This window comes from Euryhalocaulis caribicus (genome assembly GCF_000412185.1).
Classification (GTDB): domain Bacteria; phylum Pseudomonadota; class Alphaproteobacteria; order Caulobacterales; family Maricaulaceae; genus Euryhalocaulis; species Euryhalocaulis caribicus.
In genome coordinates, this window is record NZ_ASJA01000001.1 from 222,248 (window position 1) to 277,896 (window position 55,649).

Genomic DNA, 55,649 nt, shown 5'->3' on the forward strand with positions numbered 1-55,649 from the left:
TTTTCGGCGGTTACGAAGGGAAGGCCGGTCATATCGGCGACTTCCTGCGCGAAAGCTTCGGCGAAGCCTTCTTTCGTATTGATGCCGGTGCCTACCGCCGTGCCGCCCTGCGCCAGCGGATAGAGATTTTCCAGTCCGTCCTGGAGGCGGGCGATGCCCAGCTCGATCTGGCGGACATAGCCGGAAAATTCCTGGCCCAGCGTCAGGGGCGTGGCGTCCTGAAGGTGGGTGCGGCCGATCTTCACGATGTCCTTGAACTGTTTGGCCTTCACGTCGATGGAGCCGTGCAGGCGCTCCAGCGCCGGGATCAGGCGGCCGGCGATTTCCTGCGCCGCGGCGATATGCATGGCGGTCGGGAACGTGTCGTTGGAGGATTGGCCGCGATTGACGTGATCGTTCGGGTGGACGGGGTTCTTCGTGCCGATCTTGCCGCCCATGATCTCGATCGCGCGGTTCGAGATGACCTCGTTCGCATTCATGTTAGACTGCGTGCCGGAGCCGGTCTGCCAGACCGATAGCGGGAAGTGGTCGTCCCAGCGGCCTTCGGCGACTTCGCCGGCGGCCTTCGCTATGGCGTCGGCGATTTCCGGCTCCAGAGCGCCCAGCTGTTTGTTGGCCAGCGCGGCGCAGCGCTTGATGACGCCCAGCGCATGAACAACCGGGACCGGCATGGTTTCATCGCCAATCGGGAAATTGATCAGCGAACGCGCAGACTGCGCGCCCCAGTATTTGTCGGCCGGAATTTCCAGCTCGCCGAAGGAATCGGATTCTTTGCGCGTGTCGGTCATGCTGTCCCTTTTAATCTGGGCGTGTCGGTTCGTTGCCGTTCTCATGCCCCGAGGGCGTGGGGTGATCAATCCCCGGCGCTGGAACTGCGTGGTTTCTCCAACGACATAAGGACGCGGCTTGGGATCGCCAGCCTTTGCGCTATCGTTTCTCGCCAGACAGCCGCGCCGACGGGCGGCCAGCAGGGATGGCGGGCATGGAGCCGGGCGAACTGGAAGAAACGGAACTAAAGGGGCGCGGCAAGGTGCGGGCTGGCCATGCGGGGGATTCGCTGGTCCTGCGCATTGACGCCCTGACCACCCAGACGCGGCGCTTCAAGCCGCTGGTCCGCGAATTTTTCCGGAAAGAGTTTCGCGCCGCCCGGCCTGTCTTCGGCGACTACCAGGTGGAAATCCTGATCATCCAGCCGGACGAAACGCGCGGCAAGCATGACGTGGACAATGTCGCAAAGGCAATCCTGGATGCGCTGACAGGCGCGGCGTTCCGGGACGATGTGCAGGTGACGAAGCTGACAGTCGAGAAAATCAGCGGCGACCGGCCGCGTCTGTGGGTGCGGGCCAGCCCGCGGGCCTAGCCTATTTGCGGCGGAAGGCGTCCAGCGACACGACATCGCCGCCATTGTCGCCGCCGGTATGTTCGGCGGTTTCCGCCTTGTCTTCGGCGGCTTTCTTCCTGTCGGATTTCGGCCCGGGGCCGCGCTTGATCGCGCCGGATTTCTTGGCGGCGTCGGCGGCGGGCGTATCCGCGTCGAATTGCAGCGCAAAGCGGACGCTGGGATCGTAGAACTTGGTGATGGCCGCATAGGGGACGCAGAGATATTTCGGCACGCCGCCGAATTTCAGCGTCACTTCGAAGGAATCCTCATTGGCTGACAGCTCCCAATACTGGTGCTCCAGCACGATGGTGATTTCTTCGGGGTAGGAGGCGACAAGCTCCGGATCGATATCGACGCCGGGCGCCTGGGTCTGGAAAGTGACATAGAAGTGGTGCTCGCCCGGAAGGCCGCCCTCGCGGGCGATCCGCTTCAAGGCTTTCTTCACAACGCCGCGGAGCGCCTCGCGCGCCATGACGTCATACCGCATGTGGTCCGTAGACAACCCGTCGATCCCCCCTGATCCAGACAGGTAGAAAACCTAACCGTGAGCGGGGCGCAGTCAATACGGATGCGCGGTGATTGGCTGATATCGTTAAGGGAGAAATGGGGGCTTCTGTTGCCAGGCGCCCCCGGGCCCCGCCTGATCCAGCTAACAGATCAGGGCTTAGATGCGAGATACTCGCGCCGCATTACGCAGCGAGAGCAACCTCTTCAGCATAGTTGTCATTCGCAACTATCAAAAACGGGCTTTTAACGGAGCACCGTCCGGGCAAAAGCAACACCTTTACACGTCTGTCGATCCTAATTCGGCCCCGTCAAAGGCCCTCCGGCAAAGGGTTCTTCACTCCGAAGGGTCTTTGGTGGAGCCGCCGGGAATCGCACCCGGGTCCAGACCGCTTATTGCGTGCGCGTTTATCGCCATAGTCCGCCGAAGCGAACAGCATGAATATAGGGGCGATAGAGGTTAATTTGAAGTGGGTTACTGGAACGCGGCCACGAACAGCAAACCCAGAGACGCGCCCACGGCAGCCAGAGAATAAGCTATTGCGATGGGAAGCACGCGCAGCGCCGCGCCTATTCGGCTGGAGTGATAAAACCCCCTGTCGAACGCATAGAGTCCATAAAGGAAAAACATCGCGGAAATCAGGGCCAGACCAATCGCCGTTGGCGGCCAGCGCCCGAGCCATACGCTCGCGGCAAAAGCCACGCCAAGGCCTATCAGGAAAGCGGAATGAAAATACAGGCTGTGAACGACGTGTTCGACGATTTTCCGGCGCGGATGCAGCGCCAAGTTAATCAGAGCAAAAGCGGCAAGCATGAGCACCATGGCCTGAGCCGCTGCCGCCGCTGCCGCCCTTTCAACGCTGGCAGGGTCGCGCAGCGCGGCTATCGCCATTCGCGCGCCCCATTCCGATTTGACCTGAGCGTGGATTTCCTCCGTGGCCTGCCGCCATTCTTCATCCGAAAGGGTCATGCCTTCTGCAGGCTGCCCCCGGCGGAAAACGGTAACTGTCACTGGAGAGTCCGTCGCCTCCTGCCCCGCCTCAGCGGAGAGGGACTCCGGGAACTGAACGGCCAGCACCCGAAAATCCAATGCTGACATCAGCAGGAAGAACAGGAGGCTGATAATGAGATAAAGCCGGATAGGAGAAGTGAACTTGGCGCGCTCCCCTTCCATATAAGCCCGCCCAAGGCCGCCAGTGCGGGTAAAAAGGGTCTTCAGGGTCACGAGAAAACGCCCGTCCCAGCTCAGGGCTCCGTCCAGCGCATCGCTCACAAGACCAAGGATCGGCCGCTTCAGTTCCTCGCGGGACTGGCCACATTCGGGGCAATAGCGCGAGGCCAGTTCAGCGCCGCAATTGGCGCATTTTTCAAGGCCGGTCGTTGGGGCGCTCATTCTGGGTCAGTCCGGCAAATTCTCGCGCATGAAGCGGATCACGTTTTCGCCGGCGATCAGGCGAATTTCGCGGGGGGTGAAGCCCTGGGCGAGGAGGGCGTCGGTGAGGGCGGCGCGTTCGCCGGAGTCCATGATCACGGTAACCGCGCCGTCATAGTCAGAACCATAAGCGACATGCTCCACGCCCAGCAGGTCGGCGGCGTAGCGGATGGATTGCGCAATGCCGTCCGGCGAGACATCGCAGACTGCCGCGTCCCAGTAGCCAATTCCGATCAACCCGCCGCGGCGGGCGATTTCCACCATCAGTTCGTCCCGGATGTTGCGGGGCGTGTCGCAGGCGCCTTTCAGCCCGGTGTGGGAGACGATCAGCGGCGCGTTGCTAATGGCCAGCACGTCCTCGACCACCGCTTCGGAGGAGTGGGCGAGGTCGATGATCAGGCCTTTTTCCTCGATGGCGCGGACGGCTTCCTGTCCGAAATCGGTCAGCCCGGCATTGGTGACGCCGTGAAGCGAGCCGCCCAGCGCGTTATCGAAGAAATGCTGGAGGCCGATGATGCGGTATCCGGCGGTCCACAGCCGGTCCAGATTGGCGATGTCGCCTTCCAGCGGATGCGCGCCCTCGGTGGCGAGAATGCCAGCCAGCGCGCCGGCGGAAAGAGCGGCGTCGAACTCGGCGGCGGTGCGGACCACGCGAAGCGCGCCATCAGAGTCTTCGGCGAAGTGATGAAGCTTCTCGGATTGATAGACCGCGCGCTCCAGCAGGCTGTTCCAGGTGCGCGGCGGCCAGAGCTGAACCTTCACCAGAAGGTCCAGGTCGTCGCTCTCAGCGGTGTTCTCTTCATAGTTCAGGCCGGAGGGACTCTTGGTCACCGCGGCGAAAACCTGCACGGCCGAATTGGAGTCCTGCAGCCGGGGCAGGTCCACATGACCGCGCTCGCCGCGCTTCAGAAAATCGCGCTTCCACAACATCGTATCGGTGTGCAGATCCGCCAGACGCAGCGAATCCTGGATCGCCGCCGCCTCATCCGAGATGACATAAGGTTCATGGTCTAACGTCTTGTTCTGGCTACGTTCCACCGCGGCGGGCAATATCGCGAAAGCGATGATGGCGGCGATTGCCAGCAGCACCAGAATGCCGATCAGGATTTTCAGAAGACGTGACATATGCTCCCCCCAAGCCCTTACTTATTCGGTAGGCTAGGCCGACTCGGCCATCATGCGACGAGGAAGGACAAGAGGCGAGAGGGCATGCGTCAGTATCTGGATCTGCTTGAGGACGTTCTGGAAAACGGCGTCGAGCGCGGCGACCGCACCGGCGTTGGCACGCGGGGGGTCTTCGGCCGTCAGATGCGGTTCGATTTGTCGGATGGCTTCCCGATGCTCACCACCAAGAAGCTTCACCTCAAATCGATCATCTATGAGCTGCTGTGGTTCCTGCGCGGCGATACCAATGTTCGCTGGCTGCAGGAGCGCGGCGTGAAAATCTGGGACGAGTGGGCCGCCGAGGATGGCGAGCTGGGCCCGGTCTATGGCAAGCAGTGGCGCAGCTGGGCCGCCCCGGATGGCAGCGTGATTGACCAGATTTCCAATGTAACCAGACAGATACGGGAAAATCCTAATTCACGGCGCCTGATCGTTTCGGCCTGGAACCCGGCGGACGTGGATGACATGGCTTTGCCGCCCTGTCACTGCCTGTTCCAGTTTCATGTCGCGGACGGGCGGCTGTCCTGCCAGCTTTATCAGCGCAGCGCGGACATCTTTCTGGGCGTGCCGTTCAATATCGCTTCCTACGCGCTGCTGACGATGATGATGGCGCAGGCGACCGGGAACCGGCCGGGCGATTTCGTGCACACATTCGGCGACGCCCATCTTTACCTGAACCATGTCGAGCAGGCCGAGCTGCAGCTGACGCGCGCGCCGCGTCCCTTGCCGCGCATGGAGATCAATCCGGACAAGCGCGACATCTTCGATTTCGAGTATGAGGATTTCACGCTGAAGGATTACGACCCCCATCCGCACATCAAGGCGCAGGTGGCGGTATGAGCGTCCGGCTCGCCCTGATCGCCGCCCGCGCTTCAAACGGCGTGATAGGTCGGGACGGGGAGTTGCCGTGGCGGCTGGCCTCGGACATGGCCTATTTCAAGCAAACCACGATGGGAAAACCCTGTCTGATGGGCCGCAAGACGTGGGACTCGCTGCCGCCGAAATTCCGGCCTTTGCCTGGCCGGCCTTGCCTCGTGCTGACCCGCGATGAGGGATACGAGGCGGAAGGCGCTGAAATATTCCATGATTTCGACGCCATGGCCTCGCGCGGCCGGATGCTGGCGGAGGAGACCGGCGCCGGAGAAGCAATGGTGATTGGCGGCGAGGCGCTTTACCGCCTCGCCCTGCCGCAAGCGGACCGGGTCTATCTGACCGAGGTCGCCGCCGAGATAGAGGGAGATGCGGTATTCCCTGAACTCGGCGAGGACTGGGTCGAGGTGGCGCGCGAACGCAGCGCGGCGGGGCCGCGCGACGATTACGCCTTCATCCTGCGGACGCTGGACCGCACGCGCTAGATTTTCTTGCGCAGCGACTTTGCGGTGTCGTTCAGCGAATCAAGCGTGTCGGAAAGGCTGTCCTCCAGCGCATGTAACGCGCCGCCCCAACTTTTTTCACCAATGGCTTTGGGGCCGAACAGCGCAATCGCCAGCCCGGCGCCGAACGCCCCGGCCAGGCCGAACGCGATGGCTGTGGTCTTGCCCGCGCGTTTACGGTAGGCGCGCTTGGTCTCGTCCGGCTTTGTCCGCACCCACGCGTAATCGGCGGTGAGGGCGGCCAGGACGAGCGCTCCGGCGGCGCCGGCCGCGAAAAGGGTGGTGTCGTCATATTCACGGAGCGGGTTTTTCATGAAATCATCCTGATCGGGTTTGAACAAAACAGTATCTGACCCCAACAACGCACAGGCCGCCCGCTTGATCCAAAGCGCTCAACCGGCCACATACCTTAATTGAAGAAGCTATGCCGGAAGGCGGAGGGAAGGTTCGCGCATGCCTTGGAATGACAACGCGAATAACGGGGGCGGCCCCTGGGGATCGAGCGGCGGCGGCAGCGGCGGCAAGAATCCGTGGGGGCAAGGCCCGCGCGGCGGCGGCTCCGGCGGCGGAGGCGGCGGTCAACGCCCGCCGGATTTTGACAAGGCGTTCCGCGATGCGCGCGAACGCTTCAAGGGCTTTGGCGGCGGCAAGGGCGGCGGCCTGGCCGTGGTTGTGTTCATTGTCGTGGCGCTGGTCGCCTGGGGTCTTACGGGCGTTTATTTCGTTCAGCCGCAGGAGCAGGGCGTGGAGCTTCGCTTCGGTAAATACTCCGATACGACCCAGCCCGGCATTCAGTATCACTTTCCCTGGCCCATCGAACGCGCCTTCACCCCCGAGGTCACGCGCGTGCAGCGCGTGAATATCGGCTATGAAGATGCGCGCGGTGAACCGCGCGACATCTCCGCCGAAAGCCTGATGCTGACGCAGGACGAGAATATCGTGGATATCGATTTCTCGGTTTTCTGGGTGATCAATGACGCGAGGGATTTCCTGTTCAATGTCGAGGACCCGGAAGGCACGGTAAAGGCCGTGGCCGAAAGCGCGATGCGCGAGGTCGTTGGCAACAACCAGCTTGAGCCGATCATCACGCGCGGCCGTCAGGTGGTGGAACAGGACGCCCGGCAGCTTATGCAGGCGACGCTGGATGAATATGGCGCGGGCATTCAGGTTCGTCAGGTGCAGCTGCAAAAGGCTGATCCGCCAGAGCGGGTGATCGAATCCTTCCGCGACGTCGTGAACGCGGCGCAGGACGCGGAGACGATCATCAACCGCGCCACGGCCTACCGGAACCAGATCGTTCCGGAAGCGCGGGGTACGGCGTCCCAGATCGTTCAGGAGGCCGAGGCCTATCGCGAGCAGGTGGTCGCCGACTCGAGCGGTCAGGCGCAGCGCTTCACCGCCGTCCTCTCAGAGTATCAGCAGGCCCCGGAAGTGACGCGCCAGCGCATGTATCTGGAGACCCTGGAGCGGGTGATGCAGAAAGCCGACAAGATCGTGATCGATGGCGAAACGGCGGAGGGCGTCGTGCCTTACCTGCCGCTGAACGAACTCAACCGTAACCGCGCCGATCAGGGAGGCCAGCAATGAGCCGTTTTATTTCGATAGCTCTGATTGTCGTCATCGCAGGCGGCCTTCTGCTGGTCGTTTCATCGATGTTCGTGGTGAACCAGTACAGCCAGGCGCTGGTGCTGCGCTTCGGTGAAACCGTTGGCGTTGAAAACGCCTGGACCGCCGAAGAGGAAGACCCGGGCCTGAAGTTCAAGGCGCCGTTCATCGACCGCGCGGTGATTTTCTCTCGCAAGCTGCTTGAGCTGGACATGCCTGAGCTGGAAGTCATCGCGAACGATCAGGAGCGGCTGGTGGTGGACGCATTCGCGCGCTACCGCATTACGGATCCGCTGTTGTTCTATCAGGCGGTGCAGAATGTCGACCGGGCGGAGTTGCAGCTTCAGGAATACATGGAAGCCAGTCTTCGCCGCGTTCTGGGTTCGGTTGAATCGGGCGACATCATCTCCGGCCAGCGCGCTGATCTGATGGAACAGATTCGCGCCGACATGAACGACCAGGCGACGGAAGACTCCCTTGGCGTTGCGATCACGGACGTGAAAATCCGTCAGGCGGATCTGCCGCAGCAGAACGCGGAGCGCGTCTATACGCGGATGCAGACCGAGCGCGAGCAGCGCGCGGCGGAAATCCGCGCCGAGGGCGAACAGCGTTCGCGAGAAATCCGCGCCGAGGCGGACAAGACCCGCACCGTCATCCTCGCCGAAGCGCGGGAACAGGCCGAGGTCATCAAGGGTGAGGGCGACGCCCAGAGGAACGCGATCTATGCCGACGCGTATAATCGCGACCCGGAGTTCTTCGCCTTCTACCGGTCTCTCCAGGCGTACGAGAAGTCGATCGAGGAGGGCACTCAGCTTGTCCTGTCGCCTCAATCTGACTTCTTCCGCTACTTCGGCGACCAGGGAGGCCGGCAATAGGCTGGACAGACATCGTCTTCGGGCTGGGTTTCGCGCTGGCGCTTGAGGGCGCCGCCTATGCGCTGTTTCCCGGCCCGATGACGCGCATGATCCGCGATATCGCGGAAAGTCCGGCGGAACGGTTACGGATCGCCGGAATCGTCGCGCTGGCGGCGGGAATCGGTATTATCTGGCTGGCGCGGCACGAAATGGTTCTTGAGGTTTTCAGGTGATGAAACGCATTGCAGCAGCGGCGGCCCTTGCGATTGCGGCCCTGGTTCCAGCCTTCGCCGGCGTACACCCTGCGCCGGACGGTTTCGCGGAACTGTCGCGTGAACTGTCGCCGGCCGTGGTCAATATTTCCACCGCCCAGACGGTCCAGTTCGAAGGCGGCCTGCCGGAATTTCCTCCGGGGTCTCCGCTTGAGCGGTTCAACGAATTCTTTGGCGGTCCGGGCGGCGACCGGATTTCCAATTCTCTTGGCTCCGGTTTCGTGATCGACGCGGACGGCGTGATCGTCACGAACAATCACGTGATCGAGGGCGCGGACGATGTCACCGTTAATTTCATCGACGGCAGCAGCCTGCACGCCGAGGTGATCGGCCGCGATCCGGCGACCGATCTGGCCGTGCTCCGCGTTGACCCGCCGTCTCCCCTGCCGACGGTCAAATGGGGCGACTCCAGTGACGCCGAAGTGGGCGACTGGGTGGTGGCGATCGGCAATCCGTTCGGTCTTGGCGGCACGGTGACGGCCGGCATCATTTCCGCGCGCAACCGTAACATCAACGCCGGCGCCTATGACGACTTCATCCAGACGGATGCGGCGATCAATCGGGGCAATTCCGGCGGTCCGCTGTTCGACATGAATGGCGACGTCATTGGCGTGAATACGGCGATCCTGTCGCCGACCGGCGCCAATGTCGGCATCAGTTTCTCCATCCCGGCGGCCCTGGCCGAGCCAGTGGTGGCGCAGCTTCTGGAATTTGGCGAGACCCGGCGCGGCTGGCTGGGCGTGCGCGTGCAGGCGGTGAATGAGGACGTGGCTGAGGCCTATGGTCTTGATACGCCGCGCGGCGCGCTGATCACCAGCATCACCGAAGACAGTCCGGCGGAGAAGGCGGGGCTGGAGCGCGGCGATCTGGTGCTGTCCTTTGACGGCCGCGCGGTTCGGGAATCGCGCCTGCTGTCGCGCATCGTCGCGGAAACCAAAATCGGCAAGAGCGCGCGCGTCGAATATATCCGCGAAGGCGAACGCCGCACTGCGCAGGTCAAGGTGGAGCGTCTGGAGTCAGAGGTCGCCACAGCGGGCGGTTCCAGCCGTCCCGCGGCGAGCGGTGAAAAGGTTCTGGGTCTGACGCTGGCGCCGCTGACCACGGCGGACCGCCGCAAATACAATATCGCCAATGACGTGAAGGGCGTGCTGATCGTTGACGTCGACAGCGATAGCGACGCCGCCGGCAAAATGCGCGCGGGCGACGTGATCGAGGAGGTGGCGTGGGAGCCGGTCGATACGATCAGCCAGGTGAAAGCCCGCGTTTCCGCCGCTGATGACGGGTCCGGGCGGCCCATCCCCATCCTGGTGAACCGCCGGGGCGATTTGTCCCTGAAAACGGTCAAGCCGCCGCAGAATAACGGCTAGTCATGGCCGCGCCGCGCGCGCTCCTGATCGCCGGCCCCACCGCCAGCGGCAAGACGCGTCTGGCGGTGTCTGTGGCCCGCCGTATCGGCGGAGAGATCGTCAACGCCGATTCAATGCAGGTCTATGCGGATCTGGCGGTTCTCAGCGCCCGCCCGCCGCCCGATGAACAAGAAGGCGTTCCCCATCACCTGTTTGGCCATGTGGGCGGGCCGGAAGCCTATTCGGCGGGCCGCTGGCTGGATGAGGCAATGCTGGTCATCCGCGACATTCAGGACCGGGGACGCGTCCCACTGGTGGTCGGCGGCACCGGACTTTATTTCAAAGCCCTGACGGATGGCCTGGCGGAGACGCCGGATCCGGGCGACGCGGCGCGAAGCGAGGCGCGGCAATATCTGGAAGATCATGGCGTCGAGGCTCTGGCCCGGCGGGCGCATGAACTGGACCCGGACGCGGTGGCAAAGGTCGAAGCGGCCGATACGCAACGGCTTCTGCGTATTGTCGAGGTGGCGGCCGGAACCGGCATGCCGCTTTCCCGGCTTCAGGCGGATACGACGCCGGCGCTGGCTCCTGATGGCTGGCGGGGCGCGGTGCTGATGCCCGACCGTGATGCGCTGAACGCGCGCATCGCCGCACGGTCGGAGGCGATGTTGCAATCGGGCGCGGTTGAGGAAGTCCGCGTATTGCGGGCGCGCGGCCTCGCCGATGACAGGCCGGTGATGAAGGCGCTGGGCGTGCGAACGATTTCAAGGCTGATTGACGCGGAAATTGATCGTGATCAAACGGCGGAAAGATTGACCATCGAAACGCGCCAATACGCCAAACGCCAGCGCACATGGTTTCGCAATCAGACCGGCGACTGGCCGCGGCTTGACCCGCTGGCCAGCAACGCCGAGGAGTCTCTGATCCGGGCGCTGGAGCAAGGAGAAGCCGAATGACAGGCGATGCGATGGCGGCCCTGCGGGAGAAGCGAATAACCCTGATTGGATTGGGAAATCAGGGGCGCGGGCAGGCGATGAACCTCAACGCGGCCGGGCTGCAGGTGGATGTCGCGCTGCGGGAAAATTCATCGAACCGCGCGTCCGCCGCCCGGATCGGCGCGCCGGTCGTGCCGCTGGATACAGCTGCGCAGAACGCCGATCTGCTGGTTTTTCTGGTCCCCGATGAGGTGCAGGGCGCGCTGTGGCGCGAGGTGATTGCGCCGCGTCTCAAACCCGGCGCCGGTCTGATTTTCGCGCACGGATTTTCCGTGCATTTCGGGCACGTAACGCCGCCCGCAGACAGCGACGTCATGTTGGTCTCGCCCAAAGGGGCGGGCGCGAATATGCGCTATCGCGAAGCCTGTAGCTGGGGCGTGCATCAGGATGCCTCTGGCCGCGCAACGCAAACCGCGCAAGCCTATGCGCGCGCCATTGTCGGCCCCGATGCGCGGCTGATCGGGACGAGCTTCGAGGAGGAAGCGGTCAGCGATCTGTTCGGCGAGCAGGTCTCGCTTTGCGGCGGCGTGCCCGCAATGATGCGCATGGCTTTCGAAACCCTGGTCGATGGCGGCGTGTCGCCGGAAATGGCCTATTTTGACGTGGTTCAGGAGATCAAGCTGATCAGCGACCTGATCGCCGCAAAAGGGCTGGCGGGCATGTATGAGGCCGTATCGGACACCGCTGAATTTGGCGCCTACCGTACGGGTCCGCGCCTGGCGAATGAGGCCATGCGCGCCGAGATGCAGGCGATTCTGAAAGACATAAAATCGGGCCGCTTTGCCGCTGACTGGGTGGAAGAGACGGAATCCGGACGCCCTGCGGTGATGGAGCGCCGCGCCGCCAATCAGGCGCATCCGATAGAGGCGGCGGGCCGCGCGGCGCGCAAAGAAGAGGCCGGGGAGACTTGATTTTGCCGCCCGCCCGCGCTTTCGGTGAGTATGGCCGCGCAATATTGCGGCGTGAGAAAGAATTTGCGGCGCAAGCCGTCTGACCGGGGAAGCGCCAACCGTCTATGTCCTATCGTCCATTCAAGCCGCGCGACTATGAAAACGTGAAAGCCGTCGTTTCGCGTCTGTTCGAACAGTCCGGCGGAGCCAAGTCCGTCATGGAGATGCTCGATCTGTCCAGCACGCGCGTCTACGCCTTCACGGACCCGGATTCGAAAAACGATCTGTCCTATGCCCGCGTCGCAAAGCTGACGCAGGAAACGGGCGCCCGCGCGGCGGCGGAACATCTGGCGGGGCTCGCCAGCGGGGCTTTCCTGCCCATCGAGATCGACAGCGATCACGACTGGTACGCAATCGCGGGCGAGGCCAGCCGGTCGAACGCACAAACCCTTTCCGCGCTGATCGAATCACTGAGCGAGTTGAGCGAAACCCCCGGCGAAGTCTCCGCGGCTGAAGCCCGGGTCTTGCTGGAACTGGTGGACCGGCAGATGGCTTTGCTGGCCCTGACGCGGACGCGGCTGATGAAGATCGCCGCCGAAGACGCCTGATCACCGGTGCAAAAGCTGCTCGCCTATATCAACAACATGGACGTGCGCGCCCAGCGCGCCGTCCTTGTTTCTCTGGGCCTGTTCGCGGCGGTGGCGGCGATTTTCGTCGCCGGCCGTTACGGGTTGAGCCTGGATAGCGAGCGGGCGCTGCAGGACTGGTTCGACGGCGTCGCACAAAGCCGCTGGGGCCTGCTGTGGACGATTCTGGCCTTTACCGGGCTCGCCTTTGCGGGCGTGCCTCAGTTTGTCCTGATTGCGGTAACCGTAGTGGCGTTCGGTCCATTGACCGGATTCTTCTACGCATGGATCGCCACGATGGTGTCGGCCAGCGTCGATTTCTGGCTGGGCAAGCTGGTCGGCGGGCGGGTCGTGCGGCGCTATGCCGGATCGGCGGTGAACCGGATATCGCGCTTTGTCGGCCGCAACGGCTTCTGGACCGCGCTGACCGTGCGTGTGGTGCCGTCGGCGCCGTTCATCGTGGTAAACATGGCGCTGGGCGTGACGCATTCGCTTTACTGGCGGTTCGCAGCGGGCACGGGAATCGGCATTATTCCGAAGACGGCGCTGGTCGCCTTCGCCGGGCGGGGGCTGATGGAATTGCTGTCTCAGGCGGACTGGCGCGCCGGCCTGATGGTGGTTCTGGCCGCGGCGTTATGGATCGCGCTGATGCTCTGGGGGCGAAATTTTCTCAAGCGTCGGGAGGCCCGGCATGCGAAAACCCATGACCCCAGCGCTTGAAATCCGCAGCTTGCCCGCGCAATAACGCTCAATTCCTCCTCACACGGACGATTCCATGTTTTCCAATCTTTTCGGTTTCATGTCGGCTGACATTGCGATCGACCTCGGCACGGCGAACACGCTGGTCTATGCCAAGGGACGGTCCATCGTGCTCAACGAGCCCTCGGTTGTAGCGTTTCAAACTGAGAATGGCCGCAAGCGCGTTCTCGCCGTGGGACAGGACGCCAAGATGATGCTGGGCCGCACGCCCGGCAATATTCAGGCGATCCGGCCGATGCGCGACGGCGTCATCGCCGACTTCGAAGTCGCCGAGGAAATGATCAAGCACTTCATCCAGAAAGTGCATAACCGGCGGACATTCGTCTCGCCGCAGATCGTGATCTGCGTGCCCTCCGGCGCCACCGCCGTCGAGCGCCGCGCGATCCACGAATCGGCGCTGGCCGCGGGCGCGCGCAAGGCGCACCTGATCGAGGAACCGGTCGCCGCGGCGCTGGGCGCCGGCCTGCCGATTGATGAGCCGTCGGGCTCCATGGTGGTCGATATCGGCGGCGGCACCACCGAAGTGGCCGTCCTGTCGCTGCAAGGCATTGTCTATGCGCGATCCGTGCGCGTGGGCGGGGATATGATGGATGAAGCCATCATCAACTATATCCGCCGCGCCGAGAATCTTCTGATCGGCGAGACGACCGCAGAGCGCATCAAGCACGAGATCGGCACGGCGACCGAGCCGGAGAAAGGCGATGGCCTGAGCCTGGACGTGAAGGGACGCGACCTGATGCAGGGCGTGCCGCGCGAGATCGACGTCACCGAACGCATGATCGCCGAGGCGCTGGCCGAGCCGGTGGAGCAGATCGTGGACGCCGTGAAGATCGCGCTGGAATCGACGCCGCCGGAGCTGGCGGCCGATATCGTCGACAAGGGCATCATGCTGACCGGCGGCGGGGCGCTTCTGCGCAATCTCGACACCGCGATCCGCGAGCGCACCGGCCTGCCGGTCGCCATCGCCGACGACCCGCTTTCCTGCGTGGTGATCGGTTGCGGCAAGGTTCTTGAAAACCCGAAACTGAGAGGGCTTCTCGCCTCGCCGGTCTAGGCCCTCTATCATGATTTAAGAGGGTGGAGGCCTGTGGTCGAAAGCAGCGAATGGAGAAGCCGGCGGGGCTGGACGACGGCGGTCTACGCGCTTGTCGCGGTGGCCGCGTTGCTGCTGCTTGTCCTGGACCGGCCCGGTAGCCGTCCTTCCGTTCTTGATGACATCCGTGCGCATACGGGCGATTGGGCCGCGCCGGTGATGAGCGCCGTGTCGGCGCCGATCCGGGGCCTGCGGTCGATCTTCGGCGGCGCGTCCGATTACTGGGCGGCCGTCGACGAAAACCGGGAGCTGCGGCAGGAGATCGCCCAACTCAATCAGTGGCGCGATCTGGCCCTGTCGCTGCGCGACAAGGTGCGCGCCTATGAATCCATTCTGGACATCCCCGGCGTGGACGCGGCCGATCCCATCGGCGCGTGGTCCGTCGCAGACGCCAGCGGCCCGTTCGTCCATGCCCGCCTGATTGATGCGGGCTGGGACCGGGGCGTCCGCGAAGGGCATCCGGTTCTGACCGAGCGCGGACTGGTGGGACGGGTGGTTGTCGTGGGCCATAACTCAGCGCGCGTGCTGCTGCTGACGGATTTGAACAGCCGGATTCCGGTGATGACCGAGGATGGCGAGGCGCGCGCCCTTCTGACGGGCGATAATTCGTCCGCCCCGCGCCTTGAGTTCGTTAATCGCGACGCGGTTCTGGAAGAGGACGAACGCATCGTCACCTCGGGCGATGGCGGATTGCTGCCCCGCGGGCTGCCGGTTGGACAAGCCGCGCCCGCGTCCGGCGACGCCTGGCGCGTGCGGCTCTACTCCTCCGGCGACCCGGTCGATATGGTCTGGGTCTATCCATATGACCCCATCATGACTCCTGAGGAAAACCCCGTACCGCAATCGGAACGGCTGATTGAGTCCGCCGAGCGCGAAGCCCGCGCCGAAGCGGCGCGTCTGGCCGGCGAGGCGGCGGCGGAAAGCGTGGAGGCCGAAGCGGCCGCCGAGGAGGAGCAGGGGGAAACCGCGGGAACCGGCGCCGCCAATGCTCAGCAGGCGGGGCAGGGCGGATGAAGAGCGCGCGCTTTGTCGAAGTTTCACGCGCGGGTCCCTCGGCTGTCGTCGCGGTTCTGATTACGCTTGGTCTGGCGATATTTCTGGCGGCGGCGCCGCGCCCCTTCGGACCGGTCGCCGAGCCCTGGCTGCACGCCTGCGTCATCTATTTCTGGACGCACAGACGCCCCAGCATGATGCCGCCGCTTCTCTGCTTCGGGGCGGGGCTTCTGGCGGATCTGATAACGGGCGGTCCGATTGGCCTCTGGGCGCTGTCGCTGACCGGCCTGTCGCTGGCCGCGCGCGTCACCCGGCCGATGGCGGACAGCCAGCCCTGGCCCAAGCGTCTGGGTTATTTTGCATTGTCTCTCGTGTTCATGATCCTGGTCGCGTCGATCGCGCTGGGCGCTGCCGGGGTTAGCGGCGGCGCGCCGCTGCCCGGCATGGCGCTTCATGCTTTGACCACCTTGATCATCTATATTCCTCTGGAGTCGCTTCTGGCCTTTATCGCCGGGCGCGTCGGACTGCGGAGGGGCGCTTTGTGAAACGCAATGATCGCGAAACGACGTTTTCACGCCGCTCCTTCATTCTGGCGGGCGGCGGCGGCCTGATTTTTACGGGCCTCGGTGCGCGTCTGGTCTCCCTGCAGATCAGCCAGACCGAGCGTTACCGGACCCTGTCCGAGGACAACCAGTTCAATTTCCGCCTTCTCACGCCCAGCCGCGGCCGGATTCTGGACCGGAACGGTGAAGTGCTGGCCGATAATCAGGACGCCTATAATGTCCTGATGGTCCCGGACCAGACAGGCGGCGTGGAAGAGGCGATAGATCGCCTGTCCGCGCATATCGAGATTTCGGACGGTCAGCGTCAGCGTATTCTGCGCGAAGTGCAGCGCAATCCGTCCTTCCGGCCCGTCACCATTGCCGAAAATCTGGATTGGGAGACATTCGCGCGCCTGAATGTCCATGCGCCGGACCTTCCCGGCATCCTGCCGGTGGTGGGGGAGGTCCGCTATTATCCCCACGGCCCGATCCTGGCTCATACGACCGGCTATGTCGGCAAGGCCAGCGAGGAAGTGGCCGGCAACGATCCCTTGCTGCGTCACCCCGGATTCCGCATCGGGCGGGATGGGCTGGAGCTCAGCCTGGACGAGCGGCTGCGCGGCGAAGCCGGCGCGCTGAAGGTGGAGGTGGACGCCTATGGCCGCGTGGTGCGCGAACTGCCAGACCCCAAGACCCAGCCCGCGCCGGGCGACGACATTCGCCTGACGCTGGACCTCAAGCTTCAACAATATGCGGCTCAGCGCATGGAGGACGAGGCGGCGAGCGCGGTCGCCATGGATGTGCGGAACGGCGACATTCTGGCGCTGGCTTCCGTGCCTAGCTACGACCCCAATTCGTTCGCCAAGGGCATGAGCCAGAAGGAATATGACGCGCTGCGGGCTGATGAGCGCCAGCCCTTGTTCAAGAAGGCCGTTGGCGGGCTTTATCCCCCGGCTTCCACCTTCAAGCTTCTGGTCGCGCTGGCCGCGCAAAGGCACGGCGTCATGGACCCCGGCGAGCGGGTGTTCTGTTCAGGCCGCATACGGCTTGGCAACCACCCCTTCCACTGCTGGAAACGCGGGGGGCACGGCGCGCTGGATATGGCGGGCGCCATCCAGCATTCCTGTGACATCTATTATTACGAGGCCGCGCGCAGGCTGGGCATCGAGAAGATTGCCGAGACCGCGCGCGAGTTCGGTCTGGGCGAGAAATTCGATATCTCGGTTCCCGGCGTGCAATCGGGCACGGTGCCGGACGAGGCCTGGAAGCTGGCCCGGTTCGGAGAGCGCTGGCAGGGCGGCGAAACCCTGATTGCAGGCATCGGACAGGGTTATCTTTCCACCTCGCCCCTGCAGCTGGCCGTCATGACCGCCAGGCTGGCGACGGGCCGCGCTGTCACGCCCCGGGTTGTGACGGATGGCTCCCCCGGTGCCTTTGCTCATCTCAACTATAACGATGAATCCTTTGCGCTGGTTCGCGAGGCGATGATGTCGGTTTGCGAACAGCCGGGCGGCACGGCCTATTACGCGCTGGGCGGCGGTTTTGAATATGGCGACATGCTGATGGCCGGTAAGTCCGGCACGGGTCAGGTTCGCCGTATCAGCCTGTCTGAACGCGCCACAGGCGTGCTGAAGGGCGATCAGGTGCCGTGGAAATACCGCGACCACGCGCTGTTTGTGTGCTTCGCGCCCTATGAAGACCCCCGTTACGCGGTTGCGGTCGTGGTCGAGCACGGCGTCGGCGGGTCCAGTAACGCCGGCCCGAGAGCCCGCGATATTTTGCGGGCCTGTTTTGAACGCGAGGCAGGACGCGACCCGACGGCTGTCGCCGCCGCGGATACGCCGGAGCGGGATACATGAGTTCGGTCTTCATGGGGTCATCCCGCCCGCGCGGCGTGCTGGCCTTTCTTCACAATTTCGACTGGACGCTGGTTGCGCTTCTGATGCTGCTGGGCGGCATCGGCGTCGGGATGCTCTATTCCGTCGCGGAGGGCGACTGGTCGCCCTGGGCGGTTCGCCACGCCATCCGCTTCTCGCTGGGCGTGGGTCTGATGATGATCGCGGCCCTGATCGATATCCGGATATGGATGGCGATTGCCTACCCGGCCTGGGCGGGCGTCATGGTGCTGTTGCTCGGGGTGGAGTTCTTCGGCTCCGCGGCCATGGGCGCCGAACGCTGGCTGGAGATCGGGCCGATCCGCGTGCAGCCTTCGGAATTGATGAAGATTGCGCTCGTTCTGGCTCTGGCGCGATATTATCACGGCCTTTCGTCGGACAGGGCCAGCGGGTTTCTGGGGCTGATACCGCCGGCCATCCTGATCGGCGCGCCAGTCCTGCTTATCCTGCGGCAACCTGATCTCGGCACGGCGGTGCTGCTGGCGCTTACCGGCGTGGTTATCGTGTTCATGGCCGGCCTGAACTGGTGGATCATCATTTTCGGGGCTGGCGCCGCGGCGGTCGGCGCGCCGCTATTCTATACGTTCGGCCTGCAGGACTATCAGCGGCAGCGCATCTTCACCTTCCTCAATCCGGAAGCCGACCCGATGGGGGAGGGCTACCAGATCCTCCAGTCCAAGATCGCGCTGGGTTCCGGCGGCGTATGGGGCAAGGGGTATATGGAGGGAACGCAAGCGCAGCTCGACTTCCTGCCCGAAAAGCACACCGACTTCATCTTCACCATGCTGGGTGAGGAGTTCGGCCTGATGGGCTGTCTGTTCGTGCTGATCCTTTACGCGCTGGTCTCGGCGCGTCTTATCATGATCGCCACGTCCTGCCGGAACCAGTTCTCGCGGCTCGCTGTGGCGGGTATTGCCGCGACGTTCGTCTCCTACGTCTTCATCAATATCGCGATGGTGACGGGCCTGGCGCCGGTGGTCGGAGTGCCGTTGCCGCTGATTTCCTACGGGGGCACGGTGATCATCACGGTCATGGCCGGCTTCGGCATCGCCCTGTCCGCGCACCTCAATCGCGGACGTGAGCTGGACCGTTCAAGGTCGTTTGTCTGAGCTTTTCAGGCGGCGTCCCGGACGAAGTCTTTCAAGGCCGGGCGGGTTTCCGCCATCGCTTCTTTCAACTCAGGCATCATCTGGGCGGCCTCGGCCGCCGGTTTGTGTTCCATGTCCGAGGCAATGGCGCTGACGCGGCCAGCCCCGACATTCGCCGCACAGCCTTTCAGTTCATGAGAGGTCTTGCGGATCTGATCCTGATCGGCCGATGAGACGGCGTTTTCGATCGCATCGACCAGCCCGTCCGCCTGTTCACAGAAAGCGTCGATGATCGAGCGCACCACATCCGGCCCGGCCGCTTTCAGGAGCGGCTCAAGCGTGGATTGATTGACCAGTGGGGCGGCGGCGTGATCGGACATGATAGAGGTTTCCCTGTGTTGGCTGTAGGCGTCTTCCGTTTCACCGGCGCCGGAAAGCTTCATCAGAAGCGCCGCCAGCGCAGTGGCAGAAAAAGGCTTGCTGAGCGCGTCGTCAAACCCGGCGCGGATCAATTCGCTGCGCCGCCCCGAATGGGCGGTCAGGGCCAGAATGGGCTTCCGGCTGTTCGGCCCTTGCCGCGACCGGATCTCGGCGACCGCGCCGATGCCGTCCAGATTGGGCATTTCGACATCGAGTATAAGAATGTCGAACGCTGTTCCGGCGGCGGCATCGGCCGCCTGGCGGCCATCCTCGACCACCGTGGCGTCGCATCCAAATTGATGGAGTATGGTTTCCAGGAGCAGGCGGTTCGCGGCGTTATCGTCGGCCGCAAGAATCCGCAGCCCGTCCGTGGCGGACGCGATATCATCGGCGTTGTCGGACCGATGATCCGATATTTCTTTCAGCGGCAGTTCGAACCAGAAAACGGATCCCGCGCCGGGCTGGCTTTCCACCCCGATTTCGCCGTCCATAAGGCCGACGAGACGGCGGCAGATCGACAGGCCCAGTCCCGTGCCGCCATAGCGCCGATTGATGCCTGCGTCGGCCTGGACAAAGTCGTCGAATAGACGCCGCTGGGCCTTTTCCGAAATGCCGATACCCGTGTCGGAGACCGAAATACGAATGCGGTCTTCCATGGTTTTCGCGGCCGCGATGCGGATCTCGCCCGCTTCGGTGAATTTCACCGCATTCCCGATGAGGTTCAGCAGGATCTGACGAAGGCGCGCGGGATCGCCCTCATAGGAACCCGCCAGACCGCCGCCGAGACTGAGCATCAGATCCAGGGATTTTTCCCGGGCGACCGGACGCATCATGGCGGCGACCCGGTGGATTTCCTCACAAAGATCGAATGCCGTGGAATCCAGCTCCACCCGGTCGGCTTCGAGTTTGGTGAGGTCCAGCACGTCATTGACGAGGCACAGCAGGTGTTCGCCGGCGGTGTTGGCGGTTTCCGCGTATTCGCGTTGCGAAGGCTGCAAGTCCGTCCGCATCAGAAGGCTGGTCATGCCGATTACGGCATTGAGCGGAGTCCGGATTTCGTGACTCATCGTGGCCAGGAAGCTCGCCTTTGCCGCCGCGGCCTCCTCCGCTGCGTCGCGCGCATGTTCAAGGGCAAGGGCCCGTTCCGCCTCATGCGTGACATCACGGAGCGAGCCGAAAATGGAGACGGGCCCGGTCTGGGCATGGGTCGCGCGGCCAATGGTTTCTAGCCAGAGAATTTCCCCGTCCGGCGCAACATAGCGGAATCGGCTGGTGAACGTGTCTTCGCCATTGAGCATGACGTTCTTGATGACCGCCCACGCCTGATCCTTGTCGTCCGGATGCGCATGATCCATGACGGTTTTTAGCTCGAACGCCGTTCCCGGCGGCAGTTTAAGCAGCTCAACGCATTCCGGGGACCAGATGGCCTCGTCGGTCTCCGCGTTCCAGCTCCACAGCCCCACGCGCGCTGCGGCGCGGGCCCAGTCGAACCGTTCGCTGAGCTCATTCAACTGAAGCTCGGCGCGTTTGCGGTCGTCGATATCCAGTATGGCCCCGACAATATGCGGCTTTTCCCCGGTTTCGCTGACATGAAGCGTCGTGCGGGCCTCGACCCAGATATAGCTTCCATCCTCGCGCCGGACGCGGTGGTCCAGCGTGACCTGCCCGTCGGTTTCTTCGCGCAGCCTGGCGTATTCGTCATAGGTCTGAAGGTCGTCGGGATGCACGCGCTCCCGCCACCATGATTTGGGCTGGATCAAATTCTTTTCAGGAAGTCCCAGAATCCGCGCGACAGAGGCGGAGTAAGCGGTTTTGCCCACGCCCAGATCGCCTTCATAGACGCCCACTTTGGCGGATTTCGCGGCGATATCGAACAGGGCTTCCAGGCGTTTAAGCGCCAGTTCCGTGGTCTTGCGCTCATCAATGGATATCAACGCGCCCTGCAACAGGACCGGTTTGCCATTCTTGTCCTTTTCGAAGGTCGAACGGGCTTCGACCCAGACATATTCTCCGTCGGACCGTTTCAGCCGGTATTCGATACAGAACGGCTCAGCCGCTTCATAGTGGCGGCGTCCGGACGCATGAACATGTTCGCGGTCATCGGGATGGATTTGCTCGATCCACCAGTCGATGGACTCCGTGAAGGCCTCGGCCGGCCTGCCAAGGATTTGCGCGATCTCTGTCGAGAAGTTCACCGCGCGGCTCTCGTGATCGATTTCGAAGAGGCCGATCCGGGCGGACCGCACGCCTACGTCCAGCTTCATTTGCAGGCGTCTGAACTCAATTTCCGCCTGGACGCGTTCATCGATATCAATGACCACGCCGCTAAACCCGGAAATCGCGCCATCGGGCGCAAGAGCATCCACCTCCATCCGGGATTCAATCCAGATATAGTCGCCGCTGTCGCGGCGCATCCGGTACTGCGTAGTGACCAGATCGCCGATGGACAGGCCGTCCTGTCCCCGGAATGGCGCCTTGGCCGTTTCCTGGTCGTCGGGGTGTATTCGCGCCCGCCAGATATTCTTGTCGACCTCGAAAGCCTCGTCGCCCATTTGCAGCATGATGGCGACTTCACGCGAGCACTGGCACACGCCGTCCGCCAGATGAACGATGCCGACCCCGGTTGCCGATATGGCCTTCTGGAACTGTGTCTGAAGCGCGTTGAGCGCGGTCTCGGTATTCTTGACGTGATCGATATTGGCAATGGTTCCCCGGGACAGCACGACCGAGCCGTCAGCTTCCAGCACACCGCGGGAGCGCACCGAGAACCAGCGATATTCGCCATCCTTGCCGCGAATCCTCACCTGGCTTTCCAGCGTCTCGTCAGACTTGCAGCGGCGGCGGAAATTCGCCTCCAGATCCGCAAGATCGTCAGCGTGAACCAGGGCCGAGAGCTCCGCGGTGGTCAGGAAACGCGATTCCTGATCGAGGCCGATGATTTCGGCGGCAAGCCGGTTGAGGCGCACGTCGCCCGTCTTGATCTCCCGCGTGAAGAGGCCAACCTCCACCAGTTCCATCGTATCACGGTGCTCGGCCTCCGCGTCCTCGCCTTTCTGACGCGCGCGCGAAACTTCGGTAGTGTCGAGAAGAACCCCGACCACGCCGGTCGATTGCTCCAGATAATAGGTATCGGGCTGACCGGAAATCCGCCCCGTGCGCTGTTCGCCGTCTTTCCGCTTGAAGTCGAAATCCAGTTCGAACGGAACGCCCTGATATTCGCACCGCCATGCCGCCCGCCAGATGCGTCTGAGCGTAGCGGGGGAAACGCAGCGCGGCGCCAGATTCTGGATATTGTCTTCCGGGGAAGCGCCGATCAGGGCCAGCAGGTTATCGGAGTAGGACAGTCCGCGATCGGCGACGGAAATTTTCCATGCGCCGGCATTGGTCACCTTTTCAGCCCGCGACAGCAGACCGTTATCATAAAGGGTCTTCTTGAAATCAAACTCGGGCGAGTCTGTCGGGCGGCAGAGATAGACCAGTGTCTGAACGCCGCCCGGCTCTGCCCGGGACATTATCTGCACGCTCATGGGAAGGGCGGGGCCTTCCGCCGAGCGTACGGAAAGAACGCCTTCGCAAACGCCGAACGTCTCCAGGCGGTGATTCAGGCTTTCCACCTGCTGGTAGTCATTTTCCGCCGGGCAAAGCAGGCTCCGCGGAGAACGGCCCTTGAGGTCCGGCAGCTCATAGCCCAGCAAATCGAGAAATACATCGTTGGCGTCGACGATATTCCGGTCCGCGCCCTTCTGTTCCGCGATCAGAATAGCCGGCGAAGCGTCCACCAGGACTTCACGGACAATTTCTCCGGCAAGTTCGTTCGGATCGGTCATGGGCCGCGTTATTCATTCAAATTGATGAAATTCCCCGCCAGTGTGGACACCGAGTGTTTCCACACAGTTAGCGCCGCACGTTTTATTGACCGGGCCTGAATCGTCAGCCAATCTGCGCGCCAAATTCATGGGATGGCGCGGGGAGCGCCATTACCGCCACTAACAATAGATGGGGGAGGGGTTATGGTTCAGCCCGGCGCCGGCGTACACGAACACTGGTCTTCAAGATTTGCATTCCTGATGGCGGCGATCGGATCGTCCGTCGGGTTGGGCAATTTCTGGCGTTTCCCTTTTACCGCCGGAGAGAATGGCGGCGGCGCCTTCATCATAATCTATCTTTTCTGTGTGGCCCTGGTCGCGTTCCCGGCGCTGGTTGCTGAATATGTTCTGGGCCGCCGCGGCGGATATTCTGCTGTCGGAACCATTGGCGCGCTGGCCCAGGAAAGCGGCCGCAGCCGCCGTTGGGAAGGCATGGGCTGGCTGGGCATCCTGACCTCCCTGTTCATTGTTACGTTCTACAGCGTGGTCGCTGGTTGGGTGATTGCTTACGCGCAATTTGCCTTCTCCGGGGACTTCGCATCTGGCGCTCCGGAGGAGATCCAGGCGAAGTTTTCCGAACTGACCAGCAATCCCGGCCGCCAGCTGCTCTATCATGCAGCCTTTGTGGCTCTGACGGTCTTCATTATTGCGCGCGGCATCAAGCGCGGCATCGAAGCCGCGGTGAAATTCCTGATGCCTGCTTTCTTCATCATGTTGCTGGGCGTTGTCGCCTACGCGCTGATTGAAGGCGATGTCGGGCAGGCCGCCAGCTTCCTTCTCCGCCCTGATTTCTCTCAGGTGACCTTCACGACCGTGCAGGTGGCTCTGGGGCAGGCGCTATTCTCGGTCGGCGTCGGTTCCGTCCTGATGATGACTTATGGCGCATATCTGAACCCGGACCAGAATATTGTGGGCTCTTCGGGCTTTATCGCTTTTTCCGACTCTCTGGTCGCCATCATCGCCGGTTTCGCGATCTTCCCGCTGGTTTTCGCCACCGGGCTGGATCCGGCGGGCGGACCGGGTCTGTTCTTCCAGACCTTGCCTGTCGCCTTTTCGCAGGTTCCGGGCGGCTCCATCGTTGCCGGTGTATTCTTCCTTCTGGCGCTTTTCGCCGCCGTGACTTCCTCCATCTCGCTGATGGAGACCGGCGCGTCCTGGGCTGAGGAGCAAACCGGCCTCAATCGCCGCGCCGCCGCCGTGGTGATCGGCGTCTGCGTCTTCATGATGGGCGCGGGTTCAGCCTATTCGCTGCAGTATCTGGACTTCGTCGACTTCGTCACGGGCTCCATCATGCTGCCGTTGGGCGCGATGCTGGTGGCGATTTTCGCCGGCTGGGTGGTGAAGCGCGAGCACCTGATGTCCGAGCTCAGCCACGCATCGCCCTCGATGCGCAACATCTGGTACATCTTGGTCAAGTTCGTGGTCCCGGTTGGCGTCGCGGTCATCCTTGTCGGCGGCCTGGCCAACAAGTTCTTCAGCTAGGCCCTATCTGGAAAGGCGGCCGGCGATTTCGTCGGTCGCCCGCACCAGCGCATCGATAATTCCGGGCTCGGACGATGCATGGCCGGCGTCCTGAATGTATTCGATCGTGGATCCGCGCACCGCTTTATGTAGGCGCGTCGCCATGTGAGGCGGCGTCAGGACGTCATAGCGGCCATTGACGATATGCAGCGGAATGCCGTCGAGCTTCGGCAGTTGCGTCAGCAGCCAACCGTCTTCCGGAAAGAACCCGCCATTGGTGAAATAATGCGTTTCGATGCGCGCAAAGGCGTCCGCGAACTCGCTGGAATCGAAATCCTCCGGGCGAACCTCCGGCCCCCCGATTGAAAGCAGATCGCCTTCCCAGCGCGTCCACGCCATGGCCGCTTCCATGCGCACGGCCTTGTCGTTGGCCATCAGTCTTTCGTGATAGGCGGCGACCGGCGTTTCCTGTTCCGCGTCCGTCAGCGGCGCCATCAAGCGCTCCCAAGCGTCCGGATAGAAACGGTTCGCGCCGTCGCGGTACAGCCAGTTCAGTTCGTCCTGCGTGTGAAGGAAGATGCCCCGCAGCGCCATGGCGTCCGTCCGGTCGGGATGTGTGACGGCATAAGCCAGCGCCAGCGTGGATCCCCAGGACCCGCCGAACAGGGTCCAGCTCTCCACGCCCGCCATTTCGCGGATCGCTTCCATGTCCTCGATCAGGCGCCAGGTGGTGTTTTCCTCAAGTTTGGAGAATGGACGGCTTTTGCCGCAGCCGCGCTGGTCGAACAGAAAAATGCGCCAGCGTTCGGGGTCGAAATAGCGGCGCAGGGCCGGCGTCACGCCGCCGCCCGGTCCGCCGTGAATGACAATGACCGGCAACCCGTCCGGCGCGCCGCATTCTTCCCAATAGATTTCATGGCCGTGAGAAACAGGAAGATGGCCTGTCTTGCGCGGTTCGAGTTCGGGGTAAAGCTCGCGGCGTTTTTGTTCGCTCAAGACGGGAATCCTCTGGCCAGATCGAATAGATATCAGCTTTCCTATGCTACGCTTGCTGGAATGCGCAATGCCGCCATGTCAAATAAACGGCGCGCCGGGGACAATACTGATGATGATGGAGATAGAATCCCCGTGAGCCTTTCAAGCGTCGCCCTGTTTCTCACCGCATTGTTTGCGCTTTTCACTCTGAGCGCATGCACCACTGTGGACCTCAGCCAGGGACAAAGTGACGCGGCCCCGGTGGAATTGACGGACGCGCAACAAAGCCTGCGCGACCTCGCGCTGGAGCTGGAAATCCTCTCCGAAGAGCGCGGCTGGGTTGAAGCGGACGGCATGGGCGAGCGGGCGCGGCGCTGGGCGGACATGTTGCTGCATGGCGTCTCGGGAAAGTCCGAAGAGGCGGCGTCCAATCCCTATCAATCCTATCTGGATAACGCCGGCGCCGGCGCGGCGGACCGGACGGCGGCGCTTCTCACCGATATTCGTGACGCCCAGACCCTCATGACGGCGCTGAACGACGCGGCCTCCAGCGTTGCCGCCGGGTCTGGGGACCCGGCGTCCCTGACCGAAGACCTGCGAATTCTCGAAGCCTCGGCCCAGCGCGCCATACGCATTGAAATGTTTTTCACGTCGGTGCTGGACCAGGCCGGACCGGACGGGCTGGGCAGCCGCAACACGCTGGACCGGGCCGTGTCTTCTCTGGGCGATACGGCGGAGCGGATGGCCGCGCTGGCCGATGCTCTGGCTGACCGCCGCCGGTCGCTGCAGCCCGCGCCTGCGGTCAGCTGACCGGCTCGTCTTGGACTTCGGCGGTTTCGATCCCCAAAGCGTAAAGGGCTTTCTGTCCAGCGGCGATGGCGCGCTTCTCTATCGCTACGGATTAAAGGCGGCCGCGGCGGGGCCGCTGCTGGAGGTTGGCGCCTATTGCGGCCGCTCCGCCTGCTATCTGGGCGCTGCCGCGCGCGATGCCGGAAGCCGGCTCTACTCCGTCGATCATCATCAAGGATCTGAAGAACACCAACCGGGCTGGGAGTGGCACGACGCGGAGCTGTGGAACGCCGCCGCGGGCCGTCTGGATACGCTTCCGGTCTTCCTGCGGACCATCCGCCATGCCGGACTGGAGGGGTGCGTGACGCCGGTTGTCGCACGCTCCCGCGACGCCGCGCGGAACTGGCGCACGCCTCTGGCGCTGGTCTTCATTGATGGCGGGCACAGCATGCAGGCGGCGCTGGCCGACTGGCGCGGCTGGGCCGGACATGTCGCGCCGGACGGTTATCTTCTGATCCATGACGTTCACCCGGTCCCGGGCGATGGCGGCCGCCCGCCCATGGAAATCTATCGCCGCGCAATCGCTTCCGGGCTTTTTGAGCCCGCCGAGCGTCAGGAGGCGCTTATAGCGCTTCGGCGGGTGACCTGACGCCGAACAGCCGCGCCGTTGCCGAGCGGGGCTGTAATGCGTGTTCAGCCAGGATCGCCGCCCCGGCGGTCCAGCTGGGCCGTTCTTCCGGCCAGATGACGTCCAGGGCGAACTGGCGTCCCATCCATACGCCGCCCGATTCATCCTGCAGCGCCGCGACTGGCTTCAGCAGCCCTCTGGCCGCCAGCGGCCGTCCGGCCTGCGCACAGGCGATGGACAGCTCCGCTGTCTCCGCCGCGGTCGCCCAGGGCTCCTCGGAAACGCAGCGGCAGCCCTCGCGCGGCTCGACAAACTCCATCCAGCGCGATTCCAGCCGGTCCACGGCGTCCTGGCCCGTCAGCACCCCGCACAGTACGGGATAGTACCAATCCATGGCGTAGCGGGCCTTTGAGGGCCAGGTGCGGTCAAAGCGGTCCGTGCGGGCGGTCAGCGCCGTCTTCAGCCGGCTTCGCCCCGCCGTCAGATCGTCATGGCCTTTGCCCAGAGACCGGGCGATTTCCACCGCGCAGCCCAGCGCCATATAGATTGCGCAATTGGCGGCGTAGAGGGCGTCAACCTGCTCGAACGCCTCGCCGGGGTCCGGCGTTCTCCAGGCGATCTCGCCATGTTCGGATTGCAGGACCAGCGCGAAGCGGCAGGCTCGCAAGCTCATTTCGCCAAACCGGTCCAGATCCCGTTTTTCGCCTGTGCAAAGATAGAGATGCCAGACGCCCGCGGCGGACCATGCGGCGAAATTGGTTTCTTTCAGCTTCGGCGCGCCATCGGTCACCAGACGGCGATTATCGGCGTCCATCGGCGCCGCCGCGCCCAGATCGCCGATCCAGCCGCCATCCTCTTCCTGGCTATCCAGAAGGTGCTCGAACGCCTTCCGGGCGGCGGCCAGACGTCCGGCTGCAGCCAGCGCCATGGCGCTTTCAACATGGTTCCAGGGATCGAACAGCCCGCGCTCGGTCCACCAGATGGCGCCATCGCCGTCCTGCAGGCGCTCTATCCAGTCCGCCGCCCGGTGAATTTTCAGTCCGCTCATTCCGGCGCCTCGAAATACAGCGCCAGGCTTTTTCCCATGATCGGGTTCAGCGCGGCGTCCAGCCACCGCGTCAGGCGCGGCTGTTCAAGAATGTCCCATTCCAGAAAGCGGCGATAGGCCGCGACGGCCGCATGGGTTTCCCGCCGCTCCCAGACCAGGCATTGCAACCACCAATAGGGCGCATGCAAACCATGCGCGTAATGGCTGCGCAGGAAGCGCCAGCCCAGCTCCTCGGCCTCTCCCGTCAACTGCGCCTTGCGGAAAATGCGAACATGTCCGCCCGGCGTGTTCGGGTAACCCTCGGACAGTTTCCAGCACACAGCTTCCGGCCAGAAACGCGGCACGGAAAGCGCGATACGCCCGCCGGGCTTCACCACGCGGGCGATTTCCGCCGCCGCCGCGCGCCAGTCCTGCAGATGCTCCAGAACTTCCGAGCAGATCACGGCGTCAAACGCGTCATCGGGGAAGGGCAGGCGCCCGGCATTGCCGCAAGCGATGCGCAGCGGCGCATCGGGGAACAGGCCGCGCCATGATTCACGGGATTTCAGCAGGTCCGCTTCGCTGAGGTCCAGACCCACCGCCGTCACCCCCGGCAGCACGGACAGCGCATGCAGATGCCGGCCCTCTCCCGAGCCAAGGTCCAGGACACGCGCGCCCGGCGTCAGGCGCAGGGCGTCAAGCGAAACTGTGAGCATGCGCGATTGCCTGACGGTAGAGCGTGACAGCGTCACGCGCGTGACGGTCCCAGCGAAACTGCGACCGCGCGCGCTTCAGGCCATATTCCGACAGCCGCCGCCGTTCTGCGTCATCGGTCAGAACATCGGCCAGCGCCGCCGCCAGCGCCGCCGGGTTCTTCGCGGGCACAATCCGCCCTTCCGGGCCGACCACTTCCGGCAGCGCGCCGCCATCGCTGGAAACCACGGCCGCGCCGCACGCCATCGCCTCTGCGGCCGGAAAGCCGAAACCTTCGAACAGGGACGGGGCGGCAACCACATGCGCCCTCCTGTACAGATCGGCGACCTCCGCTGTCTCCAGTCCGGAGACGAAATCGATCCTTTGCTCCAGTCCCAGAGCTTCCATGGCTTTTTTTGCCGGCCCTTCCCGCAGCCGGCCGATAACCGTCAGGCGCGCGTCCGGCCGGCGTTCCAGAACGTCAGGCAAGGCGCGGATCAGGTGCTCCAGGCCTTTCAACGGCGTGTCGGCGCTGGCCGCCGTCACGATCATGCCGGGCTCGAACGCCGTATCACGCGCCGGGCAAAACACGTCATGGTCCACGCCGTTATGGCTGACGTGAAGCTGATCGGCGCGTAACCCGAAATCCTCTATGGACGCGCGCTTCGACGCCTCCGAGACGGTCAATATATGCGGCAGGGCGCGCGCCACGCGCGTCTGCGTTTTCACAAAGGCGTGCCAGCGCTTCAGCAACAGGCGGGAGAACATGCCGGGCGCGCGGTCCAGCGCCAGTTGCAGATCGCGGGTGATGGGATGATGCAAGGTCGCCACGACCGGCGCATGCCGCCGCGCAATGGCCAGCAGGGGCTGAGAAAAGCTCTGATTGTCGTGGATCACGTCATAGCGGCCGGGATTGGCGTCCAGATAATGTTGCAGACGCAGTCCGAACGCATGCATCTCTCCGAAACCGCCCGTATTGTGCGAAACATATTCGGAAATATCGGCCAGCCGTCTCAAATGGCGTGGCCGCAACGCAAACAGCGCGTTTTTTTCCGAAAACAGGTCAAGCGAGGGCAGGCGGATCAAACGCACGCGCGGGTCCAGATGCGGGTAGGGCGGGCCGGAGGCGACGTGAACCTCGTGCCCGGCGTCGGCCAGCGCCTGCGACAGCTCACGCACATAAACACCCTGGCCGCCGACATAGGGGTGCGACCGATACCCGGCGATCAGGATGCGCAGCGGCGCGTCGCCGTCGAGTTTCGTGGACTGTTCGGCTGTTTCGGCGCGTTTGAGCATGATCCGGGGACTAACGGGAACGTGAACGTCAAAGCTAGCGGCCCGGCGGCGCGGTTCCAAGCGGCAGGGTCCGGATTTTGTACTCCGGGCTGCGTTTTTAGCCCCAGAGTTCTGACGGGCACGGCGCGATGACGCCGCCGTGATAGATCAGTCCGGGCTCCCGTTCCCGCGCCAGCAGGAGCGGCCCGTCCAGATCCACGAACTCCGCGCCACAGGCCTCCGCCAGACGGCAGGCCGGCGCCATCGCCAGGGACGTGCCGACCATGCAGCCGAGCATGACCTGCAGATTGCGCGCCCGCGCCGCCCGGATCAGCTCCAGCGCGGCGCTCACCCCGCCCGTCTTGTCCAGCTTCACATTGATCGCGCCATAGCGACCCGCAAGGCGGTCCAGATCGGCGGCGACATGCAGGGATTCATCGGCGCAGATCACGATGGGGCTGTCCCAGCCGGCCAGACCCTCATCCTCACCGGCCGGCAAGGGCTGCTCGATCAAGGCAACGTCCAGCGCCGCCAGCGCGGCCGCCGACCCTTTCAGAAAGTCCAGGCTCCAGCCCTCATTGGCGTCGGCGATCAGGCGCGCGTCCGGGCGCGACGCCCGGATGGCCTCCATGCGGGCCACATCAAGGCCGGGATCGCCCAGCTTCACCTTCAGCAAGGGCTGTTCCGCCGCCTCTGCGGCCGCGCGCGCCATGGCTTCCGGCGTATCCAGGCTGATCGTGAAAGCCGTCTCCAGCGATCCGCGCGGCGGCGGTTCTACCGCAAGCCGCGCAGCGAACGCCGCGCCTATGTCCAGCCCGTCCCGCTTCGCGGCCAGATCCCACAGCGCGCAGTCCAGCACAGAGCGCGCCGCCCCGGCGGGCAGGGAGTCCGGCAGGTCGCGGGCGGTCGCGCCCGCGCGCAATGCCCCTGCGGCTTCCCGGGCCAGCATCAGGCTTTCTTCGACTGTTTCGCCGTAGCGCGCATAGGGCACGGCCTCGCCGCGGCCCGTGGCGGCGCCATCCGAAATTTCGGCGACGATCACCTCGGCGGTGGTTTTCGATCCGCGCGAAATCCGGAATGCGCCGCGGATCGGCCAGCTCTCATGACGAATGCTAATATCCATGCGAAGTCTTTTACTTGACGATTCGGGCCGCCGCCGGTTCGTTGTGAGAGGAGCGCGAGGAGGCGCCTGACCTTGGGTGACGATACCGGCGTAAGCATCGAGTCGGAAGACGGGGTCCTGAGGGTGCGTCCCACGGGCGACTGGACCGTGCGCACAATCCGCGAGGTCATCGGGGATATCGACCATGCAGCCGAGCATGGCGAGGTCCGGGAATATGTAATCGACGTTTCCGAACTGGGCCGGATGGATACGTCCGGCGCGCTGATGCTCGGGCGGCCCTCCGAACATGCTGAAACTTACCGGGTCGAAGGGGACCATCCTTACGCCGAACGCCTGATCAATGAGGCGCTGGAGCACCATGGCGAGGGATGCGAAAAACCGCATTCCGGCCCGGGGCTGGTGGAACTGTTCGAGCGCACGGGTCAGGCGCTGGTCACCGCGTTTCGCGAGACCTACGACACGCTGGTTTTCTTTGGCCGCACCGTGGTCACGTTCGGCAAGCTGCTGGCCCATCCGGAAAAGATACGCTGGACCTCGACCGTTCACGTCATGGAGCAGGCGGGACTGAACGCCCTTCCCATCGTCGCGACCCTGGCCTTTTTTATCGGCGCGGTGGTGGCGTTTATCGGCGCCAACCAGTTGGCGCTCTTCGGGGCGTCGGTCTTCACGGTCGAGCTTGTTTCGATTTCCATTCTCCGCGAGTTCGGCGTCATCATCACCGCCATCCTGCTGGCCGGGCGATCGGATTCGGCCTTCACGGCGCAAATCGGCGCCATGCGTATGCAGCAGGAAATCGACGCCATGCGCGTCATGGGGCTGGACCCCTACATCGTTCTGGTCATCCCGCGCCTGATCGCCATCCTGATCATGATGCCGCTGCTGACCTTCGTGGCGATGCTGATGGGCATTTTCGGCGGCATGATGGTGGTCTGGTGGGATCTGGGATTTTCGCCCGGCTACTTCATCAGCCGGATGTACGACACCACGGCCATCGGCCATTTCTGGGCGGGCATCGCCAAGGCGCCGGTTTTTGCAATCGTCATCGCCGTGATCGGCTGCCGTCAGGGGCTGAATGTGGGCGGCAGCGTTGAATCGCTCGGGAAACGCACCACGGCTTCCGTCGTGCAATCCATCTTCGCGGTCGTGGTGATCGACGCAATTTTCGCGCTTCTGTACCTGGAGATGGGCGTGTGAGCGACGAACCGGTCATTGAAGTCCGCGGCGTGCGGACCGTGTTTGGCGATCATGTGGTGCATGACGGCGTCGACCTGTCGGTCGAGCGGGGGGAGATCATGGGACTGGTCGGGGGCTCGGGCTCCGGCAAGTCTGTGCTGCTGAATGAAATTCTGGATCTGGACCGGCCGACTTCGGGCAAAATTTCCGTATTCGGAAAGGACATTCATAATCTGAAAAGCGCCGACCGCACGCGCATCGAACGCAAGCGCGGCGTGCTCTTTCAGGCCGGCGCTCTATTTTCCCAACTCACGGTTCTCGAAAACGTGAAAGTGCCCCTGCGGGAGCACGCGGATCTGCCCGAAGATGTCATGGACGACCTGGCGATGATGAAGATTTCCATGGTCGGACTCAGCAGCGAGGCCTGCAACAAGCAGCCCTCCGACCTTTCCGGCGGCATGCGCAAACGCGCCGGGCTTGCCCGGGCGCTGGCGCTGGATCCCGATCTGATCTTTCTGGATGAACCGACAGCCGGACTGGACCCGATCGGGGCGACGGCGTTTGACGAACTGATCAATGACCTCAGCGATACGCTGGATCTTACGGTTCTGATGGTGACCCATGATCTGGACAGCCTTTTCGCGGTTTGTGACCGCGTTGCGGTTCTGGCCGACAAGAAAATCGTCGCCGTAGCGCCGCCCGGCGAGCTGGTTCATAACGACCATCCTTGGATCAATGAATATTTCAACGGTCCCCGCGGACGCGCTTCGCGTGCGTGACGGAACGAAATCGCGCGGCTAGTCTTGTAGACGGGACGATCAGGAGCGAACTAACCAGTGGAAACGAGAGCGCATTACGCCCTTGTCGGCGCCGTAGTGATTGTAATGTCACTCGCGGTGGCGCTGTTTGTCGTGTGGCTGGGCAAATATTCGTTCGATCAGGAAACCGTTGAATACGATGTCGTGTTCACCGGCCCGGTTCGCGGCCTGAGCGATTCCAGCGAAGTGCGCTTCAACGGCATCAAGGTGGGCGAAGTGACGCGTCTGGGGCTGGACCCCAGCAACCCCAACCGGGTCATCGCCCGCATCCGTGTCGACGCCCTGACCCCCGTGAAGGAAGATTCCGTCGCCCAGATCGAGCCGCAGGGCCTGACTGGCGTGGCGTATATCCAGATCACGGGCGGCACCCCAGACGAACCGACGCTCCATCGCAAGGCGGGACGCGGGCCGCCGCCGGTCATTTTCGCCAAGGAAAGTCCGCTGGAAGGCTTTGTCGCCAATGCCGAAGGCGTGATGAACGAGGCGGAGAAAACCCTGCAGCGCGTTCAGGACATTCTGAGCGAGGAGAATGTCGACGAATTCTCCCGCACGATGACCAATATTCGCGAAGTGACCGACGAGATCAGGGCGAACAAGGATCTGTTCGAGCGCACGGCCTCGGCCATCACCAAGCTGGAACAGGCCGCTGACAGCATCACGAAAATCGCCGAGTCCGGCGATGACGTGCTCAATAGCGACGTGCGCGACGCCATTGCCGATATTGAAGCCGCTGCTGCTGAAATTCAGAACACGGCCAAGGAAGTCGGCGATTTCGCCAATAGCGCGGACGCGACCCTGAATGAATTCACGGGCACAAGCACGGCCCAGGTCAGCCGTCTGATGTCCGACCTTCGGCGCTTGACGGAATCCCTTGACCGGATGGTCGGGGAGTTTGAGGAAAATCCGTCCAGCTTCATTGCCGGCTCGCCCAAGAAAGAGGTGGAAATCCCCCGATGAGAGTACTTCTGCCTTTCGCTTGCGCCGCGCTTCTTGGCGGTTGCTCGTCGCTGATTTTCCCTGAGGCGGAGCCTTCAGCTTTCTATCGGCTGGAGCCGGCCGGGTCGGCGCCGGCGGTCATGGTGAAAAATCACGAGACGCCGGTCGCGGTGCTGGTCTCGCGCCCTGACGCTCCGCGCGCACTGGGCGGGGACACGATTGCGATCCAGCAGAGCGACGCCACGCTGGCCTACGCCTCGGGCGTGCGCTGGGTAGAGGCGACGCCGGGGCTGATCCAGAACGCCGTGATCGAGGAATTACAGAATACGGACGGCGCTTTCCTGGCCGCGCGCCCCAGGGACGGCATCTCCGCCGATTATGAGCTTGCCCTGGAAATTCACCGTTTCGAGGCGGATTACCGCAACGGCATGGAGTCTGCGCCCGTGGCGGATGTTTCCATCACCGCGCGCCTTGTGAAGACCAAGGGACGCGACCTTCTGGCTTCGCGCCGCTTTGAGGCGGAAAGCCGCGCCTCGACCAATCGTGTCGGGGAAATCGTGCAGGCGTTTAACGCGGCGATGGGGCAGGTGAACGGAGAGTTGATCGCCTGGACGGCGGAGGAAATTTCTCAGGCGTCGCCCAACGCCGCAGAGGCCAGCAAGTAGGCGCGGCCACGCTCGTCGCTCAGCAAGGTTTCCAGCGCCGCGGCTTCATTCTGACGCGCTGCGCGTGAAATTTCGGGCTCCAGTTCATCCACCAGCCGCCGCGCCTCGGTCTTTAGCTCGGACTGACGCTCCATGCGCGCCTGCAACTCTTCAATCCGGCCCTCCATGGCGTTGCTGACGGCTTCCCGCATCGCCCCGATGCCGCTGGTGCGGCGGGCGGATACGGCTTTGCGGACCACCTCGTCGCGCACGTCGGAAGCGTCCAGCGGCCGCTGTTCCGACGGGGCCGCAGGGGCTTCACGCTCCCGCAGGTCGGACACCAGGTCCCGCCAGCGCCAGGCGCGGTCGCCCGCGGCGGGGTCCGGGCCGGGCGCGCCGCTTGGCGCACGGGAAAGCGGATCGGGCAGATTGTCGTCGCGCGCCTCCGGCGGCCGCGAACCGCCGGCAACGGAGCCCATGCGCAACACGAATTCGCTGAGAAGTTCGTAGTTCTGGCGCATGCGGGCCTGCAGAGCGAAGTCGATATCCTTGGCGTCTTCGGCTGACGCGCGGGCCGCCTTGTTGAGCGATTCAATACCGGCTTTGACCGTCTCTTCCAGTTCGGTGACGCGCTGACGGGCCGAATTGGGGAAGGCGTCCAGAGAGACCTGCATGGCGGCAAAGCGGTTTTCCAGCTCCTCCACGCGTCCGCGCCAGGCTTCCATGGACGCGTCGAACCGTTTGGCGAGCGCATGGTCCGCCTCATCCGACATGGATGAGACGCGTTCGACCGCCTTGGCGGCGTCATCGAGCTGACGTTGCAGCGCCGCGTCGGTGCGCGTGGCGGCCTCAAAGGTCGATTCGTTGAGCTTTTCGATCTGGGCGCGCAGATCATCGGCCTGCTGACGCAGCGCGTCGCGGGCTTCCTCGCTGGCCTGGCGGGCGCGATCCGCGGCGGAATTCAGCCTTTCCAGCTCTTCCTTGGAATAATCCGCGGCCTCCCGGGTGCGGCTGCGCACGATATCGGTAAATCGCTGGGCCTGTTCGATGGCGGTTTCGACCGCGCCCTGCATGGCGCCGCCGCCGGATTCTGTGGCGTCGCGCAATTCCTGGGCGCCTTTGCGGGCGATCCGGGTAAGGGAATCCAGCTCCGCGCGGTGGAAATCCAGCGACGCGGCGATCTTGTCCTGCTCCTTGCGCAGCGATTCCGATGCGGAATCGAGGTGTGAGCGGTGATCGGAATAGGTTTTATCGAGCGTTTCGCGCTGTTTCTGGAGCGATTCCGACAGGTCCAGCAGCCGCGAACGGCCGCTTTCAAGCGAATTTCCGGCCTCTGTCGTGCGTTTCAGCGTGGTTTCGGCGGCGTCCAGCAGGGATTTTGCCGCCTCGCTGAGCGTGGTTTCGCCTTCCGCCGCGGCGCTTTCCGCCAGTTCCGCGGCGCGTGCGACCATATTTGACTGTTCTGATATGGCGTCCGCGACCGCCTTCGCCTTCGCGTCCAGCGTATCGGCGAGTTCGGACAGGGCGGTCCGTTCCGCTTTCAGATCGCCAATCAGCACTTGCGAGCGTTCAGAGGCGTTGGTGGCGGCGTCCTGAATCGCATCGCTATGGTGGCGAAGCACTTCCTCGATCGCCCCCAATCGGGCCAGGGCGGACTCCATCGCCTTGTTGATGCGCCCAATTTCGCCGCTGACAGCGTCAGCCAGTGTGCGCGCCTGGCCCTCCGCCGCGTCCGCCGGGCTCAAAAGCCGGGCGGAAGCCAGCTCCACCGCGCGGGCCTGCGCGCCGAACCGGGCCATTTGCCGCGCCGCCAGCGCCGCCAGGATGATGAAAAGCGCCGGCGCGGCCAGTACAAACCCCAGCCCCGCCATCTGCACAGGGGACAGATCCGCAACGCCGGTGATCCCCGAAAAGCCGATAATGTAGGCGGAAGCGCCGCCGATCCACAGGATGGACAGGCAGAAACCCAGCATGAGGATCCATCCGCCGCCCGAAGGTTTGGGCGTATCCGGGGCGCTATCCTTGGCGGGTTCGGCGTCGACGCGCGTCAGAGAGCGGTCTTTCGCCGGCGATTCAAGCGGTTCGACGTCGATGACGTCCCGGGGCGCGTCTTTCGCAGCCATGCGGACCCTCCGAGAAATTCAAGGGGAGCTTTGTAACCGAAAACGCCCCCGCGGGGCGAGGGCGTTGCAGCAAGGTCCGAAAATGACTGTGGATTCTAGGACTGATATCCGGTCACGCCGATGAAAAGGGGCTTTTCGGCGTCATAGGACTTAACGGCGGCCGGGCGGCTGTCGCAGCCATTGACGACGAACTCGAATTCCGCGCTGCGGCCTTGCGGGATGGCATAGAGCGCAGGGGAAAGCATCACCGACGCTTCGACGCGGCGGGGTTCGTTTTCATCGCGCGAAGGCTCGTATTCCACGCCGATAATGCTCAGCGCGATCATTACGACCATGTGCAATATCTGGGTAAAGAGCTCGGCCATCTGACCTGTGTCCCTCTCTGAACTGTCCCGTTTATTGCTCCAATTCGGCCATCTTTCAAGTGACTTGCGGTCATTGGCCGATTACAAATGCGTAAGCAATGGCCTGAATTCCGGGCCGGTCAGGGGAGTGACCGTCATGCTTTCAGCGCCGCGCGCCAGCCGGATCGAGTCGATTGACGCCCTGCGGGGCGTCGCGGTTCTCGGTATTCTGATGATGAATATGCAGGCCTTTGCGATGGTGTCGCAGGCCTACATGAACCCCACGATCCAGCTGGATTTCACCGGCGCGAACCAGAGTGTCTGGTTTTTCGCGCACGTCTTCTTCGAAATGAAGTTCATCACCATTTTCTCCGCCCTTTTCGGGGCCGGAATCGTCCTGATGGTGGGGGAGGACAAGGACCCGCAGGCGGCCCGCGTGCATTACCGGCGGATGCTGTGGCTGCTGCTTTTCGGCATGCTCCACGCCTACATCATCTGGTTTGGCGACATTCTTGCGCCCTATGCCATCTGGGGCATGATCGCCGTGATGATGCGCGGCCTCAGCGCGCGGCGTCTGTTCGTGATCGGCGCGGGGCTTTTCGCCCTGGGCGCGCTGTTGTGGTGGGGTTTCCTGTTCTCGCTGGGCTACATGCCGGAAGACGCGTTGCAGTCCAGCTATGCGCCCACGCCTGAGATGGTGGCGGACATGGTCGCCGCCCATCAGGCCGGCGGGCTGGAGCGTCTGGGCGAAAACGCTCTGGTCGCATTGCAGGCGCAGATCGGCTCGATCCTGTTCCTCGGACCGCGCCTTCTGGGCGTCATGGTCTGGGGCATGGCCCTCTATAAATGGGGATTTTTCTCCAACCGCTGGAGCGCTCCGGCCTATATGGCGGGCGCATTAGTGACGCTGCCGGTCGGCATCGGGGCGGACTGGTGGGGCGGCATGCACCATATCGAGAGCGGTTTCGCGGCGGCGGAGTTTGCCCCCGGCGCCCTGGTCAATTTCCTAGTCAGCCCGCTGACCTCGTTCGGATATGCCTGCCTGGTGATGCTGGCCTGCCGGCCGGCGTTCCTTAAATGGGTGCGCGCGCCGTTCGCCGCTGTCGGAAAGATGGCCCTGACCAATTATCTGACCCATTCGCTCGTCGGGTTTTTTGTCTTTGCAGGCCCGCCGGGGCTTGGATTCTTCGGCGAGTGGGAGCGTGTGCAGCAGTTCCAGCTGGTCGTGGCGATCTGGATTTTCCAGTTGGCGTTCTCGGTTCTTTGGCTGTCGGCTTTCCGTTTCGGCCCGTTCGAGTGGCTTTGGCGGACCCTGACCTATGGAAAACTCCAGCCTATGCGCAAGGCGCCGGAGCCGGCCGCGGCCTAGTCTTCGTCCGGCGTGTCCGGCTGCCGCGAAGGGTGCGCGGCGGCGAAAGCCTCCACGTCCGCCGCGGCTGACTCGATGCCTGCGATCCGGGGATACGCTTCCATGTCCACGCCAAAGCGATGGGCGTTGTAGATCTGCGGCAGCAGATAGATATCCGCCATGCCGGGCGTCTCGCCGAACGCGAATGGCCCGACCGTGCCGGCAATCATCGGTTCAACCGCGTCAAAACCCTTCGCGATCCAGTGCCGCGCCCATTCCTGCACGGTCTCCTGCGGCTGACCCAGCTCATTCTTGAGGTAGAGCAGGATGCGCAGATTCTGGATGGGATGGGTGTCGCAGCCGATAATCGCAGCGATTGCGCGGACCTTTGCGCGCAGGAACGGATCTTCCGGCAGCAGCGCGGGCTCAGGCCAGGTTTCCTCGATCCATTCCAGTATCGCCGGTGACTGGGTCAGAACGCCGCCGGGCATTTCCAGCGCGGGCAGGAGGCCTTGCGGGTTCAGCCTGCGATAGGCCTCGCCATGCTGTTCCCCGTCTTTCAGGTTTACAGGCGCGTTCTCGTATTCTGCGCCCTTGTAATTCAGGGCCATGCGGACCCGGTAGGACGTGCCGGAGCGATAATAGGAATAGAGCTTCAACATAGGGAATTTCCCGCCGGGCCGATTGCAGAGTGGTTGAACCTAGGAAACGCGTTAGGGTCCGGCTTGTCGACTCGCCCAGGACAGGAGATGCAAGATGCCGTTGGTCGATCCCAAGCCGGAAGCCGCGACGCCGGAGCTCGACGAGCTCTATAAATTCTTCAACAAAACGCTGGGTTTCGCGCCCAACAGCGTCATGACGATGCAGCGCAAGCCGGGACTGGCCGAAGCCTTCGTCAATATGAACAAGGCGGCGATGGCCGGGCCGATCCCGTCCGACTTCAAGCGGTTGCTGGCGGTCATTTCCAGCCAGGCCGCGGGATGCCGCTATTGCCAGGCGCATACGGTTCTGGGCGCGAAGAATTTTGGCGCCGACGACGAACGCCTGCGGGAAATCTGGACCTACAAGACCAGCGACAAATTCACCGACAGGGAAAAGGCGGCGCTGGATTTTGCGCTGGCCGCATCCTCTGTTCCCAACGCGGTCGATGGCGAGATCGCGCAGGAACTGAAGGCGCACTGGACCGATGATGAAATCGTGGAATTGCTGGGCGTTATCGCTCTGTTCGGTTTCCTCAATCGCTGGAACGATACGATGGCGACCTCACTGGAAGGCCCGGCCAAAGATATTGCCAGTGAAATGCTGGGCGCGGTCTGGGAAGTGGGCAAGCACGGCGGCAGCTAGGCTTTGCCGGATTTGTCCGGTTCGGGGATCGCATCCATACGGTCATAGAGCTTGTCGATCAGCCGGGTGAGGGTTTCCCGTTCCTCGGCGGTCAGGCCTTCCATCAAATTGGCTTCGTAGGTCTTGGCCAGCGGCGTCACCTCGTCGAAGATTGACTGGCCGGTTTCCGACAGGCGCAGGAGGCGGCTTCGGCCGTCCTCGGGCGAGACTTCGGACCGGATCAATTCACGTTCGACCAGTTTGGCGGTGGCGCGGGAAACGGTGACCTTGTCCATCTCCGTCGCCTCGGCGATGTCGCGCGCCGTCATGGCGTGAATATCGCCCAGCACGGCCAGTATGCGCCATTCGGGAACCGTCAGGCCGAACCGCGCCTTGTAGGTGCGAGAGATCGCATTGCTGATCCGGTTCGACAGGATGGAAAGCCTGTAGGGCAGGAAGGCTGAAAGATTGAAGGCCGGCATGACGATCCAGTCATATAGCGGTTGGACGGCTTGAAACTAGTTTCATTTGAAACTAAATCGAGGCTTCCGCCAAGACAGGAGGTATCCCCCATGGCCGATCTGCACGAAAATTATCTCGGCACGCGCGGCTTCGCGTTTGTTGAATATACCGGTAACGCCGAAGAACTCAGCCAGCTGTTCAAGCGCCTCGGGTTTACCCCGGTCGGCCGCACCTCGGACGGCGCGGTGACGCGCTTCAAACAAAACCGGATCAGCTTCCTGATCAATTCCGGCGACGGCCAGGCGGCCGATTTCCGCGACGTCCACAAGGCCGGCGCGAACGCCATGGGCTTTCTGGTCGACGATGTTCAGGCGGCTTTTGACGGCGCGCTGGAGCGCGGCGCGGAAGCGGCCGAAGGCGGTCTGTGGACCAGCGCCGCGCCGGCCATCAAGGGCATTGGCGGTTCGCTGATCTATTTCATCGAGAACGGCAAGGAAGACGAATTCTTCGCCCAGGCATTCGAAGGCACGGGGGAAGAGGACAAGGGCGGCGCGGGCCTCACCTATATCGACCATCTGACGCACAATGTTCTGCGCGGCAACATGGATAAGTGGGCGTCCTTCTATGAGGACATCTTCAATTTCCGCGAAATCCGCTATTTCGACATTGAGGGCAAGCTGACCGGCCTGCTGTCCCGCGCCATGACGTCTCCGGACGGGAATATCCGCATTCCGCTGAACGAGAGCCGGGACGACAAATCCCAGATCGAGGAATTCCTCAAGGAATATAACGGCGAAGGCATCCAGCACATCGCGCTGGGCACGGACGACATCTATCAGACCGTGGAGGATCTGCGCGGCGCCGATACGCCGTTCCAGTCCACCCCGGACACCTATTACGAGCAGCTTCCGACGCGTATCCCGAACCATGGCGAGGATACCGAGCGCCTGATGAAAAACCATATCCTGGTGGATGGCGCGCCGACCGACGATCAGGGCCTGCTGCTGCAGATATTCACCCAGAACGCGATTGGTCCGATCTTCTTCGAGATCATCCAGCGCAAGGGCAATGAAGGCTTCGGCGAGGGCAACTTCAAGGCGCTGTTCGAATCCATCGAGCTGGACCAGATTCGCCGCGGCGTTCTGGATGAGGCCGACGCGAAACACGTGGACGCGTAGTTACCGCGAACACGGTCTGTTTAAAGGAAAGCCCCGGCGTTTCGCCGGGGCTTTTTCTTTGGGTGTATCAGGCTGTCGGGACCGGTTTGCCGCTTCGCGCGTTGTTTACGGCGAGAATAACGCCACCCAAAAAGGATACTCTCATGGCTACTCGCACAGGTTCTGCTGTCTGGTCCGGCACGCTTAAAGAAGGCTCGGGCCGTATTTCAACCGAAAGCGGCGTCCTGGACGCCTCGCCTTACGGATTCAATACGCGGTTCGAGGACGAGCCGGGCACGAACCCGGAAGAACTGATCGGCGCCGCCCATGCAGGCTGCTTCTCCATGGCGCTGGCTAACGAGCTGGAGCAGGCGGGCATTGCCGCCAGCAACATCTCCGCCGCGGCGTCGGTGAAGCTGATCAGCGATGATGGCGGGTTCACCATTACCGCCGTTGATCTGAATGTGTCGGTTTTCGCCTCCGGCGCGGAAGATGACGCCGTCGAAAAGGCGGCCAACACGGCCAAGGAAAATTGCCCGGTTTCGAAGCTGCTGAACGCTGAAATCACGATGGACCTGCATATCAATCCGTCCTGATCGGGCACTGACCCCAGACAGGAAAAGCCCCGGCAATGCGCCGGGGCTTTTCTTTAGCTGTTTCGGAACAATCGGCTAGCGGGACAGTTTCTGTCGCCAAATAGCCAAACAAGGATCGCCCAATGTCGACTTTCGGACTTTACCTCATCGGTTACATCATCTTCGTCGCGGGCGTCGCGATCGGCGCCCATCTGCTGGGCGTGCCCCCTGTCTGGATCGGCGTTGCCGTTCTGATTCTAGTGGGGCTTGGCATCGCGACCGGGGTCGGGAAAACCCGCGGCCGCGATGAAGGCGGAGAAAACGAAGCCTAGAGGACTTCGAACAGGCCCGCAGCGCCCATGCCGCCGCCCACGCACATCGTGGAGACGACATATTTGGCGCCGCGGCGCTTCCCTTCGATCAGGGCGTGCGCAACCATGCGCGCGCCTGACATGCCGTAAGGGTGGCCGACCGAGATGGCGCCGCCGTTCACGTTCAGGAGTTCGTCCGGGATGCCCAGCTTGTCGCGGCAATAAATGACCTGGACAGCAAACGCCTCATTCAGCTCCCACAGGCCGATATCGTCCATCTTCAGGCCGTTCTTCTCCAGGAGCTTCGGGATGGCGTAGACCGGGCCGATGCCCATTTCATCCGGGTCCAGCCCGGCGACCGCCATGCCGCGATAGGCGCCCAGCGGCTCCAGTCCGCGGCGTTCGGCCTCCTTCGCCTCCATGAGAACCGAGGCGGAGGCGCCGTCGGAGAGCTGAGAGGCGTTGCCGGCGGTGATGTACTGGCCTTCCTTGACGCTCTGGCCGCCGGCGAAGACCGGCTTGAGGCCCTCCAGGCCTTCCAGCGTCGTCTCCGGGCGATTGCCCTCGTCCTTTTTCAGAACAACGTCCTTGTCGCTGGTTTCGCCGGTTTCCTTGTCCTTGACCTTCATCGTGGAGGGCAGGGGCACAATCTCGTCGTCAAACTTGCCCGCTTCCTGCGCCGCGGCGGTGCGCTGCTGACTGCGCAGGGAATACGCATCCTGCGCTTCGCGGCTGATATTGTAGCGGTCGGCCACAATCTCGGCGGTTTCGATCATCGCCATGTAGATGGACGGCATGTTCTCCAGCAGCCACGGATCGGGGATGAAGAACATGTCCTTGGTCTGGTTCATGGAGATAGACTCCAGACCGCCGCCGACCGCGATGGCCATGTTGTCCTCAACAACCTGTTTCGCGGCGGTGGCGATGGCCATCATGCCGCTGGCGCACTGGCGGTCCACCGACATGCCGGGGACGGAGGTGGGCAGGCCGGCGCGGACCAGCGCCTGACGCGCGACATTCTGGAAGGCGCTGCCTTGCTGCAGGGCCGCGCCGATGACCACGTCCTCGACCTCGGCCGGGTCGATGCCGGCGCGCTCGACCGCGTGCTGGATGGCATGCCCGCCCAGGGTCTGGGCGGTCGTGTTGTTGAAAGCGCCGCGATAGGCCTTGCCGATCGGCGTACGCGCTGTGGAAACGATGACGGCTTCACGCATGGGAAGTCTCCTTGGCTCGGGTCGAGCGGATAATGCTTGTCTAACAGATAGGAAGGCGCGGGCGCGGCGTCAGGAGCCGCCGCCCAGATCCACCCCTTTGTCCCTGGCGGCGGCCTGCAGGAATTTCACGGACTGTTCGCCGCCTTGCTCATAGGCTTTCTGGCCGGACTCGTCGGAAATTTTCTTCCACGCCTCGGCCACGCCATCACCGTCCAGCTTGTCTTCAGGCAGGTAGACGCCTTCCGTTTCGTGGATGTAGGCGCGCGAGAAACCGCCCGCGCCGGCGGCGATGATGGCGCCATTCGGCGCATCGTCGGAGGCGAGGAACACCACGGCCGGGGAGACGGACTCGGGCTGCAGCAGGTCCAGAATGTTCTCCGGCATCAGGTCTTCGGTCATGCGCGTTCCCGCGACCGGGGATAGCGAGTTGACCCGGATATCGTATTTCTGGCCTTCCAGTTTCAGCGTGTTCATCAGGCCGACCAGGCCCAGCTTCGCCGCGCCGTAATTGGACTGTCCGAAGTTGCCGTAGAGACCGGAGGACGAGGTCGTCATGACGATACGGCCGAAGGCCTGTTCGCGCATGATCTCCCACACCGCCTTGGTGCAGTTGACCGAGCCCATGAGATGCACCTCGATCACCTTGCGGAAATCGTCCAGCTCCATCTTCACGAACGTCTTGTCGCGCAGGATGCCGGCATTGTTCACCAGAATGTCGACGCGGCCCCATTTATCCATTGCCGCGGCGACCATCTTTTCGACGGCGGCATAGTCGGTGACATCGGCGCCGTTGGAAATGGCCTCGCCGCCGGCTTTGCGGATTTCTTCGGCCACGTCCTCGGCCGGTCCGGAGGAGCCGCCGGTGCCGTCGCGCGCGCCGCCGAAATCATTGACCACCACCTTCGCGCCGCGTTCGGCCAGCGCCAGGGCGTGCGCGCGGCCAAGCCCGGCGCCCGCGCCGGTGACGATGGCGACGCGGTCATCAAAACGAATACTCATAATCTATTCTCCAAGAACCATCATGGTGACCCAGTCGGCGACCAGCGCCGGCTTGTCCGATCCCTCGATCTCTACAGAGACGGAATAGACAAGGCGCGCCTGGCCGGGCTTCGACCGGTCAAGGGATTTCAGGGTGAAGCGTCCGCGTATTTTCCCGCCCGCCGGAACCGGCTGCAGGAAGCGCAGGTAATCGAACCCGTAATTGACGCCAAAGGTCACGCCCTCGACCGCGGGAAGCGCCTGACCGCCCATCTGGCTGAGCAGGGACAGGGTCAGGAAGCCGTGCGCAATGGTCCCGCCGAAGGGCGTTTCCGCTTTCGCGCGTTCGGGATCGAGATGGATGAACTGGTGGTCGCCGGTATTCTCGGCGAAGGCGTTGATGCGCGCCTGGTCGACCGTGATCCAGTCCGAAACGCCGACTTCCTCGCCGACCTTGGCTTCAACTTCGTCAATCGTGGGCATTTGAATTCTCCCTAGTATCCGCGGAGCATGGCGATGCGCCCGGCGTGGAAATCGGCGTCGCCGAACAACTCGTCCGCCGCGCGGGCGCGCTTCATGTAGAAACCGATATCGTGCTCGTCCGTCATGCCGATGCCGCCATGCATCTGGATCGCTTCCTGTGTGGCCAGACGCGCTACCGAACCCGCCTTGGCCTTGGCCAGCGCGGCGATTGCGCCGGCGCCGTCGAAATTTTCGTCCAGCGTCTGAAGCGCCTTCAGCACAGCGGATTCGACCAGCTCCAGCTCCGTCCACAGATGCGCGGCGCGATGCTGCAGCCCCTGGAACGTGCCAATGATCTTGCCGAACTGCTTGCGCGTTTTCAGATAGTCCACCGTCATGTCGAAGGACTCTTTGGCCAGCCCCTCCATTTCGGCGGCCAGCACGCTTCGGCCCGCATTCAGGACCGATTCCAGCAGGACAAAGCCGTTATCGACCTCGCCCAGCACGGCGTCGCCATCGACTTCCACGCCATCCAGCGTGATGTCGGCATAGTTGCGGTTATCGACCGTGGGGGTGGTGTTGATCGTCACGCCCGTGGCGTCCGCGGGGACCAGGAACAGGGTGACGCCCTGCTGGTCCTCGTCCGCGCCCGCTGTGCGTGCCGAGACAATCAGCAAATCCGCGGCCCCGCCATCGGCGACGAAAGTTTTGGCGCCGGTGAGCTTGAAGCCATTTCCGGATTTTTCGGCTTTCAGGGTCACATGTTCGGGCTTGTGCTTGTCCCCCTCATCGACCGCCATCGCGGTGATCAGTTCTCCGCCCGCGATGCCGGGCAGATATTCGCCCTTCTGGCCGTCCGTTCCGGCCCGCCCCAGCGCCGCGGCGCCCAGAACGGCGGAGGACAGGAACGGGGAGGGGGCGAGCGTGCGGCCCATTTCATTGGCAATCAGGCCTGCGGCGACATGGCCGAAGCCGGAGCCGCCATATTCCTCTGACACCAGCACCCCGGCGAAACCCTGCTCGGCCATTTCCCGCCAGATGTCGCGGGAGAAACCGCCCTCGACCTGCTCGTCGCGCACGCGGCGCAGCTCGGAAACGGGCGAGCGTCTGCGAAGGAAACCCCGCGCGGCGTCGCGCAGCATTTCCTGATCTTCATTCAGTACAAGAGCCATGTCTTAAGCGTCCGGAAGTTCGAGAATACGTTTGGAAATGATGTTGAGCTGCACTTCGGACGTGCCGCCTTCGATGGAGTTGGCCTTGGTGCGCAACCACCGTCGCGCCATTTCGCCCTCTTCCGAGTCGATGCCGTCGCCGATCTTCAAGGCGTTAAAGCCGGAGGCGGACATGGACAGCTCATAACGGCGCTTGTTCAGCTCCGTGCCGTAATATTTCAGGCCCGATGACGCCGCGCCGACGCCCTCGCCGGCTTTCGATTTGTCTCGGTAGCGCTCCATGGTCAGCATGAAGGCCCAACCATCCACGTCCGAGCGCGCAATGTCAGAGCGCAGGAAGGAATCGGCCAGCTCGCCCTCGCTGTTGCGGCCAACCGTGTCGGCGGCGATTTCGCCGGGGGAGCGGCCCAGAACCTGCGAGGAATCCATGCCGCCGATCATCGCGCGCTCATGGGTCAGCAGATATTTGGCGATGGTCCAGCCCTTGTTGAGTTCGCCGACAAGGTTTTCCTTCGGCGCGGTCGCATCGTCGAAGAAAGTCTCGCAGAACGGAGATTTGCCGGAGATCAGGCGGATCGGCTTGGTGGTGACGCCCGGCTGATCCATGTCGATCAGCAGGAAGCTGATCCCCTCATGCTTGGGGGCCGATGGATCGGTCCGCACCAGGCAGAAAATCTTGTCGCACTCGTCGGCGTATGAGGTCCAGACCTTCTGGCCATTGACGATATAGTGGTCGCCCTTGTCGTCTGCGCGGGTCTGCAGCGCGGCGAGGTCGGAGCCGGCGCCCGGTTCGGAATAACCCTGCGCCCAGCGGATTTCGCCGCGGCAGATCGGGGGCAGATGTTCCCGCTTCTGTTCCTCGGAGCCGAATTTCAGAAGCGCCGGACCCAGCATCCAGATGCCGAAGGAGTTGACCGGAGGCGGCGCCTTGATGCGCGCCATTTCCTGTTTCAGGACCTTGGCTTCTTCCTTGGAAAGACCGCCGCCGCCATATTCTTTCGGCCATTCGGGCACGGTCCAGCCGCGCTCGGCCATGCGGTCCAGCCAGATTTTCTGATCGTCGGATTTAAAGACCCAGTTGCGGCCGCCCCAGACGATATCGTCTTCGCCGCTGACGGGTTTGCGAATGCTTTCGGGGCAGTTCGCCTCCAGCCATTCGCGGGCTTCCTCGCGGAATTTTTCGAGATCCGGCACGTCTCCCATCCCTTCTTTCGTGTTTTGCCCGAGACTACATCATTGTGCAGCGCGAAGAGCAACTTGACGCTAACGGGAAGGGCAGGATGAGGCGGTTCCCGCCCTATCCAGCGCGGGTCAGGCCGATGCGGTCGCCATCCTTGATATGGTCCGACCACCACCACTGATTATCGAGATACCACGCAATGGTCTTCTCAAGCCCGGTATCGATCGTTTCCTGCGGTCCCCAGCCCAGCTCGGACGAGATCTTGGAAGCGTCGATGGCGTAACGGAAATCATGACCCGGCCGGTCTTCGACAAAGGTGATCTGGTCGGCATAGGGTTTGCCGTCGTCGCGCGGGGCCAATTTATCAAGCAGCGCGCAGACCGTGCGCGCGATCTGGATATTCTGCGCCTCGGCATTGCCGCCAATGTTATATTTCTCGCCCAGACGGCCCGATTTCGCCGCCGCAATCAGCCCGGTCACGTGGTCGTCGACATAGAGCCAGTCGCGGACATTCTCGCCTTTGCCGTAAATGGGCAGAGGCTGGTCCGTCACGGCCTTGCGGATCAGGGTCGGCAAGAGTTTCTCGGCGTTCTGATAGGGGCCGTAATTATTGGAACAGTTGGTAATGACCACAGGCAGCCCATAGGTCTGCCGCCAGGCGCGCGCGAGATGATCAGCCCCGGCCTTGGTGGCGGAATAGGGAGAGTTCGGGGCGTAGGGCGTTTCCTCGCTGAAAGCGCCTTCATCGCCGAGTTCGCCATAGACTTCGTCAGTCGAGACATGGACGAAGCGGAAATCTTCCGGCTTGCCTGCGCGGCTCCACTGCTCCAGCGCCGCTTCCAGCATCACGAAGGAGCCGACCAGATTGGTGTGAATGAACTCCGCCGGCCCGTCGATGGACCGGTCGACATGGCTTTCAGCCGCCAGGTGAAAAACTGCGTCGGGTTCGAACTCGGCGAAGACGCGCTTTACCGCGTCCGGGTCAGCGATATCGGCCTGCACGAAGCGGTGATTGCCCGCATCCAGCGCGTCGCCCAGCGCGCGCTTGTCGCCGGCATAGGTCAGCTTGTCGAGGGTCAGGACGTCATGGCCGTCAGAGACCAGCTTGCGGACCAGCGCGGAGCCAATAAATCCGGCGCCGCCGGTCACGATAACGCGGTCGAGTTTTGTCATTGCCCTCTGTGTCTTCATTCGGAGAGTGATTGTTTGCAACGTTCTTAGGGGATCGCCCCATGGGCCGCCACCCTGCCGGGCGGCTGAACATCGCGTCGGTGCTTGCCACAAACCTTAACGCTTTGTAACATTTCCATCATAGTCGATGGGGATCGAACTTATGATGGGGCTGGTTGCAGCGTCCGCCTTGGTAATGATGCAGGGCGGATCAGCTTGCGGAAGCGAGAATCACGAAGACACGTCTTTCTATATGGAGGTCGTGGAAATGCTGGACGCGCGATTCTGCGCGATGCGGCAAAGCCAGAAGACATCCCTTGCGCTGCGCCTGGAGGCGAACCCGCCGCGGCAAACCGGATTGTCGGAACAGGACCGGGCGGAGCGATATAAGCGCTACTTGCTGGACGCCTACCTAACCTCCGCGGAACGGGATCGCGCGGTGGTGCAGCGCATCGAGAGCGCGCAGGAAGAATCAGGTTTCTGATACTGGCCGGTTAGCGGCATTTCATTCCCGCAAGACCGCTGGCATAGTCCGCCCAAATTTCTCCCACGGTCCTTACGGCTCGCCGGATATTCTTCCGCGCGCGCCGGGCGGCCAATGTGAACGCGGACAATCCCATGAAGACATACGAAGATATCCTGCACGCCATCGGCCGGACCCCGCTGGTGAAGCTGAACAAGGTCGCGCCGGAGGGCGGGGCCACGATCTACGCCAAGTGCGAATACATGAATCCGTCGGGCTCAATCAAAGACCGGATGGCCCCTTACATCATTGAACGCGCGGAACAGGAAGGCCTGCTGAAGCCCGGCGGGGTGATTGTCGAGAACACGTCCGGCAATACGGGCCAGTCGCTGGCCATGGCCGCCGCGGTTAAGGGCTATCGCTGCGTCTTCACGATGCCGGACAAGATGAGCCGCGAGAAGATCAATTCCATGAAGGCCTACGGCGCGGAAGTGATCATCACGCCGACCGACGTGCCGGGCGATTCGCCGGATCACTATGTGAACCGCGCCAAGAAGATCGCCGAGGAAACGCCGGGCGCGTTTTACGTCAATCAGTATCACTCGCCGTGGAATATCGAGGGCCATTGCCGCAATCTTGGCCAGGAGCTGTTCGAGGACACCGACGGCGGCAAATTCGATGTTTTCATGGGCGGCACCGGAACGGGCGGCACGGTCTCCGGCGTCGGGCGCTACATGAAAGAGCACGCGCCGAACGTGAAGATTGTCGGCGTCGATCCGCTCGGCTCGGTCCATTATGGCCTGTTCAAGTCCGGCTCCCTGCCGACCGCCTATGTCTACGCCGTGGAGGGGATTGGCGAGGATATCGAGTGCCAGGCGATGGACTTCACGGTCGTCGACGACATGGTGCAGGTCAATGACCGGCAATCCTTCCAGATGGCGCGCCGGCTGGTGCGGGAAGAGGGGCTGTTCTGTGGCGGTTCTTCCGGCTCCATCGTTCATGCGGCCGTTGAACTGGCCAAAACGATGAGCCCGGATCAATCCATCATCGTGACCCTCTGCGACCATGGCTCGCGCTATATTTCCAAGTATCTGGACGATGAGTGGATGGCCGATCACGGCTTCCTTGAGGAAGGCGAGGAGCTGGGCCTGGTCGAGGACTTGCTGACCGAAGGCTTCGCGACGCCGGTCACGGCCGATGCCGATACGCCCATTTCGGAAATTGTACGCTTAATGAAGGAAAAGGGCGTCTCGCAAATTCCGCTGATGGATAGCGGCAAGTGCTCTTACATCACGCACGAAGCCGACATCCTGCGCGGTTTGAGGTCCGGTGAGATTACCGTCGACGCGCCGGCCACAGAGGCGGCCAGCCCGATTGCCGGCCTGATCTATCCCAAGGCGCGGCTGGAAGAGCTGTTCCATATCTTCGAGTCGGATCACGTCGCTGTGGTCGTGGATGCAGCCAAGGTGGTCGGCATCGTTTCGCAGATCGACCTGATTGACTATCTGGCCAAAAAGAAAGCGGCCTGATCCGCGCGAACCGCACAGATTTTACCGGAGATATTTTCATGCATGACAACAAGCGCATCGCGACCCGTTGCATCCACGCCGGCCAGTCGCCGGACCCGACGACGGGCGCGATCATGACGCCGATCTATCAGACCTCCACCTATGCGCAGCCGAGCCCCGGCGTGTTCAAGGGCGAGTATGATTATTCGCGCTCGGCGAACCCGACGCGGACGGCGCTGGAGGCCAATCTGGCCTCGCTGGAAGGCGGCAAGCACGGGATCACTTTCTCTTCCGGCCTGGCGGCGCTGGACGCAGTGATGCATCTGCTATCCTCCGGCGACCATGTGGTGCTGTGCGATGACGTTTATGGCGGCACCTATCGCCAGTTGAACACGATTTTCCGCCAGTTCGGCATCGACTTCACCCGTGTCGACATGACGGATCTGGACGCCACGCGTGACGCTTTCACGGACAAGACAAAGCTGGTCTGGATGGAAACGCCGACCAACCCGATGTTGAAGGTTATCGACATCGAGGCTGTGGCCGCGCTGGGCAAGGAAAAGGGCGCGCTGGTCGCGGTCGATAACACCTTCGCCACGCCGCTGCTGCAATCGCCGCTGAAGCTGGGCGCTGATATCGTCAGCCATTCCTGCACAAAATATATCGGCGGCCACTCGGACGTCGTCGGCGGCGCGCTGATTGTCAGCGATGATGAGCTGGGCCAGCGCCTGCGCTATATCCAGAATTCGGTCGGCGCGGTGCCGGCGCCGATGGATTGCTTCCTGCTGCTGCGTTCCACCAAGACGCTGCATGTGCGGGTCGAGCGCCATTGCCAGAACGCCCGGAAAATCGCCGACTGGCTGGCCGATAACGGCAAGGTCGAGCGGGTCTTCTATCCGGGCCGTGAGGATCATCCGCAACACGCGGTGGCCGCGAAACAGATGAGCGATTTCGGCGGCATGATCACCGCGCACCTGAAAGGCGGCATCGAGCAGTCCCGAAAATTCCTGGAGTCGCTGGAAGTGATCTCGCTGGCCGAGTCGCTCGGCGGCGTGGAGTCACTGATCGAGCACCCGGCGATCATGACCCATTCCTCGGTCGACAAGGATGCGCGCGAGGCGCTGGGCATTACCGACGGGCTGATCCGCCTGTCGGTCGGCATCGAGGACGTCGACGATCTGATCGGCGATCTGGATCAGGCGCTGGGCCGGATCTGATTTCAGACAGAAGGGGAGGCCGCATGCGTCCGCGAAATACCGTCTGGATGCTTGCGGCCTGCCTGACCGGCCTCGCCCCCGCCGCGCTGGCGCAGGACGAGGTGGTCATTACCGCCTCCCGCATTGCAGAGCCGCAGGCGCTGGGCGCGACCCCCGTCGCCGTTCTGGACGCGGACGAGCTGGCGCGGATCGGCGCGCATCACGTGGCGGAGACGCTCAACCGCGCCCCTGGCGTATTCATCAATCGCGGAAACGGGGCGGAGCATTTGACCGCCATCCGTTCGCCGGTCCTGACAGGCGGGGCGGGGGCGGGGTCATTCCTTTATCTGGAAGACGGCATCCCGCTGCGCGCGCCGGGCTTTGCCAATGTCAACGGATTGTTCGAGGCGGTCGATGACCTCGCGGCCCGGGTGGAAGTGGTGCGCGGGCCGGGCGGCGCGGCCTATGGCTCCAACGCGCTGCATGGCCTGATCAATTTCATAAGCCGCGATCCCGAGACGCCGGAAGCCCTGGCGGAGCTGGAATATGGCTCCTTTGGCCGTGCGCGGGCGCGGGCGTTTGCGCAGGGACCGTTGGACACCGGCGCAGGATTCATCGGGCTGAGCGCGCGGCATGAGGATGGCTGGCGTGACGACGCGGGTCTTGACCGTGTTGCGCTTCAGGCGCGGCTGGACGGCAGTCTTGGCGCAACGAACTGGAGCCTGCGCGGCGCGGCGGTGGACCTCAATCAGGAGACGGCGACCTATATCCGCGGATTCCGGGCGTTTGAGGACAAGGCTGTCGCGCGCTCCAACCCGGACCCGGAAGCATTCCGCGACGCTACGGCGCTGCGCGCGGCGCTGCACCTGGACCGCCGCCTGAACGATCTGTGGCGCGTGCAGGGCGCGGTCTATGGCCGCTCCAACGACATGACCTTCCGCCTCCACTTCCTTCCCTCGGAGGCGCTTGAGCGAACCGGGCATGACAGCATCGGCGCGCAGAGCGCAGTGGTGCGCGAATGGGGCGAAGGCAATCGCCTGATGCTGGGCGCCGACGCGGAATGGAGCCATGGCTACCTTACAGAGAACCAGACCCTTCCGGGGTTTGGCGATTTCCCGCAAGGTCTGCATTACGACTACGAGGTCGACGCGCTGGTCGGCGCGGTTTTCGCGCAAGGGCGCTATTTCCTGACGGATGCGCTGAGCCTGGAGGCAGGCGCGCGTGTTGAAAACACGCGCTACGACTACGCCACCAATATCCCGGCGGGGCAGGAGGGACGCTTCCTGCGGCCGGAAGACCGCACGGACGAGTTTACGACATTCGCCCCCAGCGCCGGCTTGACCTGGCGCGTTTCGCCGGGCGTGCAGTTGTTCACCCGCGCCGCCCGGGGCGTGCGCGCCCCGCAGACGGCGGAGCTGTATCGCCTCCAGCCGGGGCAACAGATCGCAGGCATATCGCCCGAGGAACTCGACAGCCTGGAAGGCGGAGCGCGGCTGGATTTATGGGGCCGCGGTCAGGCCGAAATCACCGCCTTCGCGATGCGCAAGCAGAACGTGTTCTTCCGCGATGCCGACGGCTTCAATGTCACCGATGGCGAGACCCGCCACGCAGGCATCGAACTGGACGGCGCATTCGACGTGACGAACCGCCTGTCTCTGGCCGTATCGGGAACATGGGCCGATCATGAATATGCGTTCGACCGCGCGGTTCAGTCGTCATCGGAGACGATCCGCGACGGCGCGCAGGTCGATACCGCCCCGGAATGGTTGTGGAATGCGCGGCTGGTCTGGCGCCCGGTCGACAAGGCGGTGATTGAAACGGAATGGGTCCATGTCGGGAAATATTTCGCGGATGCGGCCAATACCGCCGCCTATGACGGCCATGACCTCCTGAACCTGCGCGCCAGCTATGAGCTGGGATCGGGCTGGCAGGTCTTCGGCGGCCTGCGCAATCTCACTGACGAACGCTACGCCGAGCGCGCAGACTTCGCCTTCGGCTCCTACCGCTATTTCCCGGGCGAGCCGCGCAGCGTGTTCGCCGGGGTGCGCGTCAGGTCCTAGCGGGCTGAATTCGCGAAACGCGCAAACAAATATGGCCGGCGGTTATGCCGCCGGCCATAGCGCCCCCCCAAGCCCCGGCCGCGCGAGCCTGCCCGCGCGGTGGAGTGTCAGTACCTCACATAGAGGCGTCCGTAGCGGTCGAAACAGACCTGCTCGCGTTCCCACCGGTACTGGGTTCGCACATAGCGATAGCGGCAATTATTGGCGTAGTTCCAGTAACCGTCGCCATAATAATCGTTATAGCTGTAGTGCGTGTAGCCGTAGTTCGGCTGGTAGCTGTACGAGGAATAATAACCCTCGTGATAGAAGCCGTGCAGCGGGCACCAGTAGCGCACCGGCCAGAAATAGCCGTAGCTGGAATTATAGTAGTTCGCCCGCGGCCACGCGATGTTCAGCGAGAAGCTGCTATAGGTGTTGCGGTGCCCGTAATAGGGATAGCCGTATGCGTAGCGCTTATGGCTGTTGTTGTAGCTGTAGCGATGCCGGCGGTTGCGGTCATCCCAGTCACGGTCATGGTCGTGGCGGCCGTTCCAGTCGCGGTCGCGGTCGTGATCGCGCCGGTCATCCCAGTCGCGATCGCGGCGATCATCCCGGTCGCGATCATATCGACCGTCATTACCGCGATTATTGTCCCAGCGGCGATCGCCGTCCCAGGCGCGGTCCCGCGGATCGGGCCGTCCGGCCAGCCGGTTGTCGGAACCGGTCCGGTTCCGGAAGTCATTCGCCCGTTCTCGCATGTCGCGATCACCCGCCTGATAGCGGTTCAGAACGGCGGGGCGGCTGGACGTTCCCGGCCGGTTATCCCCGACCAGGCGCCGCTCCGGCGTATTGCGCGGCGCAGAAACACGGTTGTTGTTTTGCGGCGGGCGCGGATTGAAATCGCGCTGCGGGGTTGAGGGACGGCTGCTGAAATCGCGCTGCGGCGGGGAGGGGCGCGAACGCGGAGCCGGGTTAGAGCGCGGGCTGGGCGCGGAGCGCTGAATGGCGGGATTGGAGCGCGGACGCGCGCCGGCGCGGGATTCGCGGTTCATGCCGCCGCGTACATTGGGGCGGTCTTGAATCTGACGGTCGCCGCGGCGCGGCTGGTCGTCCATAACGGCGGCAAGGGCGGGCAGGCTGCTTCCGGCGAACAGGACGCTCGCCGCGGCCGCAAGAATGAACGGACGGGCGGTTTTCATGTGTTCCTCCTGACGGAGTTGATCGTGTTTGCCCTCGCTGGCGTTGCAATGAACGTGGTTTATCCTTCCTGAAGGCAGGATGAACCGGGCGTTCACAAACGGAACCGGCGGACCCCTGGATGGTTCCCGGAAGGCCCGCCTGTAACCGTTGTTTCAACCGCCTGACTTAGTGGCGGTAGCCGCGATAGCCCGCATCATAGCCATATTGGCGGCCGCGGTCATATCCGGTGTAGCGCACGACCTGCTGCGATCCGCGCACCGTGTAGCTGCGGCCATAGCGGTCATAACACACCAGGGATTTCACCAGCGCGTTGCGGCGGTGGTAGTTTTCCTGGCTGACGCGCCAGTAACAGGCATTGCCGTGATAGTTGTAGTTGCGCCGGACGTGCTCATAGCCCGGGAATGTCTTGTAGCCGTATCCGTATGACGGATAGCGTCCCCAATAATCCTGGCGCGGGCTGTTATAGTAATGCCCGTTATGGCGATACCGGTTGTGATACCGGCTGTCGTAATCGCTGGCGCCAAACGAAATGCTGAAGGAAACGCCGGAATTGTCGTACCGGTGATCCAGCGCGGCGGCCTGTGCAGGCACGGCAATGGCGGAAGCCAGGGCGATACCTGTCACGACGGCGGCCGTTTTCATGATCGAGCGCATTGTTAGCTCTCCCGTAATTTTCTGTCCGCCCTCGCATGACGGACATTAGGGAGCGTTGGCTGAAGCCAGAATGAACCGTGTGTTCAGTGATTAACCGGCTGGAAAGCGCCGTGCTTCTAGGATTTACGCA

The 55,649-nt window shown here is 63.1% G+C and carries 56 protein-coding genes and 1 other RNA gene (2 of these 57 running past the window's edge); 33 read left to right on the plus strand and 24 right to left on the minus strand.

Going from position 1 to position 55,649, the window contains the following annotated elements:
- Window positions 1-788, minus strand: partial view of a class II fumarate hydratase gene (gene fumC, locus L338_RS01085; RefSeq protein ID WP_022696509.1) — the 5' portion only. It extends 604 nt beyond the left edge of the window; the window shows 788 of its 1,392 coding nt (coding positions 1-788); it begins with the start codon at window positions 786-788; the stop codon falls past the left edge of the window.
- 134 nt (window positions 789-922) lie between these two features.
- Between fumC and L338_RS01090 the strand changes: the two genes are divergently transcribed.
- A complete protein-coding gene (locus L338_RS01090) occupies window positions 923-1,360 on the plus strand; it encodes a RusA family crossover junction endodeoxyribonuclease (protein ID WP_241762220.1) in 438 nt (145 codons plus the stop codon).
- A gap of 1 nt (window position 1,361) precedes the next feature.
- Here L338_RS01090 and L338_RS01095 read toward each other — a convergent pair whose 3' ends face one another.
- The 4 genes from L338_RS01095 to L338_RS01105 all read right to left on the minus strand — a co-directional run bounded on the left by L338_RS01095 (window position 1,362) and on the right by L338_RS01105 (window position 4,442).
- Window positions 1,362-1,883, minus strand: coding sequence for an SspB family protein (locus tag L338_RS01095; RefSeq protein WP_022696511.1), 522 nt, complete (start codon window positions 1,881-1,883; stop codon window positions 1,362-1,364).
- A 100-nt stretch (window positions 1,884-1,983) separates the two neighbouring features.
- Window positions 1,984-2,359, minus strand: a transfer-messenger RNA (tmRNA) gene (ssrA, locus tag L338_RS16850).
- Between the two features lies 1 nt (window position 2,360).
- Window positions 2,361-3,278, minus strand: coding sequence for a DUF3667 domain-containing protein (locus L338_RS01100; protein WP_022696512.1), 918 nt, complete (start codon window positions 3,276-3,278; stop codon window positions 2,361-2,363).
- A 6-nt stretch (window positions 3,279-3,284) separates the two neighbouring features.
- On the minus strand, window positions 3,285-4,442 hold the full coding sequence (locus tag L338_RS01105) for a dipeptidase (RefSeq protein ID WP_022696513.1): 1,158 nt from the start codon (window positions 4,440-4,442) through the stop codon (window positions 3,285-3,287).
- A gap of 84 nt (window positions 4,443-4,526) precedes the next feature.
- Here L338_RS01105 and L338_RS01110 point away from each other — a divergent pair, with 84 nt between their 5' ends.
- Together L338_RS01110 and L338_RS01115 are read left to right on the plus strand one after the other, a co-directional pair.
- On the plus strand, window positions 4,527-5,321 hold the full coding sequence (locus tag L338_RS01110; RefSeq protein WP_022696514.1) for a thymidylate synthase: 795 nt from the start codon (window positions 4,527-4,529) through the stop codon (window positions 5,319-5,321).
- A complete protein-coding gene (locus L338_RS01115) occupies window positions 5,318-5,836 on the plus strand; it encodes a dihydrofolate reductase (RefSeq protein WP_022696515.1) in 519 nt (172 codons plus the stop codon). Before L338_RS01110 ends, L338_RS01115 begins: the two co-directional genes overlap by 4 nt.
- Here L338_RS01115 and L338_RS01120 read toward each other — a convergent pair.
- Window positions 5,833-6,168 carry a hypothetical protein gene (locus L338_RS01120; protein ID WP_152485775.1) on the minus strand — a complete coding sequence of 112 codons (336 nt, stop codon included), beginning with the start codon at window positions 6,166-6,168 and terminating at the stop codon, window positions 5,833-5,835. The genes L338_RS01115 and L338_RS01120 overlap by 4 nt on opposite strands.
- Before the next feature lie 139 nt (window positions 6,169-6,307).
- On the opposite strand from L338_RS01120, the gene hflK reads away from it, so the two are divergent.
- The 13 genes from hflK (at window position 6,308) to rodA (ending at window position 18,833) form a co-directional block, all read left to right on the plus strand.
- Window positions 6,308-7,441 (plus strand): FtsH protease activity modulator HflK, encoded by a 1,134-nt coding sequence (hflK, locus tag L338_RS01125; protein WP_022696517.1) that lies wholly within the window; start codon window positions 6,308-6,310, stop codon window positions 7,439-7,441.
- Complete coding sequence (gene hflC / locus L338_RS01130; RefSeq protein WP_022696518.1) at window positions 7,438-8,334, plus strand: protease modulator HflC; 897 nt, start codon at window positions 7,438-7,440, stop codon at window positions 8,332-8,334. Before hflK ends, hflC begins: the two co-directional genes overlap by 4 nt.
- A 23-nt stretch (window positions 8,335-8,357) precedes the next feature.
- Window positions 8,358-8,546, plus strand: coding sequence for a DUF2065 domain-containing protein (locus tag L338_RS17860; RefSeq protein ID WP_277813409.1), 189 nt, complete (start codon window positions 8,358-8,360; stop codon window positions 8,544-8,546).
- Window positions 8,546-9,952: a Do family serine endopeptidase gene (locus L338_RS01140; protein WP_022696520.1), complete on the plus strand. Its 1,407-nt coding sequence runs from the start codon at window positions 8,546-8,548 to the stop codon at window positions 9,950-9,952. Before L338_RS17860 ends, L338_RS01140 begins: the two co-directional genes overlap by 1 nt.
- 2 nt (window positions 9,953-9,954) lie before the next feature.
- On the plus strand, window positions 9,955-10,887 hold the full coding sequence (gene miaA / locus L338_RS01145) for a tRNA (adenosine(37)-N6)-dimethylallyltransferase MiaA (protein ID WP_022696521.1): 933 nt from the start codon (window positions 9,955-9,957) through the stop codon (window positions 10,885-10,887).
- Complete coding sequence (gene ilvC / locus L338_RS01150; RefSeq protein WP_022696522.1) at window positions 10,884-11,837, plus strand: ketol-acid reductoisomerase; 954 nt, start codon at window positions 10,884-10,886, stop codon at window positions 11,835-11,837. Before miaA ends, ilvC begins: the two co-directional genes overlap by 4 nt.
- Before the next feature lie 104 nt (window positions 11,838-11,941).
- Window positions 11,942-12,424 carry a hypothetical protein gene (locus L338_RS01155; RefSeq protein ID WP_022696523.1) on the plus strand — a complete coding sequence of 161 codons (483 nt, stop codon included), beginning with the start codon at window positions 11,942-11,944 and terminating at the stop codon, window positions 12,422-12,424.
- Between the two features lie 6 nt (window positions 12,425-12,430).
- The gene (locus L338_RS01160) at window positions 12,431-13,162 is read left to right on the plus strand and encodes a TVP38/TMEM64 family protein (RefSeq protein ID WP_022696524.1); all 732 of its coding nucleotides are present in this window, start codon (window positions 12,431-12,433) and stop codon (window positions 13,160-13,162) included.
- 55 nt (window positions 13,163-13,217) lie between these two features.
- A complete protein-coding gene (locus L338_RS01165; protein ID WP_022696525.1) occupies window positions 13,218-14,255 on the plus strand; it encodes a rod shape-determining protein in 1,038 nt (345 codons plus the stop codon).
- Between the two features lie 33 nt (window positions 14,256-14,288).
- Window positions 14,289-15,308, plus strand: a complete 1,020-nt coding sequence (locus L338_RS01170) for a rod shape-determining protein MreC (RefSeq protein WP_022696526.1) — start codon at window positions 14,289-14,291, stop codon at window positions 15,306-15,308.
- The gene (locus tag L338_RS16125) at window positions 15,305-15,832 is read left to right on the plus strand and encodes a hypothetical protein (RefSeq protein ID WP_022696527.1); all 528 of its coding nucleotides are present in this window, start codon (window positions 15,305-15,307) and stop codon (window positions 15,830-15,832) included. The genes L338_RS01170 and L338_RS16125 overlap by 4 nt, the downstream gene beginning before the upstream one ends.
- Window positions 15,829-17,688 carry a penicillin-binding protein 2 gene (mrdA, locus tag L338_RS01180; RefSeq protein WP_022696528.1) on the plus strand — a complete coding sequence of 620 codons (1,860 nt, stop codon included), beginning with the start codon at window positions 15,829-15,831 and terminating at the stop codon, window positions 17,686-17,688. The genes L338_RS16125 and mrdA overlap by 4 nt, the downstream gene beginning before the upstream one ends.
- Complete coding sequence (gene rodA, locus L338_RS01185; RefSeq protein WP_022696529.1) at window positions 17,685-18,833, plus strand: rod shape-determining protein RodA; 1,149 nt, start codon at window positions 17,685-17,687, stop codon at window positions 18,831-18,833. Before mrdA ends, rodA begins: the two co-directional genes overlap by 4 nt.
- Window positions 18,834-18,838: 5 nt before the next feature.
- Here rodA and L338_RS16130 read toward each other — a convergent pair whose 3' ends face one another.
- Window positions 18,839-23,059 carry a PAS domain-containing protein gene (locus L338_RS16130; RefSeq protein ID WP_022696530.1) on the minus strand — a complete coding sequence of 1,407 codons (4,221 nt, stop codon included), beginning with the start codon at window positions 23,057-23,059 and terminating at the stop codon, window positions 18,839-18,841.
- Window positions 23,060-23,242: 183 nt separating this feature from the next.
- Between L338_RS16130 and L338_RS01195 the strand changes: the two genes are divergently transcribed.
- Window positions 23,243-24,580, plus strand: a complete 1,338-nt coding sequence (locus L338_RS01195; RefSeq protein ID WP_022696531.1) for a sodium-dependent transporter — start codon at window positions 23,243-23,245, stop codon at window positions 24,578-24,580.
- A 3-nt stretch (window positions 24,581-24,583) separates the two neighbouring features.
- Here L338_RS01195 and pip read toward each other — a convergent pair whose 3' ends face one another.
- Window positions 24,584-25,555 carry a prolyl aminopeptidase gene (pip, locus tag L338_RS01200; protein WP_022696532.1) on the minus strand — a complete coding sequence of 324 codons (972 nt, stop codon included), beginning with the start codon at window positions 25,553-25,555 and terminating at the stop codon, window positions 24,584-24,586.
- A 132-nt stretch (window positions 25,556-25,687) separates the two neighbouring features.
- Here pip and L338_RS01205 point away from each other — a divergent pair, with 132 nt between their 5' ends.
- The gene (locus L338_RS01205; protein WP_152485777.1) at window positions 25,688-26,344 is read left to right on the plus strand and encodes a hypothetical protein; all 657 of its coding nucleotides are present in this window, start codon (window positions 25,688-25,690) and stop codon (window positions 26,342-26,344) included.
- Entirely contained in the window at window positions 26,292-26,972 is a 681-nt protein-coding gene (locus L338_RS01210) for a class I SAM-dependent methyltransferase (protein ID WP_022696534.1), read from the plus strand. The genes L338_RS01205 and L338_RS01210 overlap by 53 nt, the downstream gene beginning before the upstream one ends.
- Here the strand turns inward: L338_RS01210 and L338_RS01215 are convergent.
- From L338_RS01215 to dgcA, 4 genes are all read right to left on the minus strand, one after another.
- Window positions 26,947-27,999, minus strand: coding sequence for a hypothetical protein (locus L338_RS01215; protein ID WP_022696535.1), 1,053 nt, complete (start codon window positions 27,997-27,999; stop codon window positions 26,947-26,949). The genes L338_RS01210 and L338_RS01215 overlap by 26 nt on opposite strands.
- Window positions 27,996-28,694, minus strand: a complete 699-nt coding sequence (locus L338_RS01220; protein WP_022696536.1) for a class I SAM-dependent methyltransferase — start codon at window positions 28,692-28,694, stop codon at window positions 27,996-27,998. Before L338_RS01220 ends, L338_RS01215 begins: the two co-directional genes overlap by 4 nt.
- A complete protein-coding gene (locus L338_RS01225; protein ID WP_022696537.1) occupies window positions 28,675-29,967 on the minus strand; it encodes a glycosyltransferase family 4 protein in 1,293 nt (430 codons plus the stop codon). The genes L338_RS01220 and L338_RS01225 overlap by 20 nt, the downstream gene beginning before the upstream one ends.
- 97 nt (window positions 29,968-30,064) lie before the next feature.
- Window positions 30,065-31,069: an N-acetyl-D-Glu racemase DgcA gene (gene dgcA / locus L338_RS01230; protein WP_022696538.1), complete on the minus strand. Its 1,005-nt coding sequence runs from the start codon at window positions 31,067-31,069 to the stop codon at window positions 30,065-30,067.
- 72 nt (window positions 31,070-31,141) lie between these two features.
- On the opposite strand from dgcA, the gene L338_RS01235 reads away from it, so the two are divergent.
- Genes L338_RS01235 through L338_RS01250 form a run of 4 tightly spaced genes read left to right on the plus strand, consistent with a single transcriptional unit; the run spans window position 31,142 to window position 34,661 of the window.
- Window positions 31,142-32,263 (plus strand): ABC transporter permease, encoded by a 1,122-nt coding sequence (locus L338_RS01235; RefSeq protein WP_022696539.1) that lies wholly within the window; start codon window positions 31,142-31,144, stop codon window positions 32,261-32,263.
- On the plus strand, window positions 32,260-33,021 hold the full coding sequence (locus tag L338_RS01240; RefSeq protein ID WP_022696540.1) for an ABC transporter ATP-binding protein: 762 nt from the start codon (window positions 32,260-32,262) through the stop codon (window positions 33,019-33,021). The genes L338_RS01235 and L338_RS01240 overlap by 4 nt, the downstream gene beginning before the upstream one ends.
- 57 nt (window positions 33,022-33,078) lie before the next feature.
- Window positions 33,079-34,017, plus strand: a complete 939-nt coding sequence (locus L338_RS01245) for an MlaD family protein (RefSeq protein WP_022696541.1) — start codon at window positions 33,079-33,081, stop codon at window positions 34,015-34,017.
- Window positions 34,014-34,661, plus strand: coding sequence for an ABC-type transport auxiliary lipoprotein family protein (locus L338_RS01250; RefSeq protein ID WP_022696542.1), 648 nt, complete (start codon window positions 34,014-34,016; stop codon window positions 34,659-34,661). Before L338_RS01245 ends, L338_RS01250 begins: the two co-directional genes overlap by 4 nt.
- On the opposite strand, the gene L338_RS01255 is transcribed toward L338_RS01250, so the two are convergent.
- Both L338_RS01255 and L338_RS01260 read right to left on the minus strand, forming a co-directional pair.
- A complete protein-coding gene (locus L338_RS01255) occupies window positions 34,625-36,763 on the minus strand; it encodes a coiled-coil domain-containing protein (protein ID WP_022696543.1) in 2,139 nt (712 codons plus the stop codon). The two genes, L338_RS01250 and L338_RS01255, sit on opposite strands and share 37 nt — an antisense overlap.
- A gap of 95 nt (window positions 36,764-36,858) precedes the next feature.
- Window positions 36,859-37,128, minus strand: a complete 270-nt coding sequence (locus L338_RS01260) for a hypothetical protein (RefSeq protein WP_022696544.1) — start codon at window positions 37,126-37,128, stop codon at window positions 36,859-36,861.
- 136 nt (window positions 37,129-37,264) lie between these two features.
- Between L338_RS01260 and L338_RS01265 the strand changes: the two genes are divergently transcribed.
- Window positions 37,265-38,476 (plus strand): DUF418 domain-containing protein, encoded by a 1,212-nt coding sequence (locus L338_RS01265; protein ID WP_022696545.1) that lies wholly within the window; start codon window positions 37,265-37,267, stop codon window positions 38,474-38,476.
- Here L338_RS01265 and maiA read toward each other — a convergent pair.
- On the minus strand, window positions 38,473-39,114 hold the full coding sequence (gene maiA, locus L338_RS01270) for a maleylacetoacetate isomerase (RefSeq protein ID WP_027068167.1): 642 nt from the start codon (window positions 39,112-39,114) through the stop codon (window positions 38,473-38,475). The two genes, L338_RS01265 and maiA, sit on opposite strands and share 4 nt — an antisense overlap.
- 97 nt (window positions 39,115-39,211) lie before the next feature.
- On the opposite strand from maiA, the gene L338_RS01275 reads away from it, so the two are divergent.
- Window positions 39,212-39,799: a carboxymuconolactone decarboxylase family protein gene (locus tag L338_RS01275; RefSeq protein ID WP_022696547.1), complete on the plus strand. Its 588-nt coding sequence runs from the start codon at window positions 39,212-39,214 to the stop codon at window positions 39,797-39,799.
- On the opposite strand, the gene L338_RS01280 is transcribed toward L338_RS01275, so the two are convergent.
- Complete coding sequence (locus L338_RS01280; RefSeq protein WP_022696548.1) at window positions 39,796-40,260, minus strand: MarR family winged helix-turn-helix transcriptional regulator; 465 nt, start codon at window positions 40,258-40,260, stop codon at window positions 39,796-39,798. The two genes, L338_RS01275 and L338_RS01280, sit on opposite strands and share 4 nt — an antisense overlap.
- Window positions 40,261-40,350: 90 nt before the next feature.
- On the opposite strand from L338_RS01280, the gene hppD reads away from it, so the two are divergent.
- From hppD to L338_RS01295, 3 genes are all read left to right on the plus strand, one after another.
- On the plus strand, window positions 40,351-41,418 hold the full coding sequence (gene hppD / locus L338_RS01285; protein WP_022696549.1) for a 4-hydroxyphenylpyruvate dioxygenase: 1,068 nt from the start codon (window positions 40,351-40,353) through the stop codon (window positions 41,416-41,418).
- Between the two features lie 143 nt (window positions 41,419-41,561).
- Window positions 41,562-41,993 carry an OsmC family protein gene (locus tag L338_RS01290; protein ID WP_022696550.1) on the plus strand — a complete coding sequence of 144 codons (432 nt, stop codon included), beginning with the start codon at window positions 41,562-41,564 and terminating at the stop codon, window positions 41,991-41,993.
- Window positions 41,994-42,115: 122 nt separating this feature from the next.
- The gene (locus tag L338_RS01295) at window positions 42,116-42,304 is read left to right on the plus strand and encodes a hypothetical protein (RefSeq protein WP_022696551.1); all 189 of its coding nucleotides are present in this window, start codon (window positions 42,116-42,118) and stop codon (window positions 42,302-42,304) included.
- Here L338_RS01295 and L338_RS01300 read toward each other — a convergent pair.
- The 6 genes from L338_RS01300 to rfbB all read right to left on the minus strand — a co-directional run bounded on the left by L338_RS01300 (window position 42,301) and on the right by rfbB (window position 48,462).
- Complete coding sequence (locus L338_RS01300) at window positions 42,301-43,497, minus strand: acetyl-CoA C-acyltransferase (RefSeq protein WP_022696552.1); 1,197 nt, start codon at window positions 43,495-43,497, stop codon at window positions 42,301-42,303. The genes L338_RS01295 and L338_RS01300 overlap by 4 nt on opposite strands.
- 69 nt (window positions 43,498-43,566) lie before the next feature.
- Window positions 43,567-44,496, minus strand: coding sequence for an SDR family NAD(P)-dependent oxidoreductase (locus L338_RS01305; protein WP_022696553.1), 930 nt, complete (start codon window positions 44,494-44,496; stop codon window positions 43,567-43,569).
- Window positions 44,497-44,499: 3 nt separating this feature from the next.
- Window positions 44,500-44,958 (minus strand): MaoC family dehydratase, encoded by a 459-nt coding sequence (locus L338_RS01310; RefSeq protein ID WP_022696554.1) that lies wholly within the window; start codon window positions 44,956-44,958, stop codon window positions 44,500-44,502.
- A gap of 11 nt (window positions 44,959-44,969) precedes the next feature.
- A complete protein-coding gene (locus L338_RS01315; protein WP_022696555.1) occupies window positions 44,970-46,109 on the minus strand; it encodes an acyl-CoA dehydrogenase family protein in 1,140 nt (379 codons plus the stop codon).
- A gap of 3 nt (window positions 46,110-46,112) precedes the next feature.
- Complete coding sequence (locus L338_RS01320) at window positions 46,113-47,303, minus strand: acyl-CoA dehydrogenase family protein (RefSeq protein ID WP_027068169.1); 1,191 nt, start codon at window positions 47,301-47,303, stop codon at window positions 46,113-46,115.
- A gap of 103 nt (window positions 47,304-47,406) precedes the next feature.
- Window positions 47,407-48,462, minus strand: a complete 1,056-nt coding sequence (rfbB, locus tag L338_RS01325) for a dTDP-glucose 4,6-dehydratase (protein WP_022696557.1) — start codon at window positions 48,460-48,462, stop codon at window positions 47,407-47,409.
- 160 nt (window positions 48,463-48,622) lie between these two features.
- On the opposite strand from rfbB, the gene L338_RS01330 reads away from it, so the two are divergent.
- The 4 genes from L338_RS01330 to L338_RS01345 all read left to right on the plus strand — a co-directional run bounded on the left by L338_RS01330 (window position 48,623) and on the right by L338_RS01345 (window position 53,686).
- The gene (locus L338_RS01330) at window positions 48,623-48,943 is read left to right on the plus strand and encodes a hypothetical protein (protein WP_022696558.1); all 321 of its coding nucleotides are present in this window, start codon (window positions 48,623-48,625) and stop codon (window positions 48,941-48,943) included.
- 134 nt (window positions 48,944-49,077) lie between these two features.
- A complete protein-coding gene (locus L338_RS01335; protein WP_027068170.1) occupies window positions 49,078-50,451 on the plus strand; it encodes a pyridoxal-phosphate dependent enzyme in 1,374 nt (457 codons plus the stop codon).
- 38 nt (window positions 50,452-50,489) lie between these two features.
- Window positions 50,490-51,647: a cystathionine gamma-synthase gene (locus L338_RS01340; RefSeq protein ID WP_022696560.1), complete on the plus strand. Its 1,158-nt coding sequence runs from the start codon at window positions 50,490-50,492 to the stop codon at window positions 51,645-51,647.
- 23 nt (window positions 51,648-51,670) lie between these two features.
- Window positions 51,671-53,686, plus strand: a complete 2,016-nt coding sequence (locus L338_RS01345) for a TonB-dependent receptor (RefSeq protein WP_022696561.1) — start codon at window positions 51,671-51,673, stop codon at window positions 53,684-53,686.
- A gap of 107 nt (window positions 53,687-53,793) precedes the next feature.
- On the opposite strand, the gene L338_RS16135 is transcribed toward L338_RS01345, so the two are convergent.
- Window positions 53,794-54,864 carry a hypothetical protein gene (locus L338_RS16135; RefSeq protein ID WP_022696562.1) on the minus strand — a complete coding sequence of 357 codons (1,071 nt, stop codon included), beginning with the start codon at window positions 54,862-54,864 and terminating at the stop codon, window positions 53,794-53,796.
- Between the two features lie 166 nt (window positions 54,865-55,030).
- Entirely contained in the window at window positions 55,031-55,507 is a 477-nt protein-coding gene (locus L338_RS01355; protein WP_152485778.1) for a hypothetical protein, read from the minus strand.
- A gap of 141 nt (window positions 55,508-55,648) precedes the next feature.
- Between L338_RS01355 and L338_RS16140 the strand changes: the two genes are divergently transcribed.
- On the plus strand, window position 55,649 holds a 1-nt sliver of the coding sequence (locus L338_RS16140) for an Hpt domain-containing protein (RefSeq protein ID WP_022696564.1). Its footprint extends 365 nt past the window's final position; only 1 of the gene's 366 nt is visible here; the start codon is cut by the window's right edge — 1 of its three bases falls inside, at window position 55,649; the stop codon falls past the right edge of the window.

What these genes read in the sequence shown, in the direction of transcription:
- L338_RS01100 (WP_022696512.1), bottom strand. Translation starts at nt 3,278, where the DNA reads ATGAGCGCCCCAACGACCGGCCTTGAAAAATGCGCCAATTGCGGCGCT.
- L338_RS01105 (WP_022696513.1), bottom strand. Translation starts at nt 4,442, where the DNA reads ATGTCACGTCTTCTGAAAATCCTGATCGGCATTCTGGTGCTGCTGGCA.
- L338_RS01110 (WP_022696514.1), top strand. Translation starts at nt 4,527, where the DNA reads ATGCGTCAGTATCTGGATCTGCTTGAGGACGTTCTGGAAAACGGCGTC.
- L338_RS01115 (WP_022696515.1), top strand. Translation starts at nt 5,318, where the DNA reads ATGAGCGTCCGGCTCGCCCTGATCGCCGCCCGCGCTTCAAACGGCGTG.
- L338_RS01120 (WP_152485775.1), bottom strand. Translation starts at nt 6,168, where the DNA reads ATGAAAAACCCGCTCCGTGAATATGACGACACCACCCTTTTCGCGGCC.
- hflK (WP_022696517.1), top strand. Translation starts at nt 6,308, where the DNA reads ATGCCTTGGAATGACAACGCGAATAACGGGGGCGGCCCCTGGGGATCG.
- hflC (WP_022696518.1), top strand. Translation starts at nt 7,438, where the DNA reads ATGAGCCGTTTTATTTCGATAGCTCTGATTGTCGTCATCGCAGGCGGC.
- L338_RS01140 (WP_022696520.1), top strand. Translation starts at nt 8,546, where the DNA reads ATGAAACGCATTGCAGCAGCGGCGGCCCTTGCGATTGCGGCCCTGGTT.
- miaA (WP_022696521.1), top strand. Translation starts at nt 9,955, where the DNA reads ATGGCCGCGCCGCGCGCGCTCCTGATCGCCGGCCCCACCGCCAGCGGC.
- ilvC (WP_022696522.1), top strand. Translation starts at nt 10,884, where the DNA reads ATGACAGGCGATGCGATGGCGGCCCTGCGGGAGAAGCGAATAACCCTG.
- L338_RS01155 (WP_022696523.1), top strand. Translation starts at nt 11,942, where the DNA reads ATGTCCTATCGTCCATTCAAGCCGCGCGACTATGAAAACGTGAAAGCC.
- L338_RS01165 (WP_022696525.1), top strand. Translation starts at nt 13,218, where the DNA reads ATGTTTTCCAATCTTTTCGGTTTCATGTCGGCTGACATTGCGATCGAC.
- L338_RS16125 (WP_022696527.1), top strand. Translation starts at nt 15,305, where the DNA reads ATGAAGAGCGCGCGCTTTGTCGAAGTTTCACGCGCGGGTCCCTCGGCT.
- rodA (WP_022696529.1), top strand. Translation starts at nt 17,685, where the DNA reads ATGAGTTCGGTCTTCATGGGGTCATCCCGCCCGCGCGGCGTGCTGGCC.
- L338_RS16130 (WP_022696530.1), bottom strand. Translation starts at nt 23,059, where the DNA reads ATGACCGATCCGAACGAACTTGCCGGAGAAATTGTCCGTGAAGTCCTG.
- L338_RS01195 (WP_022696531.1), top strand. Translation starts at nt 23,243, where the DNA reads ATGGTTCAGCCCGGCGCCGGCGTACACGAACACTGGTCTTCAAGATTT.
- L338_RS01210 (WP_022696534.1), top strand. Translation starts at nt 26,292, where the DNA reads ATGCTCTGGCTGACCGCCGCCGGTCGCTGCAGCCCGCGCCTGCGGTCA.
- L338_RS01215 (WP_022696535.1), bottom strand. Translation starts at nt 27,999, where the DNA reads ATGAGCGGACTGAAAATTCACCGGGCGGCGGACTGGATAGAGCGCCTG.
- L338_RS01220 (WP_022696536.1), bottom strand. Translation starts at nt 28,694, where the DNA reads ATGCTCACAGTTTCGCTTGACGCCCTGCGCCTGACGCCGGGCGCGCGT.
- L338_RS01225 (WP_022696537.1), bottom strand. Translation starts at nt 29,967, where the DNA reads ATGCTCAAACGCGCCGAAACAGCCGAACAGTCCACGAAACTCGACGGC.
- dgcA (WP_022696538.1), bottom strand. Translation starts at nt 31,069, where the DNA reads ATGGATATTAGCATTCGTCATGAGAGCTGGCCGATCCGCGGCGCATTC.
- L338_RS01250 (WP_022696542.1), top strand. Translation starts at nt 34,014, where the DNA reads ATGAGAGTACTTCTGCCTTTCGCTTGCGCCGCGCTTCTTGGCGGTTGC.
- L338_RS01255 (WP_022696543.1), bottom strand. Translation starts at nt 36,763, where the DNA reads ATGGCTGCGAAAGACGCGCCCCGGGACGTCATCGACGTCGAACCGCTT.
- L338_RS01260 (WP_022696544.1), bottom strand. Translation starts at nt 37,128, where the DNA reads ATGGCCGAGCTCTTTACCCAGATATTGCACATGGTCGTAATGATCGCG.
- L338_RS01265 (WP_022696545.1), top strand. Translation starts at nt 37,265, where the DNA reads ATGCTTTCAGCGCCGCGCGCCAGCCGGATCGAGTCGATTGACGCCCTG.
- L338_RS01275 (WP_022696547.1), top strand. Translation starts at nt 39,212, where the DNA reads ATGCCGTTGGTCGATCCCAAGCCGGAAGCCGCGACGCCGGAGCTCGAC.
- L338_RS01280 (WP_022696548.1), bottom strand. Translation starts at nt 40,260, where the DNA reads ATGCCGGCCTTCAATCTTTCAGCCTTCCTGCCCTACAGGCTTTCCATC.
- hppD (WP_022696549.1), top strand. Translation starts at nt 40,351, where the DNA reads ATGGCCGATCTGCACGAAAATTATCTCGGCACGCGCGGCTTCGCGTTT.
- L338_RS01290 (WP_022696550.1), top strand. Translation starts at nt 41,562, where the DNA reads ATGGCTACTCGCACAGGTTCTGCTGTCTGGTCCGGCACGCTTAAAGAA.
- L338_RS01295 (WP_022696551.1), top strand. Translation starts at nt 42,116, where the DNA reads ATGTCGACTTTCGGACTTTACCTCATCGGTTACATCATCTTCGTCGCG.
- L338_RS01300 (WP_022696552.1), bottom strand. Translation starts at nt 43,497, where the DNA reads ATGCGTGAAGCCGTCATCGTTTCCACAGCGCGTACGCCGATCGGCAAG.
- L338_RS01305 (WP_022696553.1), bottom strand. Translation starts at nt 44,496, where the DNA reads ATGAGTATTCGTTTTGATGACCGCGTCGCCATCGTCACCGGCGCGGGC.
- L338_RS01310 (WP_022696554.1), bottom strand. Translation starts at nt 44,958, where the DNA reads ATGCCCACGATTGACGAAGTTGAAGCCAAGGTCGGCGAGGAAGTCGGC.
- L338_RS01315 (WP_022696555.1), bottom strand. Translation starts at nt 46,109, where the DNA reads ATGGCTCTTGTACTGAATGAAGATCAGGAAATGCTGCGCGACGCCGCG.
- rfbB (WP_022696557.1), bottom strand. Translation starts at nt 48,462, where the DNA reads ATGACAAAACTCGACCGCGTTATCGTGACCGGCGGCGCCGGATTTATT.
- L338_RS01330 (WP_022696558.1), top strand. Translation starts at nt 48,623, where the DNA reads ATGATGGGGCTGGTTGCAGCGTCCGCCTTGGTAATGATGCAGGGCGGA.
- L338_RS01335 (WP_027068170.1), top strand. Translation starts at nt 49,078, where the DNA reads ATGAAGACATACGAAGATATCCTGCACGCCATCGGCCGGACCCCGCTG.
- L338_RS01340 (WP_022696560.1), top strand. Translation starts at nt 50,490, where the DNA reads ATGCATGACAACAAGCGCATCGCGACCCGTTGCATCCACGCCGGCCAG.
- L338_RS01345 (WP_022696561.1), top strand. Translation starts at nt 51,671, where the DNA reads ATGCGTCCGCGAAATACCGTCTGGATGCTTGCGGCCTGCCTGACCGGC.
- L338_RS16135 (WP_022696562.1), bottom strand. Translation starts at nt 54,864, where the DNA reads ATGAAAACCGCCCGTCCGTTCATTCTTGCGGCCGCGGCGAGCGTCCTG.
- L338_RS01355 (WP_152485778.1), bottom strand. Translation starts at nt 55,507, where the DNA reads ATGAAAACGGCCGCCGTCGTGACAGGTATCGCCCTGGCTTCCGCCATT.